Below are 55,741 nucleotides of genomic sequence, written 5' to 3' on the forward strand. Positions count from 1 at the left end.
GGCGCGTAGCCGCCGTCGTCGTCCGCGGCGGGCTCGTGGTGGAAGCAGGCCCGCCACTCGCCGTCGCCGAACTCGGCCCGCGCCTTCCCGTCGTAGCCGCCGTCGTGCCGGCCGAGGAAGTTGGCCTGCCAGCCGCGTTCCTTGAACAGCGCGTAGAGCTGCGGGTAGTGGACGACGTGGGCGGCGAACCGGTTGGAGTAGACGCCGGTCTCCTCCTCCGCCGGTGTGAGCAGGTAGATCTCCCGGAAGGCCTGTTTGAACGGCTGCCGCAGCCGCTCCGCGACGAGCCGCTCCCGCCACGCTCTGACCTCGTCCGTCGACGCAAGGATGGGATGCCACAACCGGACACGCTCGGGTTCGCCGGGCGGCTCGGCCATCGGCGCCACCGCACGCCACTCGCCGTCGGCGTCCCCGACATCGCGGAACTCCCAGATGAGAGCGCGGACGAGCACCCCGGTGACCGGATGGTCGCGGTAGTAGCGGCACCATTCGTCGTACGGCCACTCGCGCCCGGCCGACATCAGCGCCTCGACGCGGGCCCGCTCGGCCGACAGTGTCCCGCGTACCTCCTTGGCCAGGTCCTTCAACTCCTGGAGCTCGTCCGGGAAGCCGTCCTTCACTGCCGCCGGGGCGGTGCGGGACGTCCCCCCGTCGGGGCGCGTGAAGGTGAGCCGTACGGTCGTCGCGTCCTCGATCGCCACCCGTACCCGGTGTCCGCCCAACTCCCGTTCCAGCGAACCGTCCGGGGCCAGGCCATGGTCGGGCACGGTGCGCTCGATGAGCTGCCCGGCGGTGATGCCCTGCTTGCCGGCTGCCGTCACCAGCGCGGTGTCGAGCTGCTTGCGCAGCGCCCGGTGCTTGATCCGGGACCGCAACCGCCACAGGGCCTCCAGAGAGGCCGGATCACCGCTCTCGGCCAGCGCGTTGATCGCCGCGCCCGCGAGCTTGAGGTCCTCGATCACGCCGTTGCCGTGGCCGCCGGTCCGCAGAGCGAGGGCGCTGAGGTGCCGTACCGCGGCCGGGCCGCCGGTCAGCGCGGCCGCCCAGACGACGCCGCGCGCCAGGTCCCCGTCGTTCTGGTGGACGACGTAGTGGTAGTGGTGATCGCCGTGGATCCAGGCGGTGTGCGCACCGCTTCCCGCGCTGCACAGCACCTCGTCGCCGGCCAGTGACCGCAGGACGTCGGCCACGACATCCCGCGCCGATGCCGCGTCCGTGAGTTCGAGGCACGTCGCCCGCCACCTCTGCGTGGGACGCGGCCCCGACAGGCTCACCAAGTGCCGTACGAGACCCGCCAGTTCCGGTGACGGTTCCGTCTTCGCACGGTCCCTCAGCGGGGCGGCCCAGGGAGCGTCGGCGGGGATGAGTCCGTCGGGGATGTGCGCCTCGTCCACGCTCGCGAGCAGAGCGCGGAGACGCTGGACGAGCGACGTGCGCAGGCGCGCCTCGACCGTGGTGTCCATGAGTTGCGTGTGTGCGCGCCGCAGCCAGGGCATGACCGCACGGCGGCCGTCGGCGTCGAGCTGGTCGACGGCGTTCAGCACCAGCCCCAGCGCACGGGCGAACCGGTAGCCCATGGCGTACTCGGTGGCGCGGAGCAGCATCACCGCGACCTCCTCGGGCGTCCAGCCGCGCACCCGCGAGATCAGGGACCCGATCTCGGTGTCGTACTGCCAATAGCTCGTGTTGTCGAAGCGGGCGGCCAGCATGAGGCACAGGACCGCGGCCCTGCCCTCCTCGTCCGCGCAGGCCGCGAGCCGCCCGTCGATCTCGGCCTGGATCGCCGCGCCCGCCGCCCTCGATCGCCGGTGCTCGTGCCCGATGAGCCGGCGGTGCTCGGTCCGCTGACGTTCCAGGAGGTCGACGAGCCAGCGGACGCGGTCGAGCGCGTCGGACCTCACGTCGTCGAGCGAGTCTCTCCGCTGGGATTCGGCCACCAGGGCGTCGTACAACATGGCGGGATGATGACAGAGGGGACTGACAACGCGATCAGCTCACAGGGCGCTCGCGTCTGTTCACGAGGGTTCTCGCCGACGTGCCCGGAGCACGGCGCCCTGGTGACGCAAGTGCAGGATTCTTGAAGCGTTCTCACTTCGTTCGATCGATCCGTGATCGGGGTGAAGGAGAGGAGGCTCGGGTTGGCGCTGGCAGCCGTACGCGACCTGCGCGAGTTCCGCGATCCGGTCTCGGCCGAGGAACTGGAGCAGTTCGAGACCGATGTGCTCGCCGGCTTCGTCCTCGCGAGGGCTTCGGCGGGCCTGGCGGACGGCACCATCCGCGGGGACGTCGGCACCTGGACCAGATGCGGGCCTGGTTCGGCCGACCGCTGTGGGATATGGAGCCGGTGGAAGTGCCGACGACCAGGGCCTGCGGGCCGTGGTCGCCAGATGTGTGCTGTCTGATGCGTCGCTAGATTGCGGTGAAACCGCCGTCAGCGGCGACCACGGCTCCCGTGACGAAACTGGAGCGGGGCGAGACGAGGAAGCACAGGACCTCGGCGATCTCCTCGGGCTGCGCCACACGTCCCAGGGGCTGCGCGGCGGCGAAGGACGCCAGGTAGGCGCGGCTGTCGGGGCGGATCGTGTCGAGGAAGTCCGTCTCGATGACGCCCGCGGCCACGAGGTTGGCGCGGATGCCCAGCGGGCCGCCCTCGACGGCGAGCACCTTGGTCAGTTGGGCCAGAGCGCCCTTCGACGCACTGTAGGCGACGCCTTCGGGCAGGGCGACGGTGGAGGCGTACGAGCCGGTGCTGACGATGGCGCCGCCGCCGCGGCTCTTCATGGCCCGGAACGCCTCGCGGGCGCAGAAGAAGGAGCCGCGGGCGTTGACCGCCATCACGGTGTCCCAGTCCTCGGCCGTGGTTTCGGTGACGGGTTTGTTCTGAGTGCGCCCGGCATTGCTCACGAGGATGTCCAGTCCGCCGAAGGCGTCCAGGGCCGTTGCCACCGCGCGGTGGGCGGTCTCCTCCTGGGCGATGTCACCGTTTGTCGCGACGACTCCGGGAAACTCTTCCGCCAGGTTCGTGACGTCGGGGCGGAGGTCGAGGGCGACGACCCGGGCGCCGCGGGCGTGGAGGAGCGCCACGGTCTCCCGGCCCACCCCTCGCGCGGCTCCAGTGACGAGGGCGATCTTCCCAGCGAACTCGGTGGATTCGGATGTTGCGGCGGATGCGGTTGCAGGTGTCATGGGTGCGGTCCCTGGAGAAGGTGAGTGTGAATGCAGGCGCCGGTGCAGGGCATCTGAAGTGCTGTGCAGTGGTGCGGTGCGCGGACCGGGTGGGCCACGCCGTTGACGCATTCACGGCAGGCACACGTGGACGTCGTACGGCCGGGTGGTTCAGTGCGCGGTGAGCCCGCCGTCGACGACCAGCTCCGCGCCGGTGACGAACGAGGAGTCGTCGCAGGCCAGGAAGAGGATCGCGGGTGCGATCTCGTCGGCGCGGCCGGCTCGGCGCATGGGGGTGCGTTGGATGTCCGGCTGCTGGTCGCCTTGGTCGTCCAGGAGGTCCTGGATCATCGGCGTGGCGATCACCCCGGGATGCACCGAGTTGATCCGTACTCCCTGCCGGGCGTACTCGACTGCGGCGGTCTTGCTCAACAGGCGCACGGCCCCCTTGGACGCCTGGTAGGCCGCAGCCGCACCGCTTCCTACCAGGCCGAGCACTGACGACGTATTGATCACCGACGCGTTGCCGCTCGCGCGCAGGAGCGGCATCGCCGCCTTCATGCCGAGCCATGTGCCTTTCTGGTTCACGTCGATGACGCGGTCCCATGCCTCTTCCCGCGTGTCCTCGATACCTGGCCAGTCCAGAATGCCGGCGACGTTCACGAGCACGTCCAGCGTTCCGAACCGGTCGCGTACGACGGTGATCACTTCGTCCCACTCCCGCGCGGAGGAGACATCGAGGCGGGCAGCGACGACGTCCGCGCCGTGTGCCCCGATCCGGTGGGACAGGTCCCGCAGGGGGCCTTCGGCGACATCGGTGATCACTAGCCGGGCGTCTTCGCGGGCGAAGAGTTCGGCGGTCGCTGTGCCGAGGCCGCCGGTCGCGCCCGTGATCAGCGCGACCTTGCCGTCAAGTCGTTGTCCTGTCATGGATATGGTCCTTGATTCTCGTTGCTGCTGGCTGACTGACTGGCTGCCGTGTCGGGACTTCTGGGTCCGCCGACGGCGGATTCGCCCCCGGTGCCAGGGCGGCCGTGGCCCGGCCTCTCTACGACGACTTCCGCTCCCGGTAGAGCACGAGGTGCTCGTGATAGAGCACTCCGTCCCGGATGTCGCCCATGGCGGTGAACCCGGTGTCGTCGACGTAGTCCAGGTGGCTGCCGGTCACCGTGTACCGACCGGTGTACGCGCTGCGCCGCTCGCCGCGGGCTTCGTCGTAGCGGCCGTCCGGCAGCAGCTCCTGACGGATGTGACCATCCGCGGTCACCCACATCCCGACCACGTCGACGTGGTCGCCCTCAACGGTCCCGGCCATGGCGGACTCCTCTCCTCGAATGGTGTGGTCTTTCCCGCTCCACCGAGTCTGGGCAGGTCAGCGGTCATCAACCAGGACGGGTGCTGCCTGGGTGCGGCACACCCAGGCAGCACACCGGGCCGCCGCCTAGCCTGCACATATGGATGACAACCACCTGGGAAACTTCCTGCGCGCACGCCGCGCCGGCCTGCGGCCGGAGGACGTCGGCATGGCGAGCTACGGGGCCCGCAGAGTCGCCGGACTGCGACGCGAGGAGGTCGCCGTCCTGGCCGGAGTGAACGCCGACTACTACACCCGCCTGGAACAAGGCCGCGAGCGCAACCCCTCACCCCAGGTGGTCGACGCGCTCAGCCGCGCGCTGCGCCTCGACGCGGACGCACGCGCGCACTTGTACCGGCTGGCCGGGGCCACGCCGAACGACCAGCCCTCCGTCCACGCCGCCGAGCGGGTCAGCCCTTCGCTGCGACAGCTGATGGACGGCTACCCGAACACTCCAGCGTTCGTCATGAGCCGCACCCTGGACCTCCTCGCCGTCAACGCCCTGGCCGATGCCCTCTACGCGCCGTTCGAGCCGGCGGACAACTTGGCCCGCATGACCTTCCTCGACGCCGCGGGCCGCACCTTCTACACGGACTGGGACCGGGCAGCACAGGCCACCGTCGCCAACCTTCGCGAGGCAACCGGATTCGACCCGGACAACCCACGGCTGCGCGAACTCGTCCGCACCCTCACTGAGCACAGCGCGGACTTCACCCGCCTCTGGAACGCCCACACCGTGCGCGGCAAGACCCAGGACGCCAAACACTTCCTCCACCCGGACGTCGGCCCCCTCACCCTCACCTACCAGGCTTTCGACGTACGCGACGCCCCCGGCCAGCAGCTCGTCATCTACCACGCCGAACCAGGCAGCCCCAGTGCCCAGTCCCTCAATCTGCTCGGTTCCATCCACGCCACCCGGCGCCGGCCCGCCCCCCGGCCCCACCGCTGATCAGCCGAGGGAACATGGAGATAGGTAGGCAACAGTGCCTGGTCGATTTCGCTCCCGCGCGTTTCATAGGTGGTCGCTCATGAAACACCCGGCCGCACGGCCGGTCACCTGTCGCGATCATGTTTCGTGAGTCGTTGCAAACGACTGGACATCTGAAACACCCTCATGAGACAGCCCGGGGTCGTGAGCGACGACTTCAAGCGCCTGGAATCGCACGACTGCCCGATGTCCACCTGCGCCGCCCCCGCGGGCTCTCCATGCCGGACCAGCAAGAGCAAGGTGGCGATCCAATACCGCACCGCCCGCTTCCGCCTGCCCCAACTCGCCAAGGACCTCAGCGTGCCGACCCCCGCCCTACGCAAGCCGGGGTCGGTCTGGACCGAGCTGCCCCGGCCGGTGAGCGCCGGCGCCGAGCCGGTCGGGCACGTCCGACTCGGATACGCCCGCGCCTCGACCGCCCGGCAGTCCCTCGACGCAGAGCTCGACTCCCTCGCCGAGGACGGGGTGACGCGGGTCTGTCGGGGTCCCGGCTCCGCCGGAAACGGGCGGCAGCATCGCTGCCGGGATGGGATCCAGGCACGCCGAGACCATTGACCGGTCAATTGCCCGATTGTACGGTCTATACGTGCCCACACCCCTTTACGTGCAGATCAGGCGAGAGATCGAAGCCAAGATCCGGTCCGGGGACCTGCCCGCCGGTGCACGACTGCCGACCGAGATGGACCTCTCCACCGAGTACGGCGTCAGCCGGGCCACGGCCCAACGGGTCCTCAACGGCCTGGCTGAGGCGGGGTTGGCGATCCGTCGGCGGCGCCACGGAACGTTCGTGGCGGACGTGAGGCGGCAGATCAATCTGCTCGGCTTCGTCACGCCCGAGGTGGCCGCGAAGGGCACTCCGGGCAGACACGAGGTCATCTCCGCCCGGGTCGTCAGGGCCGCCGACGCCGTCCTGACGCTCCCCGGTGCCGCCCCCGACGCGGCCGTGGTGGAGCTGGTCCGCCGCAAGCTGGACGCACGCGAGGAGCCACAGTCCGTCGAGCGGCACGTCGTCCTCTTCGCGGTCGCTCCCGATCTGCTGAACGAGAACCTCGAACACCTCGTCACCCTGCCGTACCTGCGGCGCCGGGGAGTACCGATCGACTCGATCCGCCTCTACCTCGACCCGGTCGCCATCGACGAGCACGACGCCGCACTGCTGGACAGCGAGATCGGAACGCCCGCGCTGATGAGGCGCAGGGAGTTGCGTGCCGACGACGGAAGCACCGTCGAGGTGGTCACAACCCTGGTTCGTCCGGGAACCGCCGAGTTCTTCCTGGAGCTTCCCGTCCCCGCCACCTGAGCAGCGCACCGCTGCCGGAAAGGAACAGGAAGAAAAATGAAGATCATCATTGTCGGAGCCGGCGCGCTGGGCGTGAGCGTCGCCAGGCAGCTCGCTCTGGCGGGCGAGGACGTTCTCCTGCTGGATCAGCGGGGACCCGGCACCGGCACGTCCTCGACCACCTTCGCCTGGGTCAACTCGTACCGCAGGCTCGACCCGGACTACCACCGGCTGGGCCTGGCCGGAATGGAGGAGCACGGCAGGCTGGCCGAGCAACTCGGTGGCGCGCGTTCCTACTTCCCCAGCGGGGCGCTGCAGTGGGCCGACTCCTCGAACGAGCAATGGCTCGCCGACAATGTGGAACGGCTGCGGACTCTCGGCTACCCGGCCCGCTTCGTCACACCTGACGAGGCGACGCGGATCGCGGGCGACCTGCGGATCCCCGCGACCATCACGCGCATCGCGCACTTCCCCAGCGAGGGATACGTGCTGCCGGACCGTTTCGTCGAAAACCTGCTGACGGATGCCGAGCGGCACGGAGCCGAGTACGCGATCGGCCGAGTCGTGACGATCGCGGACAAGCCCGACGCGGTATCCGTCACCCTGGCGGACGGCGAAGTCCTCAGGTGCGACCGGGTGGTTCTGGCGGCAGGTCGTTGGTCGGAGCGTCTGGCCGCCCGGGCCGGGATCGACGTTCCGATGGTGACCGGGACCGGCCGCGGATCGCCCACCGTCGGGCTGCTCGGCTACGCCAGGTCCCCGGAACTCGACCTGCGCTGCGTGATCCACAGCCCCGGCCTCAACCTCCGGCCCTCGGCCGATGGGCACACGGTCCTGCAGGCTCTCGACCTGAACACGCACGTCGATCCGGACGATCCTCCACCCCCGGACGGGGACCTCGCACGCGTCCTCGCTCAGCGGTTCTCCGCGCTGCTGCCCGACCCGGGCGAGCGACCGCGGATCGATCTCCGCATCGGTTTCCGATCACTGCCCGCGGACGGGCACACCATCGCCGGCTACGCGTCCGGGCAATCCCGCGTGTACTGCCTCGTCTCGCACAGCGGGATCACCTTGGCGCCGATTCTGGGACGCCTGGCCGCGACCGAGATAGCAACCGATCAGGAACAGGACCTCCTCCGCTCTTTCCGGCCCACGCGGTTCACCGGCACACGGCGCTCGGACACGGGGGCGGGGCAACACGCCACCAGGCTGGGCGAGCAGTAGCGGCAGCTGCTGATGAAGGTGTGTCGAGGCTCCGTCTCAGCGCAAGGGGTGGCATGGGGCGGGGCGATGTCCGGGCAAGTTCCTGCGGATGCCGAGTTGTTCCAGCACCGTGATGGTGGCGCGCTGTCCCCACTCGGTGATCTCGGTGACGGTCCGGGCGCCGGAGACGACCTCGAAGGCAAAGATCAGCAGCCAGTCGACAAGGGGATACCGCCGCCCGCGACCATGGAGAACGCGGGTCGGTACTCGCTGGAGGTGGGGCGCAAGCGGCCGGTGTCGTGCTGGTGAAGGGGGTCCAGTTTCGCCCGGACGGCAGGGAACGCGGAGTTCAGCGGTCGACGCGTGGGGAGGCCGCGGCACTGGATGGCCGTCAACGTTGCCGACTGATCGCCTCGCACCCGCCCGGGAGCATGCCTGCGAAGGGACGAGCCCCACGCACCGCTCCTACCGATGACTCGTTCAGCGCCTGCGCGACCGCTGGAAAGGCAGAGCATGGCTCTCGATCGTCAGACGGCGACCACGTGCACGTCCGTGGGCGCGAGGACCGCCAGGCAGGCGGCACGGCCCCGCGGATTGCCTGGCTACCGGCGACGCGGCCCCCGCGCCCAGCACGGTGGACCCGCGCTTCTCCGCGGAACCGTCGGTCATTGAGGACTCACGCACGGCCCTCGTAGGCCTGCCCGGCGGACCTTGCCGGGGTCCCATGATCTGGCACAGGACCCCGGCGTCGGCGATGTCACGTCCACAGAGGCCACTCGCGGTTCGACGCCCCCATCCCTGGGCGAAATGGGAGGCGACCTCCCACAACAACACCTGTGCGAAGTATCCTCCATCAAGATGCGCTATGCCCGTTGCGGGTGTGACACCTTCATTCACGGTCGATCAGCCGGAGGACCCATGTCGTGACCGCCCGGGCAATGCCTGCGCAGGCGCCACGGACGGCGGCCAACACGAGGCGGAACCACCCGGACTGGTCGGGAGAGGGGGACTGGACGGCCATCACGAAGCTCCTTGAAGACGGGCGGCTGTCGCCGCTGAGCGAGTCGCCTACAACGCTGGCCGTCCGCTGGGGAGTTGCGTCAAGAAGGGACGTGTTGCAACTCCGAGGGACACCCATGAGCTGGGAAAACGCAGAAGGGGGGAAGAATGGTCAACGAGTCGGATCTGCAAGACCTGCCCGAAGTGCGAGCTCTGGTCGGCAGACTTGTTGCCTTACAGAAGGAGGCGAAGCTCAGCCAGGGGGACCTGGTACGGCGCTTGTTCTGTAGCAAATCCCAGGTGTCACGCTTCATGAGCGGCAAACAGCACCCCACATGGGACGAGTTCGTGCTGCCTCTGGCCGCGGTGGTCGGAGAACACCGGAAACGCCCGATGTCCGCCAGGGAATTGCACGAGCTGCGTCGACTCCACGAGGAGGCCACCCTCGCGCGAGCAGGCCGCAACCGCGGATTACGCCTCGTGCGGGAGCAGTTGGCCGAGCTGCGTACGAGCAATACGAGGTACAAGCAACGGGTCGCGCTCTTCTCCGTAGCCGCCTTCGTACTGGCACTGGTGTACGGCATCGACGCTTCGAACGAGCTTACGAAGGGCGCGACCAGAGCCCACGGCGACACACCAGAAGTGATCACGGAATGCGTCCCGCTCCCTTCCGAAGCTACGAGTGTTCCAGCGGCCTGCGCGAGAACCCAGTGGCGGTGGTCCGCGCCATCCGCAGGAAACGGCATCAAGACCACCTTTGATCTCCGCACCCGCCACGACACTGGCGAACTCGGTGGTGTACTACGCCTGAACACCACCTGTGAGACGACCGTCAGGTGGTCCATCACCATCCAGATCGCAGGCGCCGGTACGTCCGAGCTGTCTGCCGGCACTCTTACCGCGAGGGCACCGGTGACGATATACGCGCCACTCCACCGTGATGCCCGGACCATGACGTTCGCAGCCCACCGCGTCGACGCCGGAACCTGTGCCGCCACCCTCGTCTGGGACCGGCCACAACCAGCCATCAATTATTGAGGACTCACCGTGAAACGGTTGGCTCCCGCCGAGAAGGGAACGAAGACCAACCGGCACGAACCCACGCTGAGACCTATGACTCTCGAGGACTTTTCGCCGTTTGACCCGTCAAGCCCCTGAAAGATGGGAAAGGGCCTCCGACGCAGGTCAGAGGCCCTTTCCGAGGCAAGCCGCAGGCGGCGGCAGACGAGTCGGGCTGTACGCCGGGTTCTGTCACCCAACCGCCTCGCGGCGGCCGGGGAGACGGCCATCCATCTAGGGTCGGCGTTGCCGCCGACCTCGTGCGGTCTACCCAAGGACTCGGGCGGGCAGCCCTCGAACGTCCTCGCAGAGCCGCGTTTTACGGCGGCTCCTTTTGACCTTGCTCCGGGTGGGGTTTACCTAGCTGCCCAGGTCGCCCTGGGCACTGGTGGTCTCTTACACCACCGTTTCACCCTTACCGGGGGCCGAAGTCCCCGGCGGTCTGTTTTCTGTGGCACTGTCCCGCGGGTCACCCCGGGTGGCCGTTAGCCATCACCCTGCCCTGTGGAGCCCGGACGTTCCTCGGGAAGTGTCCCGCTAGGGGCACTCCACGCGGCCGTCCGCCCGGCTCGTCTGCCGTGTCGACCATGTTACCCGGCGGGTGCCTGCGCCAGGACCGCGAGGACCGTCAGGGGTATCAGGCCCGGCGGCCGTTGCCAGGATGGAGCCCGCCAGGATGAGGGTGAAGGCGATCGCGATGCCTGCCGTGAACTGCTCGTCGAGAAACAGGGCTCCCGCCGCCACCGCGACCGCCGGGTTGACGTACGTGAAGACCGTCGCCCGGGTCGGGCCGACCTCCCTGATCAGTTCCAGGAAGGCGACGAAGGCGAGGGCCGTGCAGATCACGCCCAGGCCGAGGAGGGCCGTCAGGACAGAGGTGGAGGGTATCTCGGTCGGCCGGGTCATTGCCGCCGCCGGGGCGTAGACCAGGGCTGCCAGGGCCAGGCAGGGGGCCGTCAGCTGGAGGGTCGGGACGTCTTTCAGCCAGCGGGCGGCGATCAACGGGGCCGTGGCGTAGCCCAGCACCGTCAGGAACACCTCCGCGAGGGAGCGGGCGTCGCCGCCGGTCAGGTGCGGGACGGTGAGGACGCCGACGCCCGCGAGGCCCAGGGCGAGGCCGGTCACGCGTCGTGGGCCCAGGCGTTCCGTGTCGCCGAAGAAGCGGGCCAGGAGTACGCCGACGATCGGGACGCCCGCGATCAGCAGGCCGGCGGTGGAGCTGGACAGGTGGCGTTCGGCGTCGGTGAGGGTGAACCACGGTCCGATGATCTCGATGCACGCGAAGGCCAGCATGGGCAGCCAGTGGGTGCGGACGGTCCGGATCAGGCCGCCGCCTCGTATCGCGAAGGGGAGGAGGAGGGTGGCGCCCAGGGCGCAGCGGGTGAACACCACCACGGACGGGGAGAGCGGGGCGTCCACCGCCACTTTGATCATCAGGTAGGGGATGCCCCAGACCACTCCCATCAGGGAGAAGAGGAACCAGCCGCGTGCAGTCATGCGGTCATGGTCACCGGATCAGCGGCGCTCGTCTTGAACGCTGTTGCGGTACACCGCCGGGGTGACGCCGAGGACCCGGCGGAACCACCGGGTGAGGTGCGCCTGGTCGGCGAAGCCCACCAGGCCCGCGACCTCGGCCGGCTTGAGTCCGGACTCCAGGAGGCCGCGGGCCCGGTGCACCCTGTACTGCGCCAGCCAGGCGTACGGGGGGATCCCCATCGTCGTACGGAAGGCTCGGAGGAGTTGGTAACGGGACAGGCCCTGCTCGGCGGCGAGCAGGGCGAGGGAGGGGGGATCCAGGAGGTCGTCGGCGAGGCGGTCGCGTACGGCGTGGGCGATGTGGTCCGCGCCGGGGATGGTGTCGCCGACCGGGCGGGCCGTGGAGTGGCGGCGGGCCAGGGCCGTGAGCAGCCACGGGAGGCGGGACTCGGTCTCCAACGGGTCGGGGCAGGCGCTGAGTTCGCGGTGGGCGCGGCTGAGGGCGGTGGCGAGTTCGGGGTCGTCGAGGAGCGGCTCGCGGAAGTACGGGAGGCCGCCGCGGGTGCCGTCGCCGAGCAGGTCCGGGGCGGGGTACAGGGCGCGGTAGGCGTAGCCGTCGGAGGCGGCGGCGGGGCGGCCGGTGTGCATCTCGCCGGGGGCGAGTACGACGATGGAGCCCGGGCCGGGCCGGAGGTGGCCGCCCCGGTAGTCGATGACCTCGGAGCCGTCGACGCAGATGCCGATGCTGTACTCGTCGTGCGCGTGCGAGGCGTAGACGTGGCGGTCGAAGCGGGCGGTGAGCAGGTCGAGCGGGGGGCCGCAGCGGCCGAGTCGTGCCCTGGTCCACTGTGCCTGCTCCATCGCCACCCCCTGCTCGTCGTCTTGAGGATGCAACGCCGGAGGGCTCAGAGAAAGTCCGACGTGTCCAGGTCGAAGGCGAAGGGCTCGGGAAGGGTGAGCTGCTTCCCGAAGGGGACGGTGCAGCGCTGGCGGTAGTCGTCCTCTCGCGGGTTGCTGAGGAGCGTCACCTCGGAGTTGTCGCGGTCGACGAGCAGGTAGAGCGCGATGCCGGCGCGGGCGTAGCAGCGGCGTTTGACCTCACGGTCCGCGTTGGGCTTGGTGGACGTCACCTCCAGCACCATCGCAACGCCCTGGCAGGGCATCCAGGAGTCGGCTCCTCTGAAGAGCCGCAGAACCTGCGGAGCGAACGTGCCGTCGGGGAGCACATGGTCCCTCGGGCACCCCTCTGCTTTCCCTAGCGTCAGCCCTTTGTTCCCGGAGAACTGCATGTCGGTCCGGGAGCGCCTGATCACCTGCGTCACGATCAACCCGATGTAGTCCTCGTGGTCACCGTCCGGTGGCGGCGTCACAACGATCTCCCCCTCGATCAGCTCCGCCCGGAAGCCCTCCGGGGTGTCCAGGGCGAGGAAGCCCTCCAGCAGGACGTCCGCCTGCGTGAGCGGCTGATGGGCCATGGCAGTCATGTCACGCCCCTCCTTCGGTCGCTCGCCATGCTGGGACATCGGCTGATCACCTGGCCGTGAGATCGGGAACCGTTCCCTCGATCGTGGCACAGGAGCGGCGCCCTCGTCAGGCGGCGAGGCCGCGTCCTTGACCCTGCCGCAGCGTCAACGTTTGTACTGGTCCCATGCGGATCGGAGAACTCGCCGAGGCCGTCGGCGTCACCACGCGGACCGTCCGGCACTACCACCATCTGGGGCTGCTGCCCGAGCCCGAGCGGCGTGCCAACGGCTATCGGGACTACACGCTGCGGCATGCCGTCGTGCTGGCGCGGATCCGGCGGCTGACCGAGCTGGGGCTGGGGCTCGCGGAGGTGCGGGATGTGCTCGCTGAGGACGCGGGGAAGGATCTCGTGGAGGTTCTCACCGAGCTCGACGAGGATCTGGCGCGGCAGGAGGCGGCGATCCGGGAGCGGCGGGCGCGGCTGCGGGAGCTGCTGGTAGACGGCGGGCTGACGGCTGAGGGGCCGGTGTCGCCCGAGCTCGCGGCGCTGTTCAGCGAGGTGGGGCACGTCTCCGACTCCCCCATGGCCGCCAAGGACCGCGAGATTCTCACGCTGTTCGACTCCGCGGCCGGTCCGGAGACCCGCCATGAGCTGATCGGGCTTGTGGGCGACGCGTTCGGTACGCCGGACGCGGTGGAGCGGGCCCGTGCCGCGTACGCGCTGCTCGACGGCCTCGCCGACGCCGATCCGGCCGACCCGCGGGTGGACGAGGCCGCGCGGGCCCTCGCCGACTGTCTGCCCGGTGAGCTCTTCCCGGCGGGCGAATTAGGCGAGGCCGGCATCGACGGCGAACACAGCTTCCTGCGTGCCTTGTACGACGACTTCGCGCCCGCGCAGGCTGAGGCATTCCGGCGGACGCTGAGGATCATCACGGAGGGACGGCCATGAGGACTGGGGGGACAGGGAGGATAGGGAGGACGGCCGTGAGAGCTGCCCGTGTCGTGGTCCGGTCTGAGATGCGGATGTTCGTGAGTCTGTTGCTGTGGGTGGCGCGGCGGAGTCACGGCACCGGTGGTGGGCGGGCCTTCGGGTATGCGCGTGGGCAGGGCGCGATGATGTTCGGGCTCGCGTTCGTGTGCGTGGTCGAGACGCTGACGATGTCGGTGCTGTTGCGGGACTTTCCGGTCGTGCACGGGGTGGTGCTCGTTCTGGACGTCTACGCCATCCTGTTCGTCGTCGCGTTGCATGCGGCGAACGTGGTCCGGCCGCATGTGCTGGAGCCCGAAGTGCTCCGCGTCCGTCGGGCCGTCCACGTCGATCTGCGCATACCGCTGGAGCGGATCGCCTCCGTGCGCCGGGAGTTGAGGTGCGTGCGGGAGCGGGCTGACGGTGAACTCGACGTGGACATGGGGGCGCAGACCTCCGTCACCCTCGAACTCAGCGAGCCTGTCGACCACTTGACGTTTCTCGGCCGACGACGGGAGGTCAGGCTGGTGCGCTTCCACGCCGACGACGCCGACGTACTCGTACACGAGCTCGGACAGGCCATCAGGCCGGCGCGAAGCGTACCGTCGCCGCTGCCGGATCAGCCCGGGCGAGCCGTACCCGCAACCGCTCCCCCAGTGGCAGCGGGGTCCCGTCGCCCTCGATGCGGCCGATGATCGCCGGGGACTCCAACTGGACGGTGCCGAAGGCGGGTTGGCGTTCCTCCACGTCGACCACCCATCCGTCGAACACCTCCCCCACCCGGTCCTTGAGCAGCAGGGCCTCGACGATGTCGACGCATCCCCGTTCGACGGCGCCCGCGCGGCGGCCGCCGTCCGCCATCTCGCCGCGCAGTGCGTCGAGCGAGGTGAGCACCCAGTCGGGTGGGTCCTGGCCGGCGACGGCTGCGAGGCAGATCTCGGAGGTGTACCGGTCGACGAGGCGGCGCAGCGGGGCGGTGCAGTGTGCGTAGGGCGCGGCGACGGCGGCGTGGGTGGTGATGGGCGGGAGGTTGCCGTCGCGGAAGACCGTGTAGCCGGCGCCGCGCAGGAGAGTCGTGCACTCCTGGAGGAACGCGGCGTGACGGGGGTCGTGCGGGTCGAGGGAGCGGATGAGGCGGTCGTAGGAGAGGTGGTGCGGCCAGTCGATGCGCAGGGCGTGGGCAGTACGGCGCAGTCGGCCGACGTCCCCCACTCTCGGCTGCGCTCGAGCGGGGGCACCCCCATCGTCGGGGGCGGCCGGGAGAGTGCGGAGGACTCCGGTGCCGTGCGCGATCATCAGGTCCGCCGCGGCCATGCCGGTGAGCAGGGAGAGCTGCGCGTTCCAGGCTTCGGCGGGGAGCGGGGCGCGGTACGTCAGCTCGTAGGTGTGGTCGTGTTCGATGATCTCCTGCTCGGGCACGTTGAGCGAGATGCCGCCGCGCTCGATCTCCAGCGCCTCCCGCAGCCGCCCGATCACCTCAAGCAGCGCGAGTGGTTCCTCGGCGGTGCGGGAGTCGATCGCCTGTTGCGCTCCCGCGTAGTCGAGCCTGGCCCGGCTGCGGACGAGGGCCCGGTGGACGTCGACGGCGACGGTACGGCCGTCCGCGTCCAGGTCCAGGGTCCACAGCGCGGCCGGGCGGACCTGGTCCGGGAGCAGGCTGGCGGCACCCTCGCTCAGGACGGCGGGGTGCAGCGGGACCTTCCCGTCGGGGAAGTAGAGGGTGGTCGCCCGCCGGTGCGTCTGCGCGTCCAGGGCCGTACCGGGGACGACGAACGCGCCGACGTCGGCGATGGCGTACCGGACGCGGTAGCCGGTGCCGCGGCGGGACAGGTGCATCGCCTGGTCAAGGTCGACGGAGGCGGGCGGGTCGATGGTGAGGAACGGGATGTCGGTGGCGTCCTCGGCGGGGAGTGCGGGTGCGTTCGCCGCGCGCTCTGCCTCGGCGAGCGCCTCCGGCGGGAAATCCTCGGGCACTCCGAGTTCGGCGCGCAGTGCGGTGAGGGCGGCCCGGAGGGGGGCTTCGGGTGCGCCGGTCACGCGGATGTGGCGGCGAGGCATACAGCGAGCGTAGGGCCTGTCCGGCGGATCAGCTCGGAGGAAGGCCACGGTGCGTGATAGGTGCAGGTGAGCTGGGTGGTGGGGTGCCTCGGGGTGAGAGTCGACGCGACGGCCGACTCGAACGCGGAGGCCCCGGTCGTCACGCCGCGTTCGTTCCGTCAGCTGTTGCTTCGGCTGGCGCTTCCACCGTTGCTTCCACGCCCAGGTCGATGGCGTCGGCGTGGTCTCTCAGCCAGTCGATCTCACGGTGCAGCCAGGAGCCGGGGCCTTTCACGCGTCCGGCGCGGGCGTGCATGTCGCGCTCGGCCTCGACCCGGGCGACGATGAGCCTTCCGAAGCCCTGACGGCGCTCGTGCTCGAGGCCGTACACGTCGAGGAAGGTACGTACGAGGGCCAGCTGGTGGTCGAGAGGGCCGGTGATCTCGGCGCCGAGCAGCCACAGCCAGGCGGCATAGGCGAGGTCACGCGTGCGGGGGCCGGGGGCGGCCTGGTCGAAGTCGAAGGCGCGGACGGGGAGATCGTCGACGAAGGTGACGTTGAGCGGCGAGAAGTCGTTGTGGCACACCGTCTCCTCGTCACCCGCGATCTGGGTGCCGGCGGTCGCGTCGTGCAGTCGGCGCAGCAGTCGCGCCGCGGCGGTGATCTGGGCGGGCGACCAGTCACGGGCCCGGAAGGCCGTCACCACGTCACCGTGCTGGAAGCTGAGGATCTCGCGGCCTTTGTCGTCGATTCCGAGGAGTCTCGGCGCGGCGTCCGCGCCGACGTCCTCCAGATGCCGCAGCAGCCGGTGCACGAACGGCGAGTGCGGCCCGACCGGCCGCCGCACCATGTCCCCGACACGGACGACTCCCGGCGTGATACGGCCCCCGGTCAACGGAATCTCCGGCTGCTCCGGCTGCTCCGGCTCTTGTTCCATTCGCGTCAGCTTAGGGGCCTGACGATCGGCCGACTGTGAATGGGTCGGCGCCTCAGCACCACGGGCCGGGCCGCCGCGGGGGCACGCCGTACGCTGTTGCGGAGTTCAACCGAAGGAGATCGATCCCGTGCTTGTCCTGCTGCCGCCCTCCGAAGGCAAGGCGGCCTCCGGTCGCGGTGCTCCGCTGAAGCTGGAGTCGCTGTCGTTGCCGCAGCTCGCGGAGGCCCGGGCGGCCGTGCTCGACGAGCTGGTCGAGCTGTGTGCCGCCGATGAGGACAAGGCGCGCGAGGTGCTGGGGCTGAGCGAGGGGCTGCGCGGCGAGATCGCGAAGAACACGGAGCTGCGTACGGCGGGCGCGCGGCCGGCCGGGGAGATCTACACGGGGGTGCTCTACGACGCCCTCGACCTGGCGTCCCTGGAGACGGCGGCGAAGCGGCGCGCGGGCCGGTCCCTGCTGGTGTTCTCCGGGCTGTGGGGCGCGGTCCGGGTCACCGACCGGATCCCCTCCTACCGCTGCTCGATGGGTGTGCGGCTGCCCGGGCTCGGCGCGCTGGGCGGGCATTGGCGTACGCCGATGGCGGCGGCGTTGCCCGAGGCGGCCGGGGACGGGCTGGTGCTGGACCTGCGCTCGTCGGCGTACGCGTCGGCCTGGAAGCCGAAGGGCGAGCTCGCCGGGCGGACGGCGACGGTACGGGTGCTGCACGCGCCGACCCGGAAGGTGGTCAGCCACTTCAACAAGGCGACCAAGGGGAAGATCGTCCGCGGTCTGCTGTCGGACGGGGCCGCGCCGAAGGGGCCGGCCGAGCTGGTGGAGGCACTGCGGGACCTGGGGTACGTCGTCGAGGTGGAGCCGCCGGTGAAGGCGGGGACGGCCTGGACGCTGGACGTGTTGGTGACCGAGGTCCACTGAGTTCGCACAGGCGGGCCGGGGCGTTGCAGCCTGTGCAACGAACATTGCGCAGGCTGCCACTCCAAGGGACGATGAGGCCATGTCGCCCTCCGTACCCTCCTCCGCGCACTCCTCGCCGTTGCCCGCGTCCGTGCTGGACCTCGCTCCCGTCATCCCCGTGGTGGTCGTGCAGGACGCCGCCGACGCCGTACCGCTCGCCCGGGCGCTGGTCGCCGGCGGGCTGCCCGCGATCGAGGTGACCCTGCGGACCCCCGCCGGCCTTGACGCGATCCGGGCGATCGCCGCGCAGGTGCCGGACGCCGTGGTCGGCGTCGGCACGGTGATCACCCCGGAACAGGTGCGGGAGTCGGTGGCGGCCGGGGCGCGTTTCCTGGTCAGCCCGGGCTGGACGGACGTACTGCTGGACGCCATGCGGGAGTCGGGGGTGCCGTTCCTGCCGGGGGTGTCGACGACGTCCGAGGTGGTCGCGCTGCTGGAGCGCGGGGTGCGGGAGATGAAGTTCTTCCCGGCCGGACCGGCGGGCGGCGCGGCATATCTGAGGGCGCTGGCCGGGCCGTTGCCGCAGGCGCGGTTCTGCCCGACGGGCGGGGTCGGTCCGGGGAACGCGCCGGAGTACCTGGCGCTGCCCAACGTCGGTTGCGTGGGCGGCACTTGGATGCTTCCGCAGGACGCGATCGAGGCGCGGGACTGGGCGCGGGTGGAGGCGTTGGCGCGGGCGGCGGCGGGACTCCGGGACGGTTCAGGGGCGCAGGGGTGACCCGCCGTCAAGCAGGTCTTCAGGACCGCAGGTGTGACGTGCCGTTGAGGAGGTCTTCAGCCCCGCAGGTGTGACGTGTCGTTGAGGAGGCGGACGCTCGCGTTGCCGTCGGCGTAGTACGCGACCACCGACAGGGAGGCCGCCGACAGTTCCATGCGGAACAGGGACTCGGGTGGGGCGCCGAGGGCGAGCCGTACGAACGTCTTGATCGGGGTGACGTGGGTGACCAGCAGGACCGTACGGCCTGCGTACGCCGCGACCAGTTTGTCGCGGGTGGCGGCGATCCGGGTGGCGGTCGCCACGAAGCTCTCGCCGCCGCCGGTCGGTTCGGCGTCCGGGTCGGCCAGCCAGGTGTTCAGGTCGTCCGGATAGCGCTCGCGCACCTCACCGAAGGTGAGTCCTTCCCAGGCGCCGAAGTCGGTCTCCCGCAGCCCGTCGTCGATCGTGACGCCGAGACCGAGGCGGGCGGCGACGGCCGCGGCGGTCTCGCGGGTACGGGCCAGCGGCGAGGAGACGATCTCCTGGATCGTGCCCCGCCGGGCCAGCGACTCGGCGGCCCGCTCGGCCTGCCCGCGCCCGACGTCGGAGAGCGAGGGGTCACTGCCGCCGCTGCCGGAGAACCGCTTCTGCGGGGTCAGCGGGGTCTCCCCGTGCCGCAGCAGCACGAAGGTCGCGGGCGCCCCCATGTCGGCGGGAGCCCAGCCGGGGGAGGCGACCGCACGGGCGGCGCGGACGTCGGTGCGGGCCTTGTCGGCCGCCGTGGCTACGGGCGGTCGGGACGGCTCGGGGGCCGCGGCGGCTCCCGACGGACCGGACGACTCGGGGGCCGCCACCTCGGTGGCCACCCGCGTGGCCGCTCGCGCGCCCGCCGCGTCCAGCTCGGCCGTCGACGCCGCGGCCGACCACCGCTCGCCCCGCTTGCCCGCGTCCATCGCCTCGTTGGCCAGCCGGTCCGCGTGCTTGTTCCGCTCCCGGGGGATCCACTCGTACGTCACCTGGGACGACGGGAACACACCGGCCGCCTCGGACGCCAGGGGCTTCATGTCGGGGTGCTTGATCTTCCAGCGGCCCGACATCTGCTCGACGACGAGCTTGGAGTCCATACGGACGTGGACGTGCGCCGTCGGGTCCAGGGCGTGCGCGGCGCGCAGGCCGGCCAGCAGGCCCCGGTACTCGGCCACGTTGTTCGTGGCGATGCCGATGTACTCGGCGGCCTCGGTCAGCGTCTCGCCGGTCGCCGCGTCGAGCACCACTGATCCGTAGCCCGCGGGCCCCGGGTTGCCCCGTGACCCGCCGTCGGCCTCGACGATGAACTTCCGCACGCCGTCAGCCCCTTACCGATACCGATCTCTTGCCGTCGCCGTACGGACTCCCTTGCCGCACGGACTCCCTTGCCGTACGGAGTCCTTGCCGCGCTCGACTACAGGCCGGACTCGGACGTGCGCACCAGGATGCGGCGGCAGTTCTCGCAGCGCACCACCGTGTCGGGGGCCGCCGCGCGGATCTCGTTGATGTCGGTGATCGCCAGCTCCTGCCGGCAGCCCTGGCAGGAGCGCTGGTACAGCTTGGCCGCGCCGACGCCGCCCTGCTGGTCGCGCAGCTTGTCGTAGAGCTTGAGGAGGTCCGCGGGGATGGTGGCCGCGATGACCTCGCGCTCCTTCGTCGCGGTGGCCGCGTCGCCGTCCAGCGACTCGGTGGCCGCGTCCCGGCGGGCGATCGCGTCGTCGATCTTCGACTGGACGGAGGAGACCCGCTCGGTCAGTTCGGCGACCCGCTCCTGCGCGGACTCGCGGCGCTCCATGACCTCCAGGACCACGTCCTCCAGGTCGCCCTGACGCTTGGCGAGGGAGGTGATCTCGCGCTGGAGGTTCTCCAGGTCCTTCGGGGAGGTGACCGCGCCGGAGTCCAGACGCTGCTGGTCGCGGACGGCACGCTGGCGCACCTGGTCCACGTCCTGCTCGGCCTTGGTCTGCTCGCGGGCGGTGTCGCTCTCCTCGGTCTGCGCGGCCACGAGCAGGTCGCGCAGCTGCGTGAGGTCCTTGTTCAGCGACTCGATCTCGGCGTGCTCGGGCAGCGACCTGCGCTTGTGCGCGAGCTGCTGGAGGCGGACGTCGAGGTCCTGGACGTCGAGGAGTCGGATCTGGTCGGCAGGCGCGGCGTTCAGTTGGGGGCTCCCAGGGGGTCAGAAGAAGAGGGGCGCGAAGCGCTCGTCGGAAGGGCGGCGGACGCCGCGTGGGCGGTCCAGGGGTCGGTGACCGTGCGGGAGACGTGGACCCTCAGGTCCCATCCCGCGCGGTCGGAGATCTCGTCGAGCTGGGCTGCGGCCAGCTCGCACCAGGGCCATTCGGTGGCCCAGTGTGCCGCGTCGAGCAGCGCGAGGGGGCCGTGGGCGCCGGTCGCCATGAACTCGGACGCCGGGTGGTGGCGCAGGTCCGCGGTGAGGAAGGCGTCGACACCGGCCGCGCGGACCTGGTCGAACAGGCTGTCGCCGGAGCCGCCGCTGACGGCGATCGTGCGGACCAGCGCCTCCGGGTCGCCGGCCACCCGGATGCCCTGCGCGGTGGCGGGCAGCCGCTCGGCGGCGCGGGCGGCGAGGTCGCGGACGGTCAGCGGGTGGTCCAGTTCGCAGATCCGGCCCAGGCCCCGGCGGCCCTCCGGATCGGTCGGGTCCGGCACCAACGGGCCGACGACCCGCAGGTCGAGGGCGCCGGCGAGGGCGTCGGAGACACCCGGGTCCGCCGTGTCCGCGTTGGTGTGGGCGACGTGCAGCGCGATGTCGTTCTTGATCAGCGTGTGCACGACGCGGCCCTTGAAGGTGGAGGCCGCGACCGTCGTCGTACCGCGCAGATAGAGGGGATGGTGGGTGACCAGCAGATCGGCGCCCAGCTTCACCGCCTCGTCCACGATCTCCTGGACCGGGTCGACGGCGAACAGGACCCGTGCGACCTCCTGGTCGGGATCGCCCGCGACGGTACCGACCGCGTCCCAGGACTCGGCCCGCTCGGCCGGCCACAGGTTCTCCAGGGCGGTGATGACTTCAGACAGACGGGGCACGAGCAAAAGGCTACCTGCCTGTTCTCCCCAGCTGAACCGGTGCCGTCGGCGGCGACCGCGCCGAGCACGGTCGCTCCGCGTTCCTCAGGCGAATCGTTCCTGGGCCATCCCTTTGTGTGAAGTAACGGTCCGCCGGTCCGACGTCAGTGCGGGCGAAAGCTACTTTCGTCGCCGGAGGTGACCGAACGATGACAGCCTGTGTCATTGAGCCCACCACAACGGCGCACGAGCACGGCGGGACCCCGCAGGCAGGGTGCGCGATCACGGTCGACGGCTGCTACGCCGCCCGGCTGGCGCGGGACGGCGACTCCCTGTTCCCGGAGCGCTGGACCCTGGACGGCCCGGAGCCCTACGCGGTGCCGCTGCCCGGCAACCAGCCGGAGGAGCCCGGCACCGAGGTCCAGCCGATGGGGGACGGGCGGGTCCTCATCCGGCGACTGGTCGCCGGACGGCACACCTTCTCCCTGCTCTACCCGACCGGACCGGACACCGGTGAGCTGCCGCTGGGCGCGGTCGGGACCCCGGACGGAGCCACCCGGCTGCGGCTGCTGCCGCCCGCGCCGGGCGGCGCGAGGGCGTACGCCCTCGCCGTGGGCCGGCACTCCAGTGCGGTGTGGCTGGTGGCGGGAGGGGGCCGCGGGCCCGAGCACGTCGCGGAGATCCCGGGGCGGTGCTCGGGCGGGGTGTGGCTGGACGGCACGGGACGGATGCTGGCGCTGGACCGGGAGATCGGCGGCCGGACCAAGACGGTCGTGGTGGATCTGAGGCGCGGCGGTGAGGTCTCGCCGCTGCTGCAGATCACGGCGAACAGTGACGACCGGCTGCTGCTCGCCGCCCCGGACAGCGGGCTGCTGCTGATCCGCTCGGACGCGCCCTCGCCGGGGCGGGAACGGCTGGGCTGGGGGGTGCTGGGCAGCATGCAGCCGGTGCGCTTCCCGGACTGCCTGCGGGCGGACGACTGCACGGTCACGCCGTTCGCGATCCAGCCCGGGCAGGTCCTGATGCCGGAGGACTGCGCGGTGGCGCTGCGGATCGACGGGCCGCTCGGCAGCTGGGTCGGCGTGTGGCGGCCCGCCACCCGGCGGGTCCACCATCTCCCGGCGCCTGACGGGTGGTTGGCGGGCGCCGGCCACTGGACCGAGGACGGGGTGCTCCACCTGCCGTACGCCACGGCGGAGGCACCGTGCGCGGTGGCACGGGTGACGGCACCCTCCGGGGAGCCGGAGGAGGTGAGTGGTGCCGGGGGCAGTGCTCCGGGGGGCCAGATCGAGGGCGGTACGGCCGCGCGGGCTGCGTCGGGTGGGTCCGGCGAGCCGTCGGAGCCAGATCCTCCGGCACCGGCCGCGCCCCGCCCGGTGCCGTTGCAGCAGGCCCCGCTGGGATTTGTGCGGCGGATCAGGGCGGAGGAGAGTCAAGGCGTCTGATCAGTACGGGCGAGTGAGCAGTACGGGCGAGCGCGACAGCACCGCCCGCCCCGACTCCGCGCCCCGCGCCCCGCGCCCCGCGCCCCGCGCGAGGTTGACCGTCTTCGGTGTAAATGCGGGGCGGCGGGGCAGTCCCACTCAAGTGAAATCGTTCGTACCGGCCCCGCGTCTTCGGCATGATCCGTCGGGCAGGCGCGCGGCTTGTAACGAACTCGTGCCGGTTGGCGTGGCCGCCTGGATTCGACCCGTGGGACGCCGGTTAAACTCGCCCGGCTGTAAGAAAGATCATGTTGACGGGGAGAGTTACTTCCGATGAACGACGCCAACACGACCCAGCCGACTCCCGAAGTCCAGGATCCCTCCGGCCACGGCCGGCACCGGGGCCCGGTCGCGGACCACGACGGTGAGGCGGCCCCCCAGGGCCGTCACCGCAAGCCGGTCGAACACACCGAGTCGGCGGCCTGAACGACACACGGCCCCGCCCCTTCGCACAAGGGGCGGGGCCGTGGTGTGTCGCCTCCCCCCGGCCAGTCCCCGGACTGCACTACTCCCGCTTGAGGCCCAGCACCTCGGCCGCCGCGAACGTCTCCCCCTCCGGCCGTCCCGCGTAGTGCGGGGTGAGCAGCGCGTCCAACTCGTCGTACGTGAACGTCTCCTGCTTGCTGTCGAACTTCGCCGCCACCCGCGGGCGTTCGACGATCGCCACCATGCCTCCGTGGACGACGAGCAGCTGGCCGTTGAGCCGGGCGGCGGCGGGTGAGGCCAGGTAGCCGACGAGCGGGGCGACATGGTCGGGGGCGAGCGGGTCGAGTCCGTCGTCGGGGCGGCGGAGCCCGGCGAAGACGTCCTCGGTCATCCGGGTGCGGGCCCGCGGGCAGATGACGTTGGCCGTCACGCCGTACTTGGCGAGCGCGAGGGCCGTGGAGGTGGTGAGACCGACGATTCCGCCCTTCGCGGCCGCGTAGTTGGGCTGCCCCGCCGAACCGGCGAGGAACGCCTCCGAGGAGGTGTTCACGATTCGCCCGTACACCGGGCCGCCCGCCGCCTTGGACCGGGCGCGCCAGTGCGCCGCGGCGAAGTGGGTGGTGTTGAAGTGGCCCTTGAGGTGGACCCGGATCACCGCGTCCCACTCGTCCTCGGTCATGGAGAAGATCATGCGGTCGCGCAGGATGCCCGCGTTGTTGACGAGGATGTCCAGCTTCCCGAACTCGGCGACCGCCAACTCCACGAGTTGCGCTGCCTGTTGGAAGTCGGAGACGTCCCCGGTGTGGGCGAGGGCCGTGCCGCCCGCGGCCCGGATCTCGGCGGCGACCTGTTCGGCGGGGGTGGCGGATGCCTCGCCCGAGCCGTCCCGGCCCGGCTGCCCGTAGTCGTTGACGACGACGGCCGCGCCGAGCCGGGCCAGCTCCAGCGCCTCGGCCCGGCCGAGCCCGCGTCCGGCGCCGGTGACGATCGCGGCGAGCCCTTCGAGTGGCACCGACATACCGCGTCCTCAGATCTCGACGCAGGTACGCAGGGACGCTCCCGTGCGCATCTGGTCGAGCGCCTCGTTGATCTCGGACAGCTGCACCCGGTGGGTGATCAGGCCGTCCAGGTCGATCCGGCCGGCCCGCCACAGGGCGATGGTCCGCTCGTAGGAACGCAGCACGTCCCCGCCGCCGTACAGGGACGGCAGGATCCGCTTCTCGTCGAAGAACAGCTCGAACATGTTGAGCTGGAGGAAGTCGTCCATGGCGCCCGCGCCGACGACGACGAGTGTGCCGCCGCGCCGGGTGTTGTCGTACGCCGCGCGGGCGGTGGCCGCCTTGCCGACGACCTCGAAGACGTAGTCGAAGCCCTCGCCGGCGGTGACCTGTTGCTTCGCTTCGGGCAGCTCGTCCGGCGAAACGGCCCGCGTGGCACCGAACTTGAGGGCCGCCTCGCGACGCGAGAGGACCGGGTCGACGGCGACGATCTCGGCGGCGCCCTTGAGTCGCGCCCCCTGGATGGCGGAGATACCGACCCCGCCGCAGCCGATCACCGCGACCGACGAACCGGCCTGCACGTCGGCGGTGTTGAGCGCGGCGCCCAGGCCGGTCGTCACCCCGCAGCCGATGAGGGCGGCGATGTCGAAGGGCACGTCGTCGGGGAACGGCACCGCGCAGCCGGCGTCGACGACGACCTCCTCGGTGAAGGTGCCGGTGCCCGCGAAGCCGAAGACGTCCCCGCCGGGGCGCTTGAAGTTGGGGGTGCCCGCGTTCATGAAACCGGCGAGACAGAGTTCGGTCTGGCCGCGCTTGCAGGCGGGGCAGGCGCCGCAGGCGGGTAACCAGCAGACCACCACCCGGTCACCGGCCTTCAGGTGACTGACGCCCTCGCCGACCTCGAGGATCTCGCCCGCGCCCTCGTGACCGGGGACGAAGGGCGCGGGCTGCGGCAGGACGCCGTTCATCGCGGACAGGTCCGAGTGGCACAGTCCGGTGGCCCGCACCCGGATCCGCACCTTGCCCGGGCCGAAGCCCACCGCCTCGACGTCGTCGAGGACCTCCAGCTTGTCCTGGCCGGTCTCGTGCAGTACGGCTGCGCGCATGATGCGGCTCCCCTAACAGTGGGCAGACGAAGCAGACGAAAGGGCGTTCACGTTCTCAGGAGTGTTCGACGAGGGTGTCCGCGAGGGCGGGCGCGTCGTCCCGTTCGACGACGGTCACGGCCACCCGGACCGCGGCCGGGGAGTCCTGGCGCCACATGCGGATGCGCAGGGTCTCCCCCGGATACACGACCCCGGCGAACCGGGTGCCGTACGCGCGCACCCGGGCCACGTCCCCGCCGAGCAGGGTGTCCACGACCGCCTTGAGCGTGATGCCGTAGGTGCACAGCCCGTGCAGGATAGGCCGTTCAAAACCGGCGACCTTGGCGAACTCGGGGTCGGCGTGCAGCGGGTTGAAGTCGCCGGAGAGGCGGTAGAGCAGCGCCTGGTCCTCGCGGACCGGTCGCTCGACGACCCGGTCGGGCTCGCCGACAGGGGGTTCCGGGCGGGTTGAAGGGCCGCGGTCGCCGCCCCAGCCGCCCTCTCCCCGTACGAAGATCTGGGCGTCGTTGGTCCACAGCGGGCCGTCCGCGTCAGCGACCTCGGTGCGCGCCACCAGGACGGCGGCCTTGCCCTTGTCGTACACGGCGGCGATACGGGCGGTGGCCGTCGCCCGTCCCTCGACCGGGAGCGGGCGGTGCAGGGTCAGGCTCTGGCCGCCGTGCAGGACCTTTGCCAGGTCCACGTCGATGCCCGGCATGGACAGGCCGCTGATCACGCCCGGCGAACCGGCTCCGGCGACGGTGGCGAAGCTCGGCAGGACGTGCAGCCGGGACTCCAGGGTGTAGCGCAGTTCGTCGGGGTCGGTGGCGGGGACGCCGGCTCCGACACCGAGGTGGTAGAGCTGCACGTCCTTGGCCGTCCAGGAGAGCTCACCGGAGCGGGGCTCGGCGGCCAGGGCCTTGGCTGCGTCGATGGGCATGGGGCTCCTGATCACGGGATTTCGGGACCGGTCATTGACGGGAGGGACCTCGGTACGGCCGTCCGCACCGTCGGCCGCACCGAGGCGTCATCGGCCGTTCTAGAACGCGTTCCAGTCCGGCGCCCTCTGTATAGCCCAGCGCTCCGTACTTGTGAAGCCTCGTGCCGAGCCGCCCCCTGGATGTGTCGGCTCGGTGCGCCGTGACATTTGTCCTGCATCAGTCCGTACAAGCGCCTCTGCCGTGCGGCACCTCCCGTCCGTACGCTGCTGCCGTACCGGCGCGACGCCGGGAAGGTCTGATCGGGGGGGCGGGACATGTCGTGGTCGCGCAAGATCTCGTGCCGTCGGGACGCGTGGCGGCCGGTGTACCGGCACGCGCGGGAGAACCGGCGGCTCTGCGGGGAGGACAAGGCCCGCCTCAAGGCGCAGTGGCGTGCCGCGCGGAAGGCCGGGAAGGTCCCGGAGGATCCGGGCCCACCCCCGACCGGTTTCACCCTGCTGCCGTGGCTGCTGCTGGGGATGGGCGCGTTCTCCAACCTCTTCCAGGGCGAGACCCCGAACCCGTGGGTCGGCGGGCTGGGGCTGTTCACCTTCAACTCGCTCTACATCTACGTGGTGTTCCGCGCGTTCGTGCGGGAGGCGCGGGAGGCGACCTCGACGCGGGTGGCGCTGGTGCTGCTGGGCCTGGTGACCTGCGGACTGGCCCTCGGGTACGGCGGCAACTGGCTGCTGTTCTTCCCGCTGTTCGGGCTCGCGACGGGCGCGGTGGTGCGGATGCCGCACCTGCGGTGGGCCGGTGCCGGGCTGGCGCTGGCGTCCGGGGTCGTCTCGGTCGCCCGGGACGGCTGGGGCGGGCTCGACATCACGTACGCCACCTGGATCTCGACGATGGTGACGGCGGCGATCCTGTCCCTGTCCGAGGCGGTACGGGAACTGCGTGCGGCCCGTGAGGAACTGGCGCGGCGGGCGGTGGAGCAGGAGCGGTTGCGGTTCTCCCGGGACCTGCACGATCTGCTCGGTCACACGATGTCGGTGATCGTGGTGAAGGCGGAGGCGGCCCGACGGCTGGCCGACCGTGACCTCACGGCGTCGCTGGCCCAGATCACCGACATCGAGTCCGTCGGCCGCCAGGCCCTGACCGAGATCCGCGAGGCGGTGACCGGCTACCGCAACGAGAGCCTGATCACCGAGCTGGACCGGGCCCGTTCGGCGCTGTCCGCTGCGGGCGTCGACCTGGCGCTGAGCCAGTCGGGCCCACCGCTGCCGCCGCAGACGGAGGTCCTGCTGGGGTGGGTGGTGCGTGAGGCCGTCACCAACGTCGTCCGGCACAGCGGGGCGGAGCGGTGCGAGATCACGGTGGCGGGTGCGGCGGAGCGGGTACGGCTGACGGTGACGGACGACGGCTCCGGAGCGGAGGCTTCGGCGCCCACACGGGTATGGACTTCGGGTCCGGGAGACGCGTGGGTGGACGCCGGGTTCCGGGAAGGTATCGGCGGCACCGGCCTCAAGGGGCTGAGGGAACGCCTGGCCGCGGCCGGGGGGTCGCTGACGGCCGGACCGGGGACCCGGGGCGGGTTCACGGTGACGGCGGAGCTGCCGGTGGAGCCGACCGAGGGGGCGGAGCCACTGGAGGTGGCGGATCGGGTGGGCGGCTCTACTCTGAGGCCGTGAACGAGACGACCCAGGAGCGCCACCCCGCCCAGTCCATCAGGGTCCTGCTCGCCGAGGACCAGGGGATGATGCGCGGGGCGCTCGCGCTGCTGCTCGGGATGGAGGAGGACATCGAGGTGGTCGCCCAGGTCGCGGCCGGGGACGCGATCGTGGACGCGGCCCTGACCCACCGCCCGGACGTCGCGCTCCTCGACATCGAACTCCCAGGGAAGAGCGGCCTGGACGCCGCCGCCGAACTGCGCGGCCAGGTGCCCGACTGCCGGGTCCTGATCCTGACCACCTTCGGCCGGCCCGGCTATCTGCGGCGGGCCATGGAGGCGGGAGCCGCCGGCTTCCTCGTCAAGGACGGTCCCGTGGAGGAGCTGGCCGTCGCCGTCCGCCGCGTACTGACCGGCGAGACCGTGATCGACCCGGCGCTCGCCGCGGCCGCGCTCAGCGCCGGACCCAACCCGCTCACCACCCGCGAGTGCGACGCCCTCAAGGCATCGGCGGACGGCGCGACCGTCGCCGACATCGCCGCCCGCCTCCACCTCTCGGAGTCCACGGTCCGCAACTACCTCTCCTCCGCCATCGGCAAGACCGGCACCCGCAACCGCATGGAGGCGATGCGGGAGGCCCGACGCCAGGGATGGCTGTAAGGGGTCCTGAAGGGCCCCCCGGCGCAAGGGCCGCACCCCGGCGCCCATGACTGACGCCATGCCAGTTCCCCATGACTAGGTCAAGAATTCGTTAGTACGCCAAAGCATCGGAATAGTTGCCCGGGCGCACGGGGTTCAAGCTGCACGTATCCCGCACGGTTTCAACCGGCTCACCCTCTCCCCAGGCCTGGAGGCCTCACTTCATGACGCACACGTCGACCGACCAGCCCGCGCGCAGAGCGAGCGGGGCCGTCGTCCCGGTGCTCGCGTTCGCGGGCATCGTGGTCGCGGTGATGCAGACCCTGCTCGTCCCGGTCATCAAGGACCTGCCGCAGCTGCTGGGCACCGAACCCAGCAACGCCACCTGGGTCCTGACCTCCACCCTGCTGTCCGGTGCCGTCGCCACGCCGATCATGGGCCGCCTCGGCGACCTGTACGGCAAGCGGCGCATGATGATCGTCAGCCTCGCGGTGATGGTGGTCGGCGCCCTGGTCAGCGCCCTCACCAGCGATCTGCTCACCATGATCGTCGGCCGCGCCCTCCAGGGTTTCGCGATGGGCGCGATACCCCTCGGCATCGGCCTGATGCGCGACATGCTGCCCCGCGAGAAGCTCGGCTCGGCGATGGCGCTGATGAGCTCCTCGATCGGCGTCGGCGGCGGTCTCGCGCTGCCCGCCGCGGCCCTGGTCGCCCAGCACGCCGACTGGCACGCCCTCTTCTACGGCGCCGCCGGCCTCGGCGCGTTCGCCATCGCCCTGACCCTCCTCGTCGTCCCCGAGTCCCCGGCGCGGGCCGAGGGCACGTTCGACGTCCTGGGCGCGATCGGCCTGTCCGCCGGTCTGGTGCTCTTCCTGCTGCCGATCACCAAGGGCAGCGACTGGGGCTGGACCTCCGGCACCACGCTCGGCCTGTTCGGCGCCGCGGCGGTCGTACTCGTCCTGTGGGGCGTGATGGAGCTGCGCCTCAAGGCCCCCCTGGTGGACCTGCGCACCACGGCCCGCCCCGCCGTGCTCTTCACCAACCTGGCCTCGATCATGGTCGGCGTCTCGTTCTACGTCGTCTCGCTGGTCCTCCCCCAGCTGCTCCAGCTGCCGAAGGCCACCGGCTACGGCCTCGGCCAGTCGATGGTCACCGCGGGCCTGCTGGTGGCGCCGCTCGGCCTGACCATGATGCTCACGGCGCCTGTCTACGCCCGCCTGTCGGCGAAGTACGGCCCGAAAGCCACCCTCATCCTCGGCATGCTGATCATCGCCATCGGCTACGGCGCCGGCCTCGGCCTGATGAGCGCCCCCTGGCAGAGCCTGGTCATCGCGGTGATCCTGGGCGCGGGCATCGGCCTCGCCTACTCCTCGCTGCCCGCGCTGATCGTCGGCGCGGTCCCGGCCTCGGAGACGGGCGCCGCCAACGGGCTCAACACCCTGATGCGTTCCATCGGTACGTCGGTGTCCAGCGCCGTGATCGGGATGGTCCTCGCCAACACCGCGAACGACGTGAACGGCGTGGCGGTCCCGACCATGCACGGCTTCCGGGTCTCCTTCCTGATCGCCACCGCCGCGGTCGCCCTCGGCCTGGTCCTCGCCCTCTTCCTGCCCCGCACCCGCCCGGCCACCAAGCCGCAACTGCGGGCCAGCAGCGAGGAGGACGCCAACCTGGAGCGTGCCGAGGAGGTACTGCGCGGCTTCCGCGGGCGGATCCTGGACGCCACCGGAACCCCGGTCCCCCGCGCCAAGGTCACCCTGATCGACCTGCGCGGCCGACAGGCCGGCGCGACCATCTCCGCCGAGGACGGCAGTTACGTCATCGCGGTCCCGGACCCGGGCGCCTACGTCCTGGCCGCCCGCGCCGCCGGTCACGGCCCGCTCGCCTCGTCCGCCACCCACGCGGGCGACCACCGGCCGGTCGACCTGGACCTGTCACTGCCGGGCGAGACCGTCTCCGCCTGACGTCCCCGGCCCCCCTCCGTACCCCTTGTCGCATCCGTGGCAGGGGGTACGGCAGCATGGGGCGCCCCGAACATCCGGACGCCGTCGCGCTCGTACGACCGAAAGGACCCCCATGCCCGCCGCCCCCAAGCCCGAGATCCTGGCCGCCTTCGAGGCCGCGAAGGGCTTCATGCCGGTGCACGAGGGGCTCGCCCTGTACGCGGCGGCCGTCGAGGCCGGGCGGCTCGGGCTGCCGCTGCTGGAGGTCGGCACGTACTGCGGGCGGTCCACGATCCTGCTGGCCGACGCGGCGCGGGAGGCCGGGGTCGTGGCGCTCACCGTCGACCACCACCGCGGCAGCGAGGAGCAGCAGCCGGGCTGGGAGTACCACGACCCGGAGACGGTGGACCCCGAACTCGGCCTGATGGACACCCTGCCCACCTTCCGCCGCACCCTGCACCGGACGGGCCTGGAGGAGCACGTGGTCGCCCTCGTGGGCCGCTCGCCGCAGGTGGCGAAGGTGTGGGGCACGCCCCTCGGCCTGGTCTTCGTGGACGGCGGTCACACCGACGAGCACGCGAACGCCGACTACGAGGGCTGGGCGCCCCAGGTCGCCGAGGGCGGACTGCTCGTCATCCACGACGTGTTCCCGGACCCGGTCGACGAGTTCACCGGCCAGGCCCCCTACCGCGTCTACCTCCGGGCTCTCGAGTCCGGCGCCTTCACGGAGGTCTCGGCGACCGATTCGCTGCGGGTGCTGCGGCGAACGGGGACGGGCCGCTTCTGATCCGCCCGCCGCACGGCAGACGCCGCCGGGTCCCGGTGCGCCGTCGCCGTAGGTGTGTCTCCGGAGCTCGCCGTCGGCCCGTAAGGTGGCTGTCGTGTCGTACGTAGGCCCGGACTTCGATCCTCCCCAGCCCCGCCGTTCCCGCCGCCCCCTGACGGTGGCCCTCGCCGCGCTGGTGCCGGGGGCGCTGTTCGGCTGGCTGGTGTACGAGACGGTCGGCGGCACGGGCGGGGACGCGAAGGAGACGGCGGGGGCCCCCGCGTCGTCGAGCGCGCCCGTCTCCCCGACCGTCTCCGAGCCGAGGACGGCCGGGCACGACAGCGCCGAGCAGCCGAGCCCCACGCCGCACACGACGGCACCGGACACCACGAAGTCCGCACCCGTCGGGTCCGGGCCGCTCAGGGGCAAGGTGGTCGTCATCGACCCGGGGCACAATCCGGGCAACTTCAAGAACACGGCCGCGATCAACCGCAAGGTGAACATCGGGACCAACTCGAAGGAGTGCGACACCACGGGGACGGCCACCAACTCCGGTTACGAGGAAGCCCGGTTCACGCTCGACGTCGCCCACCGGATGCGCGCGATCCTGCAACGGCAGGGCGCCACGGTGAAGCTGACCCAGGACGGCGACCGGCCCTACGGTCCGTGCGTGGACAAGCGGGCCCGGATCGGCAACGAGGCGCACGCGGACGCGGTGGTGTCGATCCACGCGGACGGCTCGGCGGTCGGCAACCGCGGCTTCCACGTCATCCTGCCGGGCAGTGTGCACGCGGGCGCCGCCGACACCCGTGCCATCGTCGCCCCGTCGCGTGAGCTCGGCGAGCGTGTCGCGGGCACCTTCGTACGGGTCACGGGCAGCGCCCCGTCCAACTACATCGGCGGCGGCACCGGGCTGGTCACCCGCACGGACCTGGGCGGTCTCAATCTGTCAACGGTTCCCAAGGTGTTCATCGAGTGCGGCAACATGCGCGATAGCAATGACGCGGCATTGCTGACCAGTGGTGCCTGGCGGCAGAAAGCGGCGCAGGGGATCTCGGACGGCGTCGCAAGCTTCCTGAAGAAGTAGATGTTGCTGGCCATGAGGTTGGTGGCGCCGCTGGTCGGTGTTGACCTTCAAGTTGGTTGAAGCTCAATGATGGCGAGGTGCCAAATTCTGAGCTGATGCCGATCGGGGTCTTCGCCCAACGAAGCGGACTGACCTCCAGCGCGTTGCGGTTCTACGCCGACTCCGGGCTGCTGCCCCCTGCCGAAGTTGACACGGTCTCGGGCTACCGCTACTACAGCGCTGACCAGGTGGCACGGGCGACCGTGCTGCGTCAGCTCCGTGAGATTGCTATGCCCCTCGCTGCTGTCGAGGCTGTCCTCGACGCCGGAGCTGACGAGGCATCCCGACTGCTCGATGAGCACGTTTCGAAGGTCATTGGGGACGCGGTAGCGGCGCAGCAGAAGGCTGCTGTCATCAAGTCCGTGCTCGGCAACGTGCCAGGTCTCCCGATTACAGCGCTGAAGAGTCCCGTTTTCGCGGATGCGGTCGCACAGGTCCTGACCGCGACCGTATGCGAGCCCGGGATGGCAGTACTCGCCGGCCTGCGCATCGAGGCAAGTCATGAAGCGGTCACCCTGACCGCGACTGACCGTTACCGGCTCTCCACCCGAACCCTGGTGCCGACTGAACCACCGAGGCAGACGTGGGCCGGCACGGTCGATGGCGACGAGCTGCAAGGCGCGGTCGCGGAGATCCGCCGCAGCGCGCTGGTGCGGCTCGAAGCGGTCCGGCACGGGATCTGGCTCCGCGTGGCCGACCGGGAAGACCGGCATTGCCGGTTGCTGCCCGAGGAATTCCCCGACTATCGGCTGATGCTCGCTTCACTGGGCGAGGTCACCACCCGGGTGACGATCTCGAAGGAGCTGCTCCTGCGAGCCCTGGAAGAACACCCCGGCGAGCGCATTGCATTGCACGTTACCGCCCACGGAATGCACGTCCGGTCAGCGGATGACGAACACCCCGGCATCCCTCTCCCGGCCTCCGCGACGGGGCGGGCCCTACAGATCTGGTTCGAGTTGACCACCCTCTATCCCGCAGTGAGCACGTCGATCGGTCCAGACGTGATGCTCGACCTGAGGGGAAGTGACCAGCCCGTCACGATCCGCTCCGCCGACCGAGGCGATCTCACGACCCTGGTCATGCCCATCAAGTTCGACAACTCCGCATGAGAAAGACGACGAGGAACACTGCATGACCACCGCACCCGCCACCCCCGACTCGACCATGGAAGGCATCGGCCAAGCCGTCGCCGAAGGCCGAGCCGGTGATATCGCTTCCGCCCGCCAAAAACTCCTGAGCCTGTGGTCCACGATCGGTGCCACCGGCGACCCGCTGCACCGCTGCTCCCTCGCTCACTACCTCGCAGATCTCTACGAAGATCCCGCCCAAGCCCTCGCCTGGGACATCCGGGCCTTGGACGCCGCCGACGCCGTGACCGAGCAGCGCGTCCAGGAGCACCACGCCAGCCTCCACATCGCCGGCTTCTACCCCTCCCTGCACCTCAACCTCGCCGACAACTACCGCCGACTCGGCTCCTTCGAAGCCGCCACCGAGCCCATCAATGAGACCTGTACAACATGCAGTACGCAGGTCACGGGTCTGGTGTGCGGGGCGGGCGGGGTACTCGCGCTGGTCGTCGGCGGGTGTCCATGGTGAAGATCGTCTGACCTGTCGCCAGGGCCGTTGTCGGGTTCTGCTGCGCCGAACGCCACGCTCGCTCGTGTCCGCTCTCGATCGGTCAGCGTGCGGCCGAGTATGCCGGCACACATGGCAGGGGCCGATGTGGCGAAGTGATGTCGGACAGTGTCGAAATCGACTGGCTGCGCGCCTAAGGATGGAGGGCTTTTCGTTGGCCTGTGGCGGCGGACCGTACGATCGCGTCAAGGAGTCGGTGGCGCTTGACGGCGTGGGTGAAGTCCGGGGCGACAGCCGTTCCGTGGATGAGGTCGTCCCGAATCGCGGCGTAGGCGTGCACCAGCGTGTGGATCACTGTTCCGGCCAGGCCGGGATAGTCGTCGTAGCCGCTGGGCAGCGTGACCTTCGTAGGCCGACCGCCGCTGCGTGTGCCACGCACCGTGACCGGGCCGATGTGCGGGAACTCGGCGGCGGTAATCTCAAGTCTCCCCTTCGTGCCGTCGATGATCAGAGAGAACCCTGCACCCGATGCCGCGCCTCCACGGTGGTGGACGGACAGGATCGCCCCGCCCGCCACGGTGCCCGAGATCGCGATCTGGTCCTCGGCGGTCATCGGAACGACCTGCCCCGTGCGCCCGAGGGGAACCTGGCGGCGCCGGGTCGCGGTCGTAGCGACCACTTCCTGAAGCTCGCCGACGACCATCGACACCAGGTCGATCGCGTGTCCGAACGCGATGGTCAGCATCGTGGCCCCGAGCTTGCGGTCGAGCGTGTAGACCATGTTCGGAGACACCGGAGTGCCCCATTCGGTCGAAGACGCCACGACGGTGGCGGAGAGCACTTCCCCCACGAATCCTTCGGACACGAGGTCGGCCAGCCAGCGGAAGGTAGGCGAGGAACGTCCCTGAAGACCGACGAAGGTGCGCGTCGTCCCGGCGGCACGCTCCATCTCCTCGGCCTCGCGCAGATCGACGGCGAGCGGCCACTCGGAGAGCACCGGCACTCCCGCCTTCAGCACGGGCAACACGAGTTCGCGATGCTGGGGCACTTTGACGGCGACAACAACGAGGTCGACGTTCTCGTCGCCGGCGAGCTGCTCGACCGACGTGTACGCGGGTACGCCATACGCCGCTCCTGCGGCATGGGCCGAGGCTTCGGAGCTCGCCGCCAGCGCGCGAAGCTCGATCCCGTCGACGGCGCTCAGCGCGGGCAGGTGAGCCCCGGCCGCCCAGCCTCCCGTGGCGCTCAGGCCGACGATGCCGACGCCGATCGGCTTACGGGGGTCAGGCACCGAGCTGCCGCCTCAGGGTCTCGGCGTCGTGCAGGGCCGTCATGTGCACGAACCGCCCGTCACGAACCTGGTAGATGGCGTACTCGACGATCTCGAACGAGGCGCCGGTGGGAGCCACGCCGAGCCACTCCTTGGCGGGCGTGCCCGTGTTGGTCAGACGGGCGGCCAGGCGATCACCATCGACCGCGATCTCCCGGGGCTCCCAGTGGAAGTCCGGGACCGCGTCGATGTCGCCGTTCAGCACAGCGATGACCTGGTCCCGAGTGCCCGGCTCGCCGTTCAGGGTGGTCTCGTCGTTGATGAACTCGTCCATGCGGGAGATCTCGTGGGCGTTGAGCGCCCCGATGTAGCGCAGGTAGAACTCGCGCAGGTCGGTGTCGGACATGATCTCCTTCTTCGGCCCCCGGAGCGGAGGTCATGCTCGGTGTTTCGCGACGGCTCTTGACGGTTTCGTCGCGGTGATCGTCGGCAAGGGAGGAACCACCGCTCGAAACTTCTGTCCCGGACGGTACCGAAGTTTTGCCGCACCGTCACGGCCCTCATGCGCGGAGATGGTCTCACCGGGGCGAGCGAAGGGGTGCAGCCGCTATGCAGGCCAGCCGAGCAACGCCGTGTCGACGATCTCATCGAGCTCAGCAGGACCGAGGCCGTTGGCGGCCTGCACTGCGATACCGAAACCCATCGTCATGATGAACCGGGCAAGACGACGAGGGTCGGCGTTGCGCGGAAGATCACCCTCGTTGACGGCGCGCCGGAACCGCTCCTCAAGGCGGACCCCCGCGTCGTTGCGCCAGTCGACAAGCAGGTCGTGGACGGCCCGGCTCTCGCCGCTCGACGCCAGCGCACCCTGCACGGTCAGGCACCCGGAGGGGCCGCCGGGAGGGGTCGTGGTGCAGACCGCTCCACGGAGGAACGCCAAGGCCACGGCCCGTGCGGTGGGCTCCTCCAGGGCGCGCGTGGCGTAGGCGGCCGGCCCCGCGCCGTAGCGCTGAAGGGCCTTGCGGAACAACTGCTCCTTGTTGCCGAAGGCCGCATACATGCTCGTCTTGGTGATCCCCATGGCGCCGGTCAGTTCAGCGAGGCTTGCACCTTCGTACCCTCGCGCCCAGAACACCCGCATCGCACGTTCCAGCGCCTGGTCGATGTCGAATCCTCGAGGCCGACCCATGACGGCCCTGCGAGAGTCACCCATGCCACAAGCGTACCACTCGGTACAGATGCCCGCTGACCAGCAGTTTCATCCACACAGGGTGGCGAACGCAATTCAGTACCGGTCGGTCTTGATGTGCTAGGGTTCTGCACCGACCGGTACTCAATTGATGGGAAGGGAAGTCCGCGCCATGAAAACCGTTTCGCTCGGCAGTCTCAAGGTCTCGCGCATCGGTCTCGGAGCCATGGGAATGTCGGCGTTCTACACCGGCGCCGGCCAGTTCGACGACGAGTCGATCCGCACGATCCACCGCGCTCTGGACCTCGGGGTCACCCATATCGACACCGCTGAGGGGTACGGCCCCTTCATCAACGAGGGGCTGGTCGGCCGGGCCGTGCAGGGGCGCCGAGACGAGGTCGTGCTGGCGACCAAGTTCGGCCTGATCTCCCACACCGGTGGCACGTCTCCGGACAGCACCCCGGCCAACATCCGCCTGGCCGTGGAGGGATCACTGAAGCGCCTGGGTACCGACTACATCGACCTCTACTACCAGCACCGGGTGGATCCCGGTACGCCCATCGAAGAGACCGTTGGCGCGCTGGCCGAACTGGTGGCCGAAGGCAAGATTCGCCACATCGGCCTGTCGGAGGCCGGCCCCGCCACGATCCGCCGCGCTCACGCCGTGCATCCGGTCACCGCGGTCCAGTCCGAATACTCGCTGTGGACCCGCGACCCAGAGGCCGAGATCCTGCCTGTCCTGCGCGAACTGGGTATCGGCTTCGTGCCGTACTCCCCGCTTGGCCGCGGCTTCCTGACCGGCAACATCCGCTCCCTGAACGATCTTGACACCGACGACTGGCGCCGCACCAACCACCGCTTCGCCGACGGCAACCTGGAACGCAACCTGCGAATCGTCGACGAGGTCCGGGCCGTAGCCGCCGAGATCGACACCACGCCCGCGCAGGTCTCCTTGGCCTGGCTGCTCGCCCAGGGTGACGACATCGCGCCCATCCCCGGCACCAAGCGAGTCGCCCGGCTGGAGGAGAACGCCGCCGCCGACCACATCGAGCTCACTGCCAGCCACGTCGCCCGCCTGAACGACCTGCCCCGGGCCTCCGGCGAGCGCTACGACGCGGACAACATGGCCGCCATCGACCGCTGATCGAAGACGTACCACCACGCACGCCGCGGGTCGGCATCCGGGCGAAGAGTGCCGCATTCCCAATGAGACTGTGCAACATGAAGTACGCAGGTCACGGGTCTGGTGTGCGGGGTACTCGCGCTGGTCGTCGGCGGGTGTCCATGGTGAAGATCGTCTGACCTGTCGCCAGGGCCGTTGTCGGGTTCTGCTGCGCCGACCGCCGTGCCCCTCCTGCGATCCCTGACCGGGCCGGTGCCGGGAGAGCGCGGGGAGGGCGTGGGGATGCTGGAGCTGGAGCGGATCACGGCTCGCCGGAATGAACTGGACACGCTCGCCGAGGAGTTGCCAAGCAGCTGGCGGAGGTCCAGGCCGAGCGGGAGGACCTGGTGATCGCCGAGCGGGTCCTGCACCGGCTGGCCGAACAGGACCGGGCTGCGCAGGAGGCCGTCGCCCCGACGGCGGCCCGGGTGGCGGGACGGGCGGTTCTGCTGATCCCGCACCGCGGCGGGACGGGCGATGAGGCCGCGCTGCCCGCTGACTACCGCAAGATCCTGGCGATCGTGCGGGTTGCCGACGGCCCAGTGCAGGTCAGGGCCGTCGGCGAGGAGCTGGGCCTTGAGGTGACGGTGCGCGGGAAGCTGGAACCGTTGCGGGCGAAGATGACCAAGCTCGCCGACCGCGGCTGGCTGCACAACAGAAGCGTCCTGACGGCAGGTTCGCCGCACGCTCCCAGGCGTAGGGAGGCGGGCGCCGACGTGGCGTAACTGGCGGGCCCCCGGCGGCAGTTGAGTTTGGTGTGAAGAAAAACAACCATCCCGTCGAGGGCCCTGACGGCCTTGTCTATACTGCCCGCCTGCCGCTGTCGAGTGCCACCCTGAACTGGCTCGCCGGCCTGATCCGCGGCCACCTGAAGAAGATCAGGTCACGGTGGCGGGCCCTGCCTCCGGGACGGATCGCCGCCCTCGTGCTGGCCGTACTGCGCTGTGACCAGCGGCCGGGTGATCTGGCCGGTGGCAACGGGATACACCGCACCACTGTGACCCGGTGGGTCAGGGAAGTCGTCGGCCTGCTGGCCGCCCGCGCCCCGCGCCTGGATCGCACCCTCAAAAAGATTGCCCGCAAGGGTGGCGGGATGGTGCTGCTGGACGCACGCTGATCCGCACCCGCCGGCGCTCCGGCAAAGAGAACCGGAAGAACTACTCCGGCAAGAGCAAATGCCATGGCCTGCTCGGCATCGCGCTCACCGACGACCGCGGCCGACTGCTCTGGGTCTCGGCGGCCCGGCCCGGACGCACCTCGGAGATCACCGCCTGTCGACACGACCAGCTCACCACCAAGCTGCGGGCGGCCGGTCTCGGGGCGATCGCCGACCTGGGCTTCGTCGGGCTCGACGACAGCGGCTCCGACACCGGCCCCGCAGTGATCACCGGTTACAAGGCTGCCCGGAACCGGCCCCTGACACGAGGACAGAAGCTGTCGAACACCGCACTGGCAGCGGTCTGGGCACCGGTGGAGCACGGCTTCGCCCACCTCAAAAACTGGCGCGTGCTCGGCAAAGTCCGCACCGACCCGACCTGGGCGACCGCCCTGGTCAGGGCCCTGCTCGTCCTCACGAACCGCGAAGTGTCCCGGTGACCGACGATCTTCACCTAAGTCATCCACCCACGACCAGCACGAGCATCCCGAACCCCGCGCACACCAGACCCGTGACCAGCAACTTCACGATGCACAGTGCTCAATGCGGCCAGAGCGCATGCCCCCAGCCTTCCTCAGGATCCCTACGGTGGCCTTCTTCGTGGCGCCATCCAAGAAGTCGCGGAGGCCATCGCCGGACGGGACCGCGTACGGCGAGCATCTGCACCCGGTTCCCCTGCATCACGGCAACGCACCCCTCACCGTGGAGGGGCGGCGTCGACTCATTGAACGCTGCCGCACGAGTCCCATCGCCCACGTCGCAGCCGAGATGGGGATCTCCCGGGCGTGCGCATCAAAGTGGGTCAACCGGTACCGGCGCCTGGGCGAACTCGGGCTCGAGGACCGTTCCTCCACACCGCACCACCAGCCCACCGCGACACCGGCCGAGGACACACCGCGATCGGAAGCCAACACCGGCAGCACGACTACCAGGCAGCGTCACCAACGTCGTGGCCTCCTACAAGTGGAAAAACGGCCGCTGAGCAATCCATCAGTGCATCTCAGGCCCTCTCGGCCTGTGTCGTGTCGGCGAGAGGTCCTCCGACCGGGATGGCGCCTGTGCAGCGTCGGCCCCGGGTCTTTGCCTCACCGGATGGAGACTGGTGTTCCCTCATCGAATGCGTGACCTTTGGGTGTGGTCCTCGTTGGGTAAGGCGGGGAATCTTCAACGCGGGGGAGGCTGTCGAGTGAGCGGGAAGTTCAAGCCGCGACCCGGCTGTGTGGTGCAGGCGTACAAGTTCGCGCTCGACCCGAACTCCGGGCAGGAACGGGCGCTGCGCTCGCACTGCGGTGCCGCCCGCGCCGCGTACAACTGGGCCGTATCTTGGGTGACCGCCTCGTAGTGGCAGCGCAGAGCCGAAGCTTCCTACGGCATCATCGAGGAGGAGTTGACGCTGTGGCGGCCGTGGTCGCTGCCCGCGCTGCGCAAGGAGTTCAACCGGGTCAAGACCACCGACCCGAGATTCGCTGACTGGTGGCAGGAAAACTCCAAGGAGGCCTACAGCACGGGCCTGTCGAACGCGGCTGCCGCGTTCGACAACTACGCCAAGTCCAAGCAGGGCAAGCGCAAAGGCGCCAGGGTGGGTGTCCCGCGCCGGAAGACGAAGCGGAAGGCCCGCCTGGCCTGCCGGTTCACCACCGGCACGATCCGCATCGAGCCGGACAGCCGGCACGTCACCCTGCCCCGGCTGGGCACGATCCGCACCCACGAACCCACCATCAAGCTCCTGGCTCGCATCCAGGCCGACACGGCGCGCATCTTGTCCGCGACCGTCCGGCATGAGCGCGGGCGCTGGTTCGTTTCCTTCCACGTGGAGACAGCCCGGGAGATCACCCACGTCGACCAGCCGGACGCGGCGGTCGGGATCGACCTGGGCGTGAAACACCTCGCGGTCCTGGCCGACAGTTCCGGACGGACACGGTACGAGCCGAACCCGAAGCACCTGGACGGCGCCCTCAAGCTGCTGAGGTTCCATTCCCGCCGCGTCTCCCGGCGGCAAGGGCCGGACCGCAGGACCGGCCAGAAGCCGTCGAACCGGTGGGAGAAGGCCAACCGCGAACGCAACAAGATCCACCACCGGGTAGCGAACCTGCGGACCGACGCGCTGCACAAGCTCACCACCCGCGTGCGCGCCGAGTACGGCACGGTAGTGCTTGAAGACCTCAACGTCGCCGGCATGCTCCGCAACAAGCGACTCGCCCGCCGGGTGGCCGACGCCGGGTTCGGGGAGATCCGCCGCCAGCTCACCTACAAGGGCCGGCGCAACGCCTGCCCCACCATCGTGGCCAACCGCTGGCACCCCAGTTCAAAGACCTGCTCGCACTGCGGCGCGGTGAAAGCCAAGCTGCCGCTGCACGTCCGAGTCTTCACCTGCGACACCTGCGGCATAGTCCTGGACCGGGATGAGAACGCAGCCCGCAACCTGGTCGCCCTCGCGGCGGCCTGCACCACTGGTACCAGAGTGGCCGGAGACCAGGACACGCCACACGTGTCGAAACCCCGTGGAGCCGACCGCAAGACCCGCCGTCAACGTCCCGGCCGCAACACCGGCCGGGACGGGCGGGCAGGTGGCGCAAGCCTGCCGTACCAACGGCGGGAGGAAACGGGAGACCGTCGTCAGGACACCGAAGCGCAACACCCGCTGAAGTGACACCGTCACGGACCTTCCAGGCGAAAACGCCTGGATTGCCGAGAGTCGCTGAGACTTCGAGTAACGGAATCGTGAGTTTCCTGTACTGGGTGATAATCCGCTTGCTGATCCGGGCGGACACCCTGTTCGGGCGGACGATAGTGTCGTCCCTACGATGAGGGGCCACCCCCCGCGCTTCACACCAGGCCCTGAGGGCGACATGGTGACAGCGACGCCTCCACCGACGACGAGACGACCTACGAAGGACCTGAAGTGAATATCCGCTCCCTCACTAGAGGCGACGGCGTGGTGATCGGAGCAGCGGTTTTGCTGTTGATCGCGTCGTTCCTCGACATCTACTCGATCGACGGGGCCCCTGAGAGTGCCGAGCTCCCCAACTCCTGGGAGAGCGGACCGGTCCTGATGGGGGTCGTCCTCGCGGGCATCATCGGCGCCGCCCTCGTCATCGTCTCCCACGGCCTGCCGCAGGTCCCCAAGGTGGCGGGTCTCGACCTCGGTCAGTTCGGTGTCGCGTTCACCGTCTTCGCGGCCTGGAGCGCGCTCGGGAACATCTTCGACCCGCTCGGCGGCACGGACAACGTCGGCACCGGTTCGGGCAACGGCGTCAGCGCCGGCATCGGCCTGATCCTCGCCCTCATCGCCACCCTGATCATGGCGGCGGCGGCCATCGCCACCCCCCTGGTCCCCGCCCTCAAGGGCGCCCTCGTCCCCGCCCCCAAGCCCGCCGCCCCGCAGCCCTACGGCGCCCAGCCCCCCGGCGGTTACGGCTACCCCGGTGCCCAGCAGGCCCCGTACGGCGGTCAGCCGCAGCCGGGTCAGCCCTACGGCGGCGGGCAGCCGCAGCAGGCGCAGCCCCCGGCCCCGGCGGCGGACTTCTCGCCGTTCTGGTTCGCGGTGCCGGTGCCGCGTCCGCTGTTCGCGGAGGACGGTTCGCCGACGCCGATCGCCGAACTCGCCCCGGGCACCTGGTACCTCGCCGTGGAGCAGCGCGGTCCGGCGCTGATCGCGCAGACGCAGGACGGCCGTCGTGGCGTGCTGCAGGACACCACGGGAATCCAGCGCGGCTGACTTCGCCGGCTCCGTGCACGAACGGCCTCTCGCCCTTCCGGGCGGGGGGCCGTTGTCGTACAGTCACTGCCCGGACCGGTAACTGACGTATCGTCAGACAACTGGAGGGCGTATGCGGCTCGGGCTGGCACTCGGTTACTGGGGCCGTGGCCCCGGCGCGGACCATGTGGAGCTGGCCCGGGAGGCGGAGCAACTCGGCTACGACTCCGTGTGGACCGCCGAGTCCTGGGGTTCGGACGCGTTCACGCCGCTCACCTGGATCGCGGCGCGGACCTCGACGATCAGGCTGGGTACGGCGGTCGCCCAGATGGCGGCCCGGTCTCCGACCGCCACCGCCATGCACGCCCTCACCCTGGACCACCTCTCCGGCGGCCGGATGACGCTCGGGCTCGGCCTGTCCGGTCCGCAGGTGGTCGAGGGCTGGTACGGGCGACCGTTCCCGAAGTCACCGCTGACCGCGACCCGGGAGTACGTGGACGTCGTACGGCAGGTGCTGCGGCGCGAGGCTCCGGTGGAACTGGACGGACGATTCCACCCCCTCCCCTACCGCGGCCCCGACGCCACCGGCCTCGGCAAGCCCCTGAAGTCCATCACCCACCCGCTGCGCCCCGCTCTGCCCGTCCTGCTGGGCGCCGAGGGACCACGCAACGTGGCCCAGACGATCCGGATCGCGGACGGCTGGCTGCCGCTGTACTGGTCACCGAACCGGCCCGAGGCGTACGGGGACGCGGTGGCCCACCTGCCGGAAGGCTTCCAGGTCGCTCCCATGGCCCAGGTGCGGGTCTGCGCGGACGTCGCCGAAGGACTGCTGCCGGTGAAGGCGATGCTCGGCTTCTACATCGGCGGGATGGGCCACGCGGCCCGCAACTTCCACGCCGACCTGATGGCGCGCATGGGGTACGAGGAGGAGGCCCGGCGGATCCAGGAGTTGTTCCTGTCCGGCCGTCGGGAGGAGGCGGTGCTCGCCGTGCCGGACGCGTTCGCCGACGAGATCTCCCTGGTCGGGCCCCGTGAACGCATCGCCGAGCGGCTGGAGTCATGGCGCAAGGGGCCGGTGACGGACCTGCTGGCCGTGTCCCCGGACCGCACCACGCTGCGGGTGCTGGCGGAGCTGAACGGGTAGTCGGGGGCGGGCCGTTCGCCGGGCCTCCGTGGAAGACGGGCGCCGGGGGGCATCGGCTCCCCCGCCCTCCCAGCCCTGAACGCTCAAGGTTTCAAACAGGGATTCGGGGCCATCCGGAAGTCATGTCCTCTCGATATCGCAGCGGTTCCAACTCTGCGGGGACGGTCATCGCGGTGGTCGCGGACGTCATGGCCGTCATCCTCGGACTGTGGATCCTCATGTATCTGTTGGACGCGAACCGGGCCAACGACCTGGTGCAGTTCGTCCACGACGCGGCATCCTGGCTCGCGGGATGGTCGCGTGACCTGTTCACTTTTGACGAGGCCTGGGCGCGGGTAGTGGCGGGCTACGGACTGGCCGCCGTGGTCTACCTGTTCGTCGGCCACGCCATCGCCAACCGGATGCACCGGCATTGAGCGCCTGGCCGTTGTGAGTGCGCCGACGCAGAGCGCCCCGCGGGTCTCCGGCGAACAACCCGCACGCCCACTGTCGCGTGACCCGGGGGCCTGGGGGCACCCCCAGAAAACACAGCACCTTCGACGAGGCCTGGGCACGGGTCGTGCGGGATGCGCCCGCACTGAGCCCCCGGGTCGGGCCGGAGGCTCAGGCGCAGCAGTCCGGGTCGAGGCCTCGCGGTAGGTGGTGGCCGCCGAAGACCGTGCAGGTCGCCTCGTCTCCGCCTAGGGCGGCGACGGCGAGGAGGAGGGAGCCGGCCGTCCAGGTGGTCAGCTCCCTCGGCCAGACAGCCTGGTCGTCGAAGACGTAGCCCGTCCAGTACAGGCCCGACTCGGCGTCACGCAGGTGCTGGATCGACTGGAGGATCTCCAGCGCACGGTCGGACTCGCCCAACGCCCACAGGGCGAGGGCGAGTTCGGCCGACTCGCCGCCCGTCACCCACGGGTTGGGATCGACGCAGCGCACCCCGAGGTCCGGGACCACGAAACGGTCCCAGCCTTCCTCCACACGGGACTTGGCCTCGGCGTCGGTCAGCGCGCCGCCCAGCACCGGGTAGTACCAGTCCATCGAGTAGCGGTCCTTGTCGAGGAACCGCTCCGGGTGCCGGCGGATCGCGTGCCGCAGCGCGCCGAGCGCCAACTCCCAGTCGGGCTGCGGCTCTTCACGCTGCTCGGCGAGCGCGAGCGCACAGCGCAGCGCGTGGTGGATGGAGGAGGAGCCGGTCAGCAGCGCGTCCGTGACGGCCGTGCCGTCGTCCTCGCGTTTCCAGCCGATCTGCCCGCCGGGCTGCTGGAGCCGCAGCACGAACTCGATCGCCGCGTAGACGGTCGGCCACATGCGGTCGAGGAACGTGTCGTCGCCGGTGGACAGGTAGTGGTGCCAGGTCCCGACGGCCACGTAGGCGACGAAGTTGGTCTCCCGGCCGCGGTCGGTGACGTCCTCGTGGTCCCCGTCCGCGTAGGCCGCGTACCAGGAGCCGTCCTCGTTCTGGTGCCGCGCCAGCCAGGTGTACGCCCGCTCGGCGGCCTCGTGTTCACCGGCCGCGTCCAGCGCCATGGCCGCCTCGGTGTGGTCCCACGGGTCCAGGTGGTGCCCGCGGAACCACGGGATCGCCCCGTCCTCCCGCTGCACGGCGAGCAGCCCGGCGACGGTCGCGGCGGCCTGCTCGGCGGTGAGGACCCCGGGCAGGACGAGGTGTTCTGTCCGGGGGGTGGTCACAGGGTGGCCGCCTGCGCCTCGGACTCGGTCCCGGCTTCGGTGTCCGACAGCCGCGGCAGGTGCGGCTTGGTCGCGTACGCCACGAAGCTCTTGCCGATCAGCGGGTTCAGCGCCTGTTCGGCGACCCGGGTCGCGAGCGGCTTCTTCATGATGTCCCAGACCAGCAGCTTGTGGTACGCCCGCACCGGCAGCGCCTTGTCGTTGTCGACGCCGAACGCGCACTTCAGCCACCAGTACGGGGAGTGCAGGGCGTGCGCGTGGTGGGTGCCGTACGGCCTGAGGCCGGCTTCCCGCATCCTCGCGAGGAGCTGGTCCGCCTTGTAGATGCGGATGTGGCCGCCCTCGACCTCGTGGTACGCGTCGGACAGCGTCCAGCAGACCTTCTCGGGCCCGTAGCGCGGGACGGTCACGGCTATCCGGCCGCCCGGCTTCAACACCCGTACCATCTCGGCGAGTACGCCCTTGTCGTCCGGGATGTGCTCCATCACCTCGGAGATGATGACGACGTCGAAGGACTCGTCCGGGAAGGGAAGTGCGAGGGCGTCGCCCTCCATGGCGGTGGCGGTGGCGCCCTCCGGGGCCTCCCCCGCCTCCTTCATCGCCGCGAACCACTTCGCGACCTCGCGGATCTCCTCGCCGTTCTGGTCCAGCGCCACGACCTGGGCGCCGCGCCGGTAGCACTCGAACGCGTGCCGGCCGGCACCGCATCCGAGGTCCAGGACGCGGTCGCCCGGGGCGAGCGGGAACCGGGAGAAGTCGACGGTCAGCACGTGGCCCTGCTTTCGCGATCGGATACAACGTCAACAACCTCTGCGCCCGCACTGCGGCCGGGACGCGCGGGCTGGGAGGGGCGGACGCCCTCTCCCGCTGCGGTGGCCATGGCCTCGCGGTACCGGGCCACCGTGCCCTCCGCGGCCTTGGCCCAGGTGAACCGCTCCAGCACCCGCTCCCGCCCCGCGCGGCCGAGCCGGGCGCACAGTTCCGGGTCGTCCAGGAGCCTGCTCAGGCCGGCGGCCAGCGCTCCCGCGTCGCCCGGCGGTACCGCCAGGCAGGTCCGACCGTCGGTCCCGGCGACCTCGGGGATCGCGCCGCCGGTGGTGGCCAGCAGCGGGGTGCCGGTGGCCATGGCCTCGGCGGCCGGCAGCGAGAAGCCCTCGTACAGCGACGGCACGCACGCGACCTGTGCCGAGCGCACCAGGTCGACGAGTTCGGCGTCCGATATGCCCTTCACGAAGTCGACGGCGCCCTCGAGGCCGTAGCGCTCCATCGCCTGGGCGACCGGGCCCTCCGTGGGCCGCTTGCCGACGACGACGAGGTGGGCGTCGGGGCGCTCGGTGCGGACCTTGGCGAGTGCCTCGATGAGGAAGACCAGGCCCTTGAGGGGTACGTCCGCGCTGGACGTCGTCACGATCCGGCCCGGCACGACGGGCACCGAGGGGTCGGGGGAGAACAGGTCGGTGTCGGCGCCGATGTGGACGACGTGGATGCGGTCCTGACGTACCCCCAGGTGGTCCACTATCTCCTGGCGGGACGTGCCGGAGACGGTGAGTACCGAGGGCAGGCGGCGGGCGACCCGCTTCTGCATCCGGGTGAAGGCGTACCAGCGGCGCACCGAGCAGCGGCGCCTGAAGCCGTCGGCGGCGTCCAGCTCCAACTGCCGGTCCACGGTGATGGGGTGGTGGATGGTGGTGACGAGCGGGGCGCCTATGTCGCCCAGCAGCCCGTACCCCAGCGTCTGGTTGTCGTGCACGACGTCGAACTCGCCGCGCCGGGCGCGCAGTTGGCGGCGGACGCGGAGGGAGAACGTCAGCGGTTCCGGGAACCCGCCGGTCCACATCGTCGCCACTTCCAGCGCGTCTATCCAGTCGCGGTACTCGGCTCGCCCGGGGGTGCGGAACGGGTCCGGCTGGCGGTAGAGGTCGAGGCTCGGCAGTTCGGTGAGCGAGAGGCGGTCGTCGTGGCCCTCGTCGAGGACCGGGTAGGGCTGGGAGCCGATGACCTCGACGCGGTGGCCCAGCCGGGCGAGTTCACGCGAGAGGTGCCGTACGTAGACGCCCTGTCCGCCGCAGAACGGGTTTCCCTTGTAGGTGAGGAGTGCGATCTTGAGCGGTCGCCCGCCGTCGGCGGCCAGGTCCTGCGCAGACCCCGCCTGACTGGCCTCAGCGGTCACTCCGAGCCCCCTTCTGCCTGCACTGTCCCGCGAGACTACGACGGGACGCTAATCTAGAACAAGTTTCAGACTTGATCGTTCGGGAGGCTCTGAATCTACCGGCTGGTAGGGGCGCTGGGAGCAGTGGATCAGGTGATTCACGCCACGACCGGCCCGCCCTGTCATGCTGAGTGATCACCGATCCTCACCGACTGTCACGGAACGGGACCCATGCCTGTGGATGCCAAGGCGAACAAGGTGCTGTCCTCGCCCCTCACCGAGCGGCAGGAGGCGCGCCGCCGCCGGATCCTGCACGCGAGCGCCCAACTGGCCAGCCGGGGTGGCTTCGACGCGGTACAGATGCGGGAGGTCGCCGAGTCGTCCCAGGTGGCGCTCGGCACGCTGTACCGCTACTTCCCGTCCAAGGTGCATCTGCTGGTGGCCACCATGCAGGACCAGCTGGAGCACATGCACGGCACGCTGCGCAAGAAGCCGCCGACGGGCGAGTCGGCGGCGCAGCGGGTGGCGGAGACCCTGATGCGAGCGTTCCGCGCGCTGCAGCGCGAGCCGCATCTGGCCGACGCGATGGTCCGCGCGCTCACGTTCGCGGACCGCAGCGTCAGCCCCGAGGTCGACCAGGTCTCCCGCCAGACCACGGCGATCATCCTGGACGCGATGGGCCTGGAGAATCCCACCCCGGAGCAGCTCTCCGCCGTCCGCGTCATCGAGCACACCTGGCACTCGGCGCTGACCACCTGGCTGTCGGGCCGCGCCTCCATCGCCCAGGTGAAGATCGACATCGAAACGGTGTGCCGGTTGATCGACCTGACGGACCCGGAGCGGACCTGAGCTTGATCGACTGACGGCCGGGAGCGGGCCTGAGCTTGATCGCCCGAAGGCCCCGGACCGAGACCACGACCGGCACCGGCACCGGGGCTGAGCGCGCGAAGAACCTACGAGACGGGTTCCCTTCGCCGGTATTACCCGGATCAGGTGCTGGGGGTCGCCTTCCGGCTCTGCTACTGCCTTCCGGCCTCTCAGCCAGACCGTCGACGTCGGCCGCGGCGGATGCCTGAGCGTCTCGCCACAGTCGGCTACTCCGGTCGAACTCCCTCACTCGTCCCGTAGGCCACTTCTCATCATAGAACGCCCATACGGGGACATAACACCCTTGGGCCATGATTTTTTGCCCCGCGAGCGCCCCCTACTCCTCCGGCGGAAACACCGGCTCCCCGCTTTCCAGCAGCGTGATCACGATGGCCTCCACCGGGCAGGCCTCCGCCGCCGCGAGGATCTTCTCGTTGGCGTTGGCCTCCGGCTCGACGGGGTTGGACTGGCGGCCGGTGTCGAGGCGGAAGCCGTCGGGGGCGTGGTGGAGGCAGCTCGCGGAGCCGATGCACAGGGAACGGTCGACGTCGATCCGCCAGCGGTCACCCGCCCCCATGCCCGAGTCGGCTCGCGCGTGAGGTGCCCCCATCGCTCAGCCCTCCCAGCCGGCCGGGAGGTGGATCATCTTGTGCTCCAGGTACTCCCCGTAGCCCTCGGGTCCGAACTCCCGCCCCAGTCCGGAGTTCTTGTACCCGCCGAACGGGCCGAGCATGTCGAGGCTGAAGGTGTTCACCGAGTACGTTCCGGTACGGACCTTCCGGGCGATGTCGATGCCGTGCTCGACGTCCGCCGTCCACACGCTGCCGCTGAGGCCGTAGTCCGAGTCGTTCGCGATCTTCAGCGCCTCGGACTCGTCGCCGTAGGGCAGCAGACAGATCACCGGGCCGAAGATCTCCTCGCGGGCGATCCGCATCGAGTTGTCGACATCGCCGAAGAGGGTCGGTTCGACGTACCAGCCCCGGTCCTGGCCCGGCGGACGTCCGCCGCCGGTGAGGATCTTCGCACCCTCCTCCTGGCCGACGCGGATGTAGTCGAGGTTGCGTCGCTGCTGGCGCTTTGCCACCAGCGGGCCCACCTGCGTCGCCGGGTCCAGCGGGTCGCCGACCACCAGCGCGCCGGCCGCCGCCGCGAAGGCCTCGGCGAACTCGTCGTAGCGCGACCGGGGCAGCAGGATGCGGGTCTGCGCCACGCACGCCTGCCCGTTGTTCATCCAGGCCGCCGGGACGATCCCCGCCACCGCCGTCTCCAGGTCCGCGTCCGGCAGCACCACCGCCGCCGACTTGCCGCCCAGCTCCAGTGTCACGCGGGTGAGCTGGCGGGAGGCGACCTCCATGACCCGTCGGCCGGCCGCCACCGAGCCGGTGAAGGAGACCTTGTCCACGCCCGGGTGCCCGACCAGGTACTCGCTGACCTCGCGGTCCGCCGGGAGAACCGAGAGCACACCCTCCGGCAGACCGGCCTCGCGCGTGATGTCGGCCAGGATGTACGCGTCCAGCGGCGACTCGGGCGACGGCTTGAGCACCACCGTGCAGCCGGTGAGCAGCGCGGGCGCGAGCTTGGCGGCAGCCACGAACTGCGGGACGTTCCAGGGGACCACGGCCGCGACCACCCCGACCGGTTCCCGCCGGACGAGGATGCGGCCGAGCACGCCGTCGCGGGTCTCCTCGTACGTGAAGTTGCGCGCGACCGTGATCGCCGAGTCCCACACCATCATCGCGCCGAGCGCCTGGGCGAGGACGCTCCAGGAGTACGGCGACCCGTTCTCGGAGGAGATCACCCGGGCGATCTCCTCGTGCCGCACGGCGATGGCGTCCTTGATCCGGGTGACCACCTCGATCCGCTCGTCCAGCGACATCCGCGGCCAGGGCCCCTCGTCGAAGGCGGCGCGCGCGGCGGCCACCGCCCGGTCCACGTCCGCCGTCGAGGCGTGCGGCACGCGTCCGATGACCTCTTCGGTGTGCGGGGAGATGACCTCGATGACGTCCGTGCCCAGGGGGTCGGTCAACTCCCCGCCGATGAACAGCTGTCCGTGTTCCACGAGCTCGGTCATGGCGACTGCCTCCCCGGAGCGACTTCTCTGACGGTTCATCAGATACGGAACTGATACCAGTTCCACTCGGAGGAGTCCACGGGCGAGACAGGGGCGAGAAGGTCGTCCCGGCCCGACAAGAAGGTCGTCCGGGGCTCCCATCGAAACGCGTTCTAGTTATACTCGGCCTCGTGGCCGGAACCCGGCGATCACGCGGCGATTGGGGAGCCCATGACGCAGGTGTACGACCACGGGGGCGGCGTCCGGTCCCTGCGGGTCCCCATCCCGGACAACCCCCTGGGCCACACCCTGGTGTACGTCGTCGACACCGACCGCGGTCCGGTACTGATCGACACCGGCTGGGACGACCCGGCCTCCTGGGACGCCCTCGCGGGCGGGCTGGCCGCCTGCGGCACCTCCCCCGGCGAGATCCACGGCGTGGTGATCACCCACCACCACCCCGACCACCACGGCCTGTCCGGCCGGGTGCGCGAGGCGTCCGGCGCCTGGATCGCGATGCACGCGGCGGACGGCGCGATCGTACGGCGGACCCGCTCGACCCGCCCCGAACGCTGGTTCACCTACATGACGGCGAAGCTGGAAGCCGCCGGCGCCCCCGAGGACCACGTGGCGCCCCTGCGCACCGGCCGCCGTCGCTCCCTGCCCGGGCTGGCCCCCGCGCTGCCCGACCGGGAGATCGTCCCCGGTGAACTCCTCGACCTCGCGGGCCGCCGACTGCGCGCGATCTGGACCCCGGGCCACACCCCGGGCCACGTCTGCCTGCACCTGGAGGAGGAGCACCCCGCCCGGCTCCCGGGCCACGGCCGCCTGTTCTCCGGCGACCACCTGCTCCCCGAGATCACCCCGCACATCGGCCTGTACGAGGATCCGGACGACGCCACGGTCACCGACCCCCTCGGCGACTACCTGGACTCCCTGGAGCGCGTCGGCCGCCTCGCCCCCGCCGAGGTGCTCCCGGCCCACCAGCACGTCTTCACCGACGCGACGTCCCGGGTACGGGAGTTGCTCGCCCACCACGAGGACCGCCTCAACGGCCTGCTCACCCTCCTGGCCGAGCCCCTCACCCCCTGGCAGCTCGCCGAGCGCATGGAGTGGAACCGCCCCTGGGAGCAGATCCCGCACGGCTCCAGGAACATCGCCGTCTCGGAGGCCGAGGCCCATCTGCGCCGACTGGTGAAGCTGGGACGGGCGGAGGCGGTGACGGGGAGCGAGCCGGTGACGTACGTGGCCGTGTAAACCGGTGGCCGGGCCGCGCACGGACCGTCTACTACTTGACCATGGAGCACCTTCTCGCCGAACGCGCCTGTGAACGTCTGATCGTCGACTTCGTCCACCGTCTCGACCTCGGCGACCCGTCCTCCGTGGCCGAACTCTTCACGGACGACGGCAGTTGGGAGTGGCCGGCGGGTGAGCGGCTGATCAGGGGACGCGACGCCCTGCGCGACTACTTCGGCTCCCGCCCCGCCGACCGGCTGTCCCGCCGCATGATGTCCAACATCCTCGTCACGGTCACCTCCCCGGACACGGCGACAGCCCTCTCGTACTTCACGACCTACCGCGTCGACGGCCACCAGGGCGGCATGGTCCCGGCCGGCCCTCCGGTCCAGATCGGCCACTATCAGGACACCTTCCACCGCACCCCGGACAACACCTGGCTCCTGGCCTCCCGCACCCTGTTCCTGCCCTTCGGAGGCCCGACTCCCCGCGCCTAGGTCATCAGCGACCGGACCAACTTCTCCGCGGAGCCGAGCAGTTGCACCTCCGGTCGACTCATCGTGGGGTTGGCGGCCCGCCGTCGCCTTGCCTCCCGCAGACCTGTCTCGGTGAGGCAGGACGGGTCGGCGAGGAGGGCCGTGAGCATCGCGCGGGCCGGGTCGGCGAGCGGTTCGGCGCCGACGGCGACCTGAGCGAGGATCATCGCGGACATGCCCCAGTCCAGGCCCGGTTCACCCTCCTCCGCGTTCGACCAGTCGATGACCCGGGGGCCGTCGGCGGCGAGGATCACGTTGTCCGGGTGCAGGTCGAGGTGGAGGAGGCGGGCGTCGGAGTGCCTGGCCGGAAGGGTGTGCAGGTGGCGCAGGAGACGGGCGAGGACGCCTCCCGCCTCGCCCGCGTCGACCTGGCCCGAGCCGAAGGCTTCCAGCATCGTCGGGCCGTACAGCCGCTCCATCACCAGCTCGGTGCGGCTGGAGCCGGAGAGCAGCACCCGGGGAACGGGGTAGCCGTGCGCATGTACGTGTTCCATCACAACGCCCTCCGCGACCGCGTCCCCCCAGCCCCGTCGGTCGCGGCGGAGCACCCACGCCTCGTCGATCTCGTAGACGTCCGCGGCGCGGCCCGAGCCGAGCAGTTTCCCCGTCGATGGCATGGGCGGAACCTACCGTCACCCGCGGGCACCCCGTAGGGCGTTGCCCACGCACCGGTAGAGTGGACCGGTCGTGATCACGCCCGTACGGGGGGAAGCCGGTGTGAATCCGGCGCTGGCCCGCAACCGTGAGCCGTCCGTAGAGGCGGTGAGCCGGATTGCCCCGCGCGGAGGTGACCGGCTCACGTGCACCGGCGACCGGCCGGTGTGCGGCACCGTCGAGGTATACGGAGCCGAGCCGCCGGGGTGTCCCGTGCTGTTTGGCTCCCCCAGGGAGAGGCACCCGCCGATCATGAACGTCCGCCGCCGCGCCATGGTCCTGGCCGCCGCCACCGCCGTGCTCGGCGCCGTCGCCGCGCCCGCCGAAGCCGCCTCCCCGTCCGCGTCGCCCGCGCTCCCCGCCGGGCTCTACGGCAGCTCCGACCCGACGTACGACGGCGTCTGGCGTCAGTCCCTCGCGCTGCTCGCCCAGCACACCGTGGGCGTACGGCCCGCCAACTCGGCCGTGGACTGGCTGACCGGGCAGCAGTGCGCGAACGGCGCCTTCGCTCCCTTCCGCGCCGACGTCTCCAAGCCGTGCGACGCCAAGGTCATGGTCGACACCAACAACACGGCCGCCGCCGTCCAGGCGCTCACCGCGCTCGGCGGCCACCGGGCCGCCACCGGCAAGGCCGTCGCCTGGCTGAAGTCCGTGCAGAACACGGACGGCGGCTGGGGCTACGCACCCGGCGGCGCCAGCGACACGAACTCGACGTCCGTCGTCGTCGGCGCGCTGACCGCCGTGGGGGAGAAGCCCGCGCGGATCCAGAAGGGCGGCCGGTCGCCGTACGACGCCCTGGTGAAGCTCGCCCTGCCGTGCGAGGGCGAGGGCGCCGGGGCCTTCGCCTTCCAGCCGGACAAGAAGCGCAAGTTGGCGGCCAACGCGGACGCCACGGCGGCGGGTGTGGTGGGCGCGCTCGGCAAGGGGCTGAGGGTGGAGCCCGCCAAGAAGGCCGAGGCCGCCGCCTGTTCGGACGCCGGCTCCCCCTCTCCGCAGCGGGCCGCCGCCAACGGCGCCGCCTATCTCAGCAAGGCGCTCGGGAAGGGCGGCCACCTGATGTCCGCCCTCCCCGGCGCCACCGACCGGCCCGACTTCGGCAACACCGCCGACGCCGTCGTGGCGCTCGCCGCGCAGGGCGGGGCCGACCGGGCCGCCGGGCCCCTGAAGTGGCTGGAGCGCAACTCGTCCGCGTGGGCGAAGTCGAACGGGCCCGCCGCCTACGCCCAGTTGGTGTTCGCCGCGCACGCGACCGGCACGGATCCGCGCGACTTCGGCGGCACAGACCTGGTGCGGCAGCTCAACGCGACGGGACCGGCCCCGCGGACGGCGAGCGCGGCATCCGGTGCGCCGGGTGAGTCCGGTGAGTCCGCCGCGGACGACGGCTCGGGCGGAGAGAACGTCTGGTGGATGGTCGGCGCGGGGCTCGCCGCCGGGGCCGGCATCGGCTTTCTGCTCAGCGGCCGCGCCAAGGGGAAGCGGCCGTGACACGACGCCCTGCCGTCACGCTGTTCGCGACCGTCCTGTTCCTCCTGGTGGGGGCCATGGGGCAGGCGCAGGCCGCCGGTTACCGTTACTGGTCCTTCTGGGACCGCGACGGCGGGCGGTGGACGTACGCGACCCAGGGCCCCTCCACCGCCCGCCCCTCGGACGGAGACGTCCAGGGCTTCCGTTTCGCGGTGAGCGAGGACTCCGGCGACGCCGCACAGCCGCGCGGCACGGCCGACTTCGGCACGATCTGCGCCCACTCGCCCGCACGCGACGGCAGCAAGAGGGTGGCCCTGGTCATCGACTTCGGCACCAGGACGGACGCCCCGTCCGGCGAGAGCCCACCGACGCGACGAACGGCGTGCGCCGTCGTCTCCCCCGACGCCACGACGGCGGAGGCCCTCGCCTCGGCCGCCAAACCCCTGCGCTACGACACCGGCGCTCTGCTGTGCGCGATCGCGGGCTACCCGAGGACCGGCTGCGGGGAGCAGGTGGCGACGGGAAGGACGCCGGGGGCCCCGTCCGAGGAGCAGAACCCGACGCGGGCGAAGGACAAGGACTCGGCGGGCGGGGGACCTTCCGTCGGACTGTTCGCCGGGGTGGCCGCCGTCGCCGTACTGGGCGCGGCGGCGGCGTGGCAGGCGAGGCGGCGCAGGGATGGGTCGTAGCCTCGAGTGGTCCGGCCGACGGCCCCTGCACCGGGCCGGGCTGCATCCCGGTGCCTGGTGGCTGTGGGCCCTGGGCCTCGGCACCGCCGCCACCCGCACCACCAACCCCCTCCTGCTGGCGCTGCTCATCGCCGCCTCCGCGTACGTGGTGGCCGCCCGCCGCCCCGACACCCCCACCGCGCACTCCTACTCCGCCTTCGCCAGACTCGCCCTGGCGGTCCTGCTCATCCGTCTCCTGTTCGCCGTGGTCCTCGGCTCCCCCGTGCCCGGCACGCACGTGCTCGCCACCCTCCCCGAAGTCCCCCTCCCCGACTGGGCGCAGGGCATCCGCCTCGGCGGCAGGGTCACCGCCGAGGGGCTCCTGTTCGCGCTCTACGACGGCCTGAAGCTCGCCGCGCTGCTCATCTGCGTCGGCGCTGCGAACGCGCTCGCGAACCCGGCCCGGCTCCTCAAGTCCCTGCCGGGCGCCCTGTACGAGATGGGTGTGGCGGTGGTCGTCGCCCTCACCTTCGCCCCGAACCTCATCGCCGACGTGCAGCGGCTGC

At 70.7% G+C, this 55,741-nt stretch carries 55 protein-coding genes, 1 other RNA gene, 3 pseudogenes and 2 riboswitches (2 of these 61 cut by a window edge); of the genes and pseudogenes, 34 read left to right on the top strand and 25 right to left on the bottom strand.

Translation table 11 applies throughout. The features are described from left to right. A protein-coding gene (locus tag ABZ027_RS07145) for a DUF4132 domain-containing protein (protein ID WP_356765212.1) crosses the window boundary here: on the bottom strand, positions 1-1,955 show its 5' portion. 556 nt of this gene lie to the left of the window's left edge; 1,955 of the gene's 2,511 nt are visible here — the first part of the coding sequence; the start codon lies at positions 1,953-1,955; its stop codon lies off the left edge, out of view. Between the two features lie 183 nt (positions 1,956-2,138). On the opposite strand from ABZ027_RS07145, the gene ABZ027_RS07150 reads away from it, so the two are divergent. After that, positions 2,139-2,402, top strand: a complete 264-nt coding sequence (locus ABZ027_RS07150) for a hypothetical protein (RefSeq protein ID WP_356765214.1) — start codon at positions 2,139-2,141, stop codon at positions 2,400-2,402. A gap of 7 nt (positions 2,403-2,409) precedes the next feature. On the opposite strand, the gene ABZ027_RS07155 is transcribed toward ABZ027_RS07150, so the two are convergent. From ABZ027_RS07155 to ABZ027_RS07165, 3 genes are all read right to left on the bottom strand, one after another. Further along, positions 2,410-3,186 carry an SDR family oxidoreductase gene (locus tag ABZ027_RS07155; protein WP_356765216.1) on the bottom strand — a complete coding sequence of 259 codons (777 nt, stop codon included), beginning with the start codon at positions 3,184-3,186 and terminating at the stop codon, positions 2,410-2,412. A 150-nt stretch (positions 3,187-3,336) separates the two neighbouring features. Continuing rightward, positions 3,337-4,095, bottom strand: a complete 759-nt coding sequence (locus ABZ027_RS07160) for a glucose 1-dehydrogenase (protein WP_356765218.1) — start codon at positions 4,093-4,095, stop codon at positions 3,337-3,339. Between the two features lie 118 nt (positions 4,096-4,213). Next, positions 4,214-4,480: an Atu4866 domain-containing protein gene (locus tag ABZ027_RS07165; RefSeq protein WP_356765220.1), complete on the bottom strand. Its 267-nt coding sequence runs from the start codon at positions 4,478-4,480 to the stop codon at positions 4,214-4,216. 139 nt (positions 4,481-4,619) lie between these two features. Here ABZ027_RS07165 and ABZ027_RS07170 point away from each other — a divergent pair, with 139 nt between their 5' ends. From ABZ027_RS07170 to ABZ027_RS07190, 5 genes are all read left to right on the top strand, one after another. Beyond that, the gene (locus ABZ027_RS07170) at positions 4,620-5,468 is read left to right on the top strand and encodes a helix-turn-helix transcriptional regulator (RefSeq protein ID WP_356765222.1); all 849 of its coding nucleotides are present in this window, start codon (positions 4,620-4,622) and stop codon (positions 5,466-5,468) included. A 183-nt stretch (positions 5,469-5,651) separates the two neighbouring features. Further along, complete coding sequence (locus tag ABZ027_RS07175; protein WP_356765224.1) at positions 5,652-6,062, top strand: hypothetical protein; 411 nt, start codon at positions 5,652-5,654, stop codon at positions 6,060-6,062. A gap of 31 nt (positions 6,063-6,093) precedes the next feature. Then, complete coding sequence (locus tag ABZ027_RS07180) at positions 6,094-6,807, top strand: GntR family transcriptional regulator (RefSeq protein WP_356765226.1); 714 nt, start codon at positions 6,094-6,096, stop codon at positions 6,805-6,807. A 36-nt stretch (positions 6,808-6,843) separates the two neighbouring features. Continuing rightward, the gene (locus ABZ027_RS07185) at positions 6,844-8,010 is read left to right on the top strand and encodes an FAD-binding oxidoreductase (protein WP_356765228.1); all 1,167 of its coding nucleotides are present in this window, start codon (positions 6,844-6,846) and stop codon (positions 8,008-8,010) included. Positions 8,011-9,156: 1,146 nt separating this feature from the next. Next, positions 9,157-10,026 (top strand): helix-turn-helix transcriptional regulator, encoded by an 870-nt coding sequence (locus ABZ027_RS07190; RefSeq protein ID WP_356765230.1) that lies wholly within the window; start codon positions 9,157-9,159, stop codon positions 10,024-10,026. A gap of 183 nt (positions 10,027-10,209) precedes the next feature. Here the strand turns inward: ABZ027_RS07190 and rnpB are convergent. The 4 genes and pseudogenes from rnpB to ABZ027_RS07210 all read right to left on the bottom strand — a co-directional run bounded on the left by rnpB (position 10,210) and on the right by ABZ027_RS07210 (position 13,007). Then, an RNA gene (gene rnpB, locus ABZ027_RS07195) (RNase P RNA component class A) lies at positions 10,210-10,619 on the bottom strand. A gap of 142 nt (positions 10,620-10,761) precedes the next feature. Next, positions 10,762-11,544: pseudogene (locus ABZ027_RS07200) on the bottom strand (DMT family transporter); the annotation flags it as partial. An 18-nt stretch (positions 11,545-11,562) separates the two neighbouring features. After that, positions 11,563-12,384: an AraC family transcriptional regulator gene (locus tag ABZ027_RS07205; protein ID WP_356765232.1), complete on the bottom strand. Its 822-nt coding sequence runs from the start codon at positions 12,382-12,384 to the stop codon at positions 11,563-11,565. A 44-nt stretch (positions 12,385-12,428) separates the two neighbouring features. Continuing rightward, on the bottom strand, positions 12,429-13,007 hold the full coding sequence (locus ABZ027_RS07210) for a Uma2 family endonuclease (protein ID WP_356765234.1): 579 nt from the start codon (positions 13,005-13,007) through the stop codon (positions 12,429-12,431). 164 nt (positions 13,008-13,171) lie between these two features. Between ABZ027_RS07210 and ABZ027_RS07215 the strand changes: the two genes are divergently transcribed. Both ABZ027_RS07215 and ABZ027_RS07220 read left to right on the top strand, forming a co-directional pair. Next, on the top strand, positions 13,172-13,936 hold the full coding sequence (locus tag ABZ027_RS07215) for a MerR family transcriptional regulator (protein WP_356765236.1): 765 nt from the start codon (positions 13,172-13,174) through the stop codon (positions 13,934-13,936). 35 nt (positions 13,937-13,971) lie between these two features. Next, positions 13,972-14,649, top strand: a complete 678-nt coding sequence (locus tag ABZ027_RS07220; protein ID WP_356765238.1) for a hypothetical protein — start codon at positions 13,972-13,974, stop codon at positions 14,647-14,649. Here ABZ027_RS07220 and ABZ027_RS07225 read toward each other — a convergent pair. Further along, positions 14,537-16,012, bottom strand: a complete 1,476-nt coding sequence (locus ABZ027_RS07225; RefSeq protein ID WP_356765240.1) for an RNB domain-containing ribonuclease — start codon at positions 16,010-16,012, stop codon at positions 14,537-14,539. The two genes, ABZ027_RS07220 and ABZ027_RS07225, sit on opposite strands and share 113 nt — an antisense overlap. Positions 16,013-16,151: 139 nt before the next feature. Continuing rightward, a complete protein-coding gene (locus tag ABZ027_RS07230; RefSeq protein ID WP_356765242.1) occupies positions 16,152-16,928 on the bottom strand; it encodes a phosphotransferase in 777 nt (258 codons plus the stop codon). A gap of 127 nt (positions 16,929-17,055) precedes the next feature. Here ABZ027_RS07230 and yaaA point away from each other — a divergent pair, with 127 nt between their 5' ends. Continuing rightward, the gene (gene yaaA / locus ABZ027_RS07235) at positions 17,056-17,838 is read left to right on the top strand and encodes a peroxide stress protein YaaA (RefSeq protein ID WP_356765244.1); all 783 of its coding nucleotides are present in this window, start codon (positions 17,056-17,058) and stop codon (positions 17,836-17,838) included. A gap of 79 nt (positions 17,839-17,917) precedes the next feature. Further along, positions 17,918-18,595 (top strand): bifunctional 4-hydroxy-2-oxoglutarate aldolase/2-dehydro-3-deoxy-phosphogluconate aldolase, encoded by a 678-nt coding sequence (gene eda / locus ABZ027_RS07240; RefSeq protein WP_356765246.1) that lies wholly within the window; start codon positions 17,918-17,920, stop codon positions 18,593-18,595. Between the two features lie 56 nt (positions 18,596-18,651). Here eda and ABZ027_RS07245 read toward each other — a convergent pair whose 3' ends face one another. From ABZ027_RS07245 to ABZ027_RS07255, 3 genes are all read right to left on the bottom strand, one after another. Beyond that, on the bottom strand, positions 18,652-19,917 hold the full coding sequence (locus tag ABZ027_RS07245) for a bifunctional RNase H/acid phosphatase (protein ID WP_356765248.1): 1,266 nt from the start codon (positions 19,915-19,917) through the stop codon (positions 18,652-18,654). 98 nt (positions 19,918-20,015) lie between these two features. Next, positions 20,016-20,759, bottom strand: coding sequence for a C4-type zinc ribbon domain-containing protein (locus ABZ027_RS07250; protein ID WP_356765380.1), 744 nt, complete (start codon positions 20,757-20,759; stop codon positions 20,016-20,018). Next, a complete protein-coding gene (locus ABZ027_RS07255) occupies positions 20,756-21,649 on the bottom strand; it encodes a Nif3-like dinuclear metal center hexameric protein (RefSeq protein WP_356765250.1) in 894 nt (297 codons plus the stop codon). Before ABZ027_RS07255 ends, ABZ027_RS07250 begins: the two co-directional genes overlap by 4 nt. Positions 21,650-21,837: 188 nt before the next feature. Between ABZ027_RS07255 and ABZ027_RS07260 the strand changes: the two genes are divergently transcribed. After that, positions 21,838-23,073, top strand: coding sequence for a hypothetical protein (locus tag ABZ027_RS07260; RefSeq protein ID WP_356765252.1), 1,236 nt, complete (start codon positions 21,838-21,840; stop codon positions 23,071-23,073). A 312-nt stretch (positions 23,074-23,385) separates the two neighbouring features. Continuing rightward, the gene (locus ABZ027_RS07265; RefSeq protein ID WP_356765254.1) at positions 23,386-23,538 is read left to right on the top strand and encodes a hypothetical protein; all 153 of its coding nucleotides are present in this window, start codon (positions 23,386-23,388) and stop codon (positions 23,536-23,538) included. A gap of 79 nt (positions 23,539-23,617) precedes the next feature. Here the strand turns inward: ABZ027_RS07265 and ABZ027_RS07270 are convergent, their stop codons facing one another. From ABZ027_RS07270 to ABZ027_RS07280, 3 genes are read right to left on the bottom strand one after another with little or no spacing between them, the layout of a single operon-like run. After that, the gene (locus tag ABZ027_RS07270; RefSeq protein ID WP_356765256.1) at positions 23,618-24,556 is read right to left on the bottom strand and encodes a 3-oxoacyl-ACP reductase; all 939 of its coding nucleotides are present in this window, start codon (positions 24,554-24,556) and stop codon (positions 23,618-23,620) included. 9 nt (positions 24,557-24,565) lie between these two features. Next, positions 24,566-25,642, bottom strand: coding sequence for a Zn-dependent alcohol dehydrogenase (locus ABZ027_RS07275; RefSeq protein ID WP_356765258.1), 1,077 nt, complete (start codon positions 25,640-25,642; stop codon positions 24,566-24,568). 55 nt (positions 25,643-25,697) lie between these two features. Then, complete coding sequence (locus ABZ027_RS07280; RefSeq protein WP_356765260.1) at positions 25,698-26,561, bottom strand: MaoC/PaaZ C-terminal domain-containing protein; 864 nt, start codon at positions 26,559-26,561, stop codon at positions 25,698-25,700. A gap of 315 nt (positions 26,562-26,876) precedes the next feature. On the opposite strand from ABZ027_RS07280, the gene ABZ027_RS07285 reads away from it, so the two are divergent. The 7 genes from ABZ027_RS07285 (at position 26,877) to ABZ027_RS07315 (ending at position 34,280) form a co-directional block, all read left to right on the top strand. Continuing rightward, positions 26,877-28,232, top strand: a complete 1,356-nt coding sequence (locus ABZ027_RS07285; protein ID WP_356765262.1) for a sensor histidine kinase — start codon at positions 26,877-26,879, stop codon at positions 28,230-28,232. Then, positions 28,229-28,870, top strand: coding sequence for a response regulator transcription factor (locus ABZ027_RS07290; protein ID WP_356765264.1), 642 nt, complete (start codon positions 28,229-28,231; stop codon positions 28,868-28,870). Before ABZ027_RS07285 ends, ABZ027_RS07290 begins: the two co-directional genes overlap by 4 nt. 203 nt (positions 28,871-29,073) lie before the next feature. Next, positions 29,074-30,813, top strand: coding sequence for an MFS transporter (locus ABZ027_RS07295; RefSeq protein ID WP_356765266.1), 1,740 nt, complete (start codon positions 29,074-29,076; stop codon positions 30,811-30,813). A 112-nt stretch (positions 30,814-30,925) separates the two neighbouring features. Then, positions 30,926-31,579, top strand: a complete 654-nt coding sequence (locus tag ABZ027_RS07300; protein ID WP_356765268.1) for a class I SAM-dependent methyltransferase — start codon at positions 30,926-30,928, stop codon at positions 31,577-31,579. Positions 31,580-31,673: 94 nt separating this feature from the next. Beyond that, positions 31,674-32,645 carry an N-acetylmuramoyl-L-alanine amidase gene (locus tag ABZ027_RS07305; RefSeq protein WP_356765270.1) on the top strand — a complete coding sequence of 324 codons (972 nt, stop codon included), beginning with the start codon at positions 31,674-31,676 and terminating at the stop codon, positions 32,643-32,645. A 77-nt stretch (positions 32,646-32,722) separates the two neighbouring features. After that, positions 32,723-33,793 (top strand): MerR family transcriptional regulator, encoded by a 1,071-nt coding sequence (locus tag ABZ027_RS07310; protein WP_356765382.1) that lies wholly within the window; start codon positions 32,723-32,725, stop codon positions 33,791-33,793. Between the two features lie 22 nt (positions 33,794-33,815). Next, on the top strand, positions 33,816-34,280 hold the full coding sequence (locus ABZ027_RS07315) for a hypothetical protein (protein ID WP_356765272.1): 465 nt from the start codon (positions 33,816-33,818) through the stop codon (positions 34,278-34,280). A gap of 172 nt (positions 34,281-34,452) precedes the next feature. On the opposite strand, the gene ABZ027_RS07320 is transcribed toward ABZ027_RS07315, so the two are convergent. The 3 genes from ABZ027_RS07320 to ABZ027_RS07330 form a co-directional block, all read right to left on the bottom strand. After that, positions 34,453-35,550, bottom strand: coding sequence for a Gfo/Idh/MocA family oxidoreductase (locus ABZ027_RS07320; protein WP_356765274.1), 1,098 nt, complete (start codon positions 35,548-35,550; stop codon positions 34,453-34,455). After that, positions 35,543-35,935: an ester cyclase gene (locus ABZ027_RS07325; protein WP_311729306.1), complete on the bottom strand. Its 393-nt coding sequence runs from the start codon at positions 35,933-35,935 to the stop codon at positions 35,543-35,545. Before ABZ027_RS07325 ends, ABZ027_RS07320 begins: the two co-directional genes overlap by 8 nt. 201 nt (positions 35,936-36,136) lie before the next feature. Beyond that, entirely contained in the window at positions 36,137-36,742 is a 606-nt protein-coding gene (locus ABZ027_RS07330; protein ID WP_356765276.1) for a TetR/AcrR family transcriptional regulator, read from the bottom strand. Between the two features lie 148 nt (positions 36,743-36,890). On the opposite strand from ABZ027_RS07330, the gene ABZ027_RS07335 reads away from it, so the two are divergent. From ABZ027_RS07335 to ABZ027_RS07375, 9 genes and pseudogenes are all read left to right on the top strand, one after another. Beyond that, entirely contained in the window at positions 36,891-37,862 is a 972-nt protein-coding gene (locus ABZ027_RS07335) for an aldo/keto reductase (protein ID WP_356765278.1), read from the top strand. A 365-nt stretch (positions 37,863-38,227) separates the two neighbouring features. Then, entirely contained in the window at positions 38,228-38,605 is a 378-nt protein-coding gene (locus ABZ027_RS07340) for a hypothetical protein (RefSeq protein ID WP_356765280.1), read from the top strand. A 32-nt stretch (positions 38,606-38,637) separates the two neighbouring features. After that, positions 38,638-39,476, top strand: a pseudogene (locus ABZ027_RS07345) (transposase family protein). Positions 39,477-39,711: 235 nt separating this feature from the next. Further along, positions 39,712-39,924, top strand: a pseudogene (locus tag ABZ027_RS07350) (leucine zipper domain-containing protein); the annotation flags it as partial. Positions 39,925-40,153: 229 nt separating this feature from the next. Continuing rightward, positions 40,154-40,378 (top strand): helix-turn-helix domain-containing protein, encoded by a 225-nt coding sequence (locus tag ABZ027_RS07355; protein ID WP_356765282.1) that lies wholly within the window; start codon positions 40,154-40,156, stop codon positions 40,376-40,378. Positions 40,379-40,423: 45 nt separating this feature from the next. Then, positions 40,424-41,686, top strand: a complete 1,263-nt coding sequence (gene tnpB, locus ABZ027_RS07360) for an IS607 family element RNA-guided endonuclease TnpB (protein WP_356765284.1) — start codon at positions 40,424-40,426, stop codon at positions 41,684-41,686. A gap of 252 nt (positions 41,687-41,938) precedes the next feature. Then, complete coding sequence (locus ABZ027_RS07365) at positions 41,939-42,754, top strand: hypothetical protein (RefSeq protein ID WP_356765286.1); 816 nt, start codon at positions 41,939-41,941, stop codon at positions 42,752-42,754. Positions 42,755-42,866: 112 nt separating this feature from the next. After that, positions 42,867-43,877: an LLM class F420-dependent oxidoreductase gene (locus ABZ027_RS07370; RefSeq protein WP_356765288.1), complete on the top strand. Its 1,011-nt coding sequence runs from the start codon at positions 42,867-42,869 to the stop codon at positions 43,875-43,877. Between the two features lie 122 nt (positions 43,878-43,999). After that, entirely contained in the window at positions 44,000-44,293 is a 294-nt protein-coding gene (locus ABZ027_RS07375) for a hypothetical protein (RefSeq protein WP_356765290.1), read from the top strand. A gap of 187 nt (positions 44,294-44,480) precedes the next feature. Here the strand turns inward: ABZ027_RS07375 and ABZ027_RS07380 are convergent, their stop codons facing one another. From ABZ027_RS07380 to ABZ027_RS07390, 3 genes are read right to left on the bottom strand one after another with little or no spacing between them, the layout of a single operon-like run. Beyond that, the gene (locus ABZ027_RS07380; RefSeq protein ID WP_356765292.1) at positions 44,481-45,551 is read right to left on the bottom strand and encodes a prenyltransferase/squalene oxidase repeat-containing protein; all 1,071 of its coding nucleotides are present in this window, start codon (positions 45,549-45,551) and stop codon (positions 44,481-44,483) included. Next, a complete protein-coding gene (locus tag ABZ027_RS07385) occupies positions 45,548-46,321 on the bottom strand; it encodes a class I SAM-dependent methyltransferase (protein ID WP_356765294.1) in 774 nt (257 codons plus the stop codon). Before ABZ027_RS07385 ends, ABZ027_RS07380 begins: the two co-directional genes overlap by 4 nt. Continuing rightward, positions 46,315-47,721, bottom strand: a complete 1,407-nt coding sequence (locus ABZ027_RS07390; protein ID WP_356765296.1) for a glycosyltransferase family 4 protein — start codon at positions 47,719-47,721, stop codon at positions 46,315-46,317. Before ABZ027_RS07390 ends, ABZ027_RS07385 begins: the two co-directional genes overlap by 7 nt. A 210-nt stretch (positions 47,722-47,931) precedes the next feature. On the opposite strand from ABZ027_RS07390, the gene ABZ027_RS07395 reads away from it, so the two are divergent. After that, entirely contained in the window at positions 47,932-48,549 is a 618-nt protein-coding gene (locus ABZ027_RS07395) for a TetR family transcriptional regulator (protein WP_356765297.1), read from the top strand. A gap of 100 nt (positions 48,550-48,649) precedes the next feature. Beyond that, positions 48,650-48,825: riboswitch (TPP riboswitch) on the bottom strand. 79 nt (positions 48,826-48,904) lie between these two features. Here ABZ027_RS07395 and ABZ027_RS07400 read toward each other — a convergent pair. After that, positions 48,905-49,177, bottom strand: coding sequence for a ferredoxin (locus ABZ027_RS07400; RefSeq protein ID WP_356765298.1), 273 nt, complete (start codon positions 49,175-49,177; stop codon positions 48,905-48,907). A 3-nt stretch (positions 49,178-49,180) separates the two neighbouring features. After that, entirely contained in the window at positions 49,181-50,638 is a 1,458-nt protein-coding gene (locus ABZ027_RS07405; RefSeq protein WP_356765299.1) for an aldehyde dehydrogenase, read from the bottom strand. A gap of 210 nt (positions 50,639-50,848) precedes the next feature. Here ABZ027_RS07405 and ABZ027_RS07410 point away from each other — a divergent pair, with 210 nt between their 5' ends. Continuing rightward, positions 50,849-51,874 carry an MBL fold metallo-hydrolase gene (locus ABZ027_RS07410; protein ID WP_356765301.1) on the top strand — a complete coding sequence of 342 codons (1,026 nt, stop codon included), beginning with the start codon at positions 50,849-50,851 and terminating at the stop codon, positions 51,872-51,874. A 41-nt stretch (positions 51,875-51,915) separates the two neighbouring features. After that, positions 51,916-52,350 (top strand): nuclear transport factor 2 family protein, encoded by a 435-nt coding sequence (locus ABZ027_RS07415; protein WP_356765303.1) that lies wholly within the window; start codon positions 51,916-51,918, stop codon positions 52,348-52,350. On the opposite strand, the gene ABZ027_RS07420 is transcribed toward ABZ027_RS07415, so the two are convergent. Next, positions 52,347-53,006, bottom strand: a complete 660-nt coding sequence (locus ABZ027_RS07420; protein ID WP_356765305.1) for a phosphotransferase — start codon at positions 53,004-53,006, stop codon at positions 52,347-52,349. The genes ABZ027_RS07415 and ABZ027_RS07420 overlap by 4 nt on opposite strands. 59 nt (positions 53,007-53,065) lie before the next feature. Next, a riboswitch (cobalamin riboswitch) is annotated at positions 53,066-53,189 on the top strand. 106 nt (positions 53,190-53,295) lie between these two features. On the opposite strand from ABZ027_RS07420, the gene ABZ027_RS07425 reads away from it, so the two are divergent. The 3 genes in view from ABZ027_RS07425 to ABZ027_RS07435 are tightly spaced (each overlapping or abutting the next) and all read left to right on the top strand, a layout consistent with a single transcriptional unit that may run on beyond the window. Continuing rightward, on the top strand, positions 53,296-54,528 hold the full coding sequence (locus ABZ027_RS07425) for a prenyltransferase/squalene oxidase repeat-containing protein (protein WP_356765307.1): 1,233 nt from the start codon (positions 53,296-53,298) through the stop codon (positions 54,526-54,528). Continuing rightward, positions 54,525-55,196, top strand: a complete 672-nt coding sequence (locus tag ABZ027_RS07430; protein WP_356765309.1) for an SCO2322 family protein — start codon at positions 54,525-54,527, stop codon at positions 55,194-55,196. Before ABZ027_RS07425 ends, ABZ027_RS07430 begins: the two co-directional genes overlap by 4 nt. Further along, on the top strand, positions 55,186-55,741 hold the 5' end (the start) of the coding sequence (locus ABZ027_RS07435; protein WP_356765311.1) for a CbiQ family ECF transporter T component. Its footprint extends 620 nt past the window's final position; 556 of the gene's 1,176 nt are visible here — the first part of the coding sequence; its start codon is at positions 55,186-55,188; its stop codon lies off the right edge, out of view. Before ABZ027_RS07430 ends, ABZ027_RS07435 begins: the two co-directional genes overlap by 11 nt.

The organism is Streptomyces sp. NPDC006332, from assembly GCF_040612855.1.
In the GTDB taxonomy this organism is placed as follows: domain Bacteria; phylum Actinomycetota; class Actinomycetes; order Streptomycetales; family Streptomycetaceae; genus Streptomyces.

Coding starts and splice junctions, on each gene's coding strand:
- ABZ027_RS07155 (WP_356765216.1), bottom strand. CDS start 3,186: ATGACACCTGCAACCGCATCCGCCGCAACATCCGAATCCACCGAGTTC.
- ABZ027_RS07160 (WP_356765218.1), bottom strand. CDS start 4,095: ATGACAGGACAACGACTTGACGGCAAGGTCGCGCTGATCACGGGCGCG.
- ABZ027_RS07165 (WP_356765220.1), bottom strand. CDS start 4,480: ATGGCCGGGACCGTTGAGGGCGACCACGTCGACGTGGTCGGGATGTGG.
- ABZ027_RS07170 (WP_356765222.1), top strand. CDS start 4,620: ATGGATGACAACCACCTGGGAAACTTCCTGCGCGCACGCCGCGCCGGC.
- ABZ027_RS07185 (WP_356765228.1), top strand. CDS start 6,844: ATGAAGATCATCATTGTCGGAGCCGGCGCGCTGGGCGTGAGCGTCGCC.
- ABZ027_RS07190 (WP_356765230.1), top strand. CDS start 9,157: ATGGTCAACGAGTCGGATCTGCAAGACCTGCCCGAAGTGCGAGCTCTG.
- ABZ027_RS07205 (WP_356765232.1), bottom strand. CDS start 12,384: ATGGAGCAGGCACAGTGGACCAGGGCACGACTCGGCCGCTGCGGCCCC.
- ABZ027_RS07210 (WP_356765234.1), bottom strand. CDS start 13,007: ATGACTGCCATGGCCCATCAGCCGCTCACGCAGGCGGACGTCCTGCTG.
- ABZ027_RS07215 (WP_356765236.1), top strand. CDS start 13,172: ATGCGGATCGGAGAACTCGCCGAGGCCGTCGGCGTCACCACGCGGACC.
- ABZ027_RS07225 (WP_356765240.1), bottom strand. CDS start 16,012: ATGCCTCGCCGCCACATCCGCGTGACCGGCGCACCCGAAGCCCCCCTC.
- ABZ027_RS07230 (WP_356765242.1), bottom strand. CDS start 16,928: ATGGAACAAGAGCCGGAGCAGCCGGAGCAGCCGGAGATTCCGTTGACC.
- eda (WP_356765246.1), top strand. CDS start 17,918: ATGTCGCCCTCCGTACCCTCCTCCGCGCACTCCTCGCCGTTGCCCGCG.
- ABZ027_RS07260 (WP_356765252.1), top strand. CDS start 21,838: ATGACAGCCTGTGTCATTGAGCCCACCACAACGGCGCACGAGCACGGC.
- ABZ027_RS07265 (WP_356765254.1), top strand. CDS start 23,386: ATGAACGACGCCAACACGACCCAGCCGACTCCCGAAGTCCAGGATCCC.
- ABZ027_RS07270 (WP_356765256.1), bottom strand. CDS start 24,556: ATGTCGGTGCCACTCGAAGGGCTCGCCGCGATCGTCACCGGCGCCGGA.
- ABZ027_RS07275 (WP_356765258.1), bottom strand. CDS start 25,642: ATGCGCGCAGCCGTACTGCACGAGACCGGCCAGGACAAGCTGGAGGTC.
- ABZ027_RS07280 (WP_356765260.1), bottom strand. CDS start 26,561: ATGCCCATCGACGCAGCCAAGGCCCTGGCCGCCGAGCCCCGCTCCGGT.
- ABZ027_RS07285 (WP_356765262.1), top strand. CDS start 26,877: ATGTCGTGGTCGCGCAAGATCTCGTGCCGTCGGGACGCGTGGCGGCCG.
- ABZ027_RS07295 (WP_356765266.1), top strand. CDS start 29,074: ATGACGCACACGTCGACCGACCAGCCCGCGCGCAGAGCGAGCGGGGCC.
- ABZ027_RS07300 (WP_356765268.1), top strand. CDS start 30,926: ATGCCCGCCGCCCCCAAGCCCGAGATCCTGGCCGCCTTCGAGGCCGCG.
- ABZ027_RS07315 (WP_356765272.1), top strand. CDS start 33,816: ATGACCACCGCACCCGCCACCCCCGACTCGACCATGGAAGGCATCGGC.
- ABZ027_RS07325 (WP_311729306.1), bottom strand. CDS start 35,935: ATGTCCGACACCGACCTGCGCGAGTTCTACCTGCGCTACATCGGGGCG.
- ABZ027_RS07330 (WP_356765276.1), bottom strand. CDS start 36,742: ATGGGTGACTCTCGCAGGGCCGTCATGGGTCGGCCTCGAGGATTCGAC.
- ABZ027_RS07335 (WP_356765278.1), top strand. CDS start 36,891: ATGAAAACCGTTTCGCTCGGCAGTCTCAAGGTCTCGCGCATCGGTCTC.
- ABZ027_RS07355 (WP_356765282.1), top strand. CDS start 40,154: ATGCGTGACCTTTGGGTGTGGTCCTCGTTGGGTAAGGCGGGGAATCTT.
- ABZ027_RS07370 (WP_356765288.1), top strand. CDS start 42,867: ATGCGGCTCGGGCTGGCACTCGGTTACTGGGGCCGTGGCCCCGGCGCG.
- ABZ027_RS07375 (WP_356765290.1), top strand. CDS start 44,000: ATGTCCTCTCGATATCGCAGCGGTTCCAACTCTGCGGGGACGGTCATC.
- ABZ027_RS07395 (WP_356765297.1), top strand. CDS start 47,932: ATGCCTGTGGATGCCAAGGCGAACAAGGTGCTGTCCTCGCCCCTCACC.
- ABZ027_RS07400 (WP_356765298.1), bottom strand. CDS start 49,177: ATGGGGGCACCTCACGCGCGAGCCGACTCGGGCATGGGGGCGGGTGAC.
- ABZ027_RS07405 (WP_356765299.1), bottom strand. CDS start 50,638: ATGACCGAGCTCGTGGAACACGGACAGCTGTTCATCGGCGGGGAGTTG.
- ABZ027_RS07410 (WP_356765301.1), top strand. CDS start 50,849: ATGACGCAGGTGTACGACCACGGGGGCGGCGTCCGGTCCCTGCGGGTC.
- ABZ027_RS07415 (WP_356765303.1), top strand. CDS start 51,916: ATGGAGCACCTTCTCGCCGAACGCGCCTGTGAACGTCTGATCGTCGAC.
- ABZ027_RS07420 (WP_356765305.1), bottom strand. CDS start 53,006: ATGCCATCGACGGGGAAACTGCTCGGCTCGGGCCGCGCCGCGGACGTC.
- ABZ027_RS07425 (WP_356765307.1), top strand. CDS start 53,296: ATGAACGTCCGCCGCCGCGCCATGGTCCTGGCCGCCGCCACCGCCGTG.